Here is a 56,665-nt window from a genome sequence, read left to right as displayed (position 1 = left end):
CAACTCGTCGGCGATCTCGGTCGGCGTACGGCCCTGCGCCAGCTTGCAGAACACCTGGAATTCGCGCTCCGAAAGCTGCTCGTGCATGGGCTCGTCGACCGGCTTGTCGAGCTTCTGCGCCAGCAGGTCCGCCGTCACTTCGCTGACGTAGCGATGACCGCGTGCCACCGTGCGGATCGCCCGAATGATTTCTTCGGGCGCCGCATCCTTCATCAGATATCCGTCGGCGCCGGCGCGCAGCAGATTGACCGCGTATTGCGCTTCCGGATACGTGGACAGGAACAGCACACCCTGCTCGGGTCGCAATTGCTTGATCACGCGCAGGGTGTCGATGCCGTTCTTGTCAGGCATGGCGATATCCAACAGCACGACATCGAATTCGGTTTCGCGCACGGCACGAATCACCTCGTCCCCGCTCGCGGCTTCGCCCAGCACCTCCATGTCCGACTCGTCGGCAATGAATTGCTTGAAGCCGGTACGCACGATGGCGTGGTCGTCGGCAATGAGGATTTTTATTGTGAGTGACATCTAAGCTCCAGAGACTGTCCCCGTCGGCCTCCTGGCCGCACTTGAGTGAATTCGGTGCGCGCGCCATGGCCATCACTCCCGGTCGAGTAGATCCCGCATATCGTCGGCATGCTCTTCCTCGACGGCGAGGATTTCTTCGAGCAAGCGACGGGTTGTGGTATCCCGGTCGCCCAAATAATGAATCATCTCGCGGTAACTCTCAATCGCAATACGCTCGGCGACGAGGTTTTCGCGAATCATGTCGCGCAGGGTCTTACATGTGACGTACTCGGCATGGCTGCGCGAGGAAAGGCTGTCGGGCGAGAAATCCGGCTCGCCGCCCAGTTGCACGATACGCGCCGCGATGCGATCCGCGTGATCCTGCTCCTGCGTGGCGTGCTCGGCGAATTCGGCGGCCACCGGCTCGGAGTGAATCCCCGTGGCCATGAAATGATGGCGTTTGTAGCGCAACACGCAGACCAGTTCCGTGGCGAGCGCATCGTTGAGCATGTGCACGACCGCGTCGCGATCGGCCCGATAGTCCTCCGTGACGGCACCTTCGTCGAGGTGCTCACGGGCACGCTCGCGCAAGGCGCGAACGTCGATTTCGAAATCCTCTCCCGCGTGCTGGCTATGACCATTACCGGTCATCGCGTGCTTGGCCTGCTTGGCGTGCTGTTTAGCGTGCTTGGCGGTATGCATCTGCGAATCCTCCTGTAGCGGTTTGGCGAGTATGCCGGGGTTGGGTGGACGACATTGCGTCATCGCCAGATATGGCGAAGGGCGGCTCAGGCCGCCCTGCGTTCCCTGACGGTATCTATCGTCGGACCACCCCGAAGAGCAGCGTGACCAGGAAGATCACCAGGAAGATGAAGAACAGAATCTTCGCGATTTCAGCCGCACCCGCGGCGATTCCCGTGAAACCGAAAACCGCGGCGATCAACGCGATCACGAAGAAAACAACGGCATAGTGAAGCATCGCAACCTCCTTGAATGTCGATGGCCCGCGCGGCACATGTGGCACGCGCAGCGCGAACCGCTTGCCGCGCACCACATGGCGATGCTGCGGCGCAAAACTCGACCGCGCCGCAGCGCGCTTCTAGTCGACGATTTTCTTGGCGACGGTCAGGCCAAGCAGCAAGAAAACCACGAACAGCACCAGGAACAGTACGAACAGAATCTTCGCAATCCCGGCGGCACCGGCGGCGATCCCGGTAAAGCCCAACAGGCCTGCCACGATCGATACCAGCGCGAACAACAAAGCCCACTTCAGCATGGCGTTCTCCTTGGTTTCATATGTCGTTTCCCGGAGACTTTCTGGCTCCCTGCGGCGGGTGCACTGCCGTATCAGGCGGCACACCCACCCGAGGGCGCTGAATGAATAGTAGAAAAACGCCGCTCGCGGGACTGCCCGCGCGGCGCTGGTTTTTGCGTAGGAATTTGCTGACAATTGGGCGGATGGTGCGATTTTCGCCGTATGATCGAAGCACTCCCCGCTATCAACGGTCATCCAAACCCCGCCCAATGCCCCGATTTACGTCCTGGTTGCGTCGCCGAAGCTGGATCATCGCCATGATCGCTGCGATCGTCATCACGGTCGGCAGTCTGATCGGTCTGGAGTCGGCACACCGTCGTCTCGCATCCACCTACGAAGCGGCGCTGCAAAACATGACCGCCGCCAATGAGCTTAACGAGATCATTGCGCGGACCTCGACGGTGGTTGCAAGCCAGCGCGGCTATTTGCTCACGAACAATCCGGTCTATCTGGATCCGTATCTGTCGGCCGTGCGACGCATCCGCGATCTCTCCGCACTCATCATCCAGCATTACAAGGATGTGAACGACGATCAGGCCACGCGTGAATTCGCCCGTGTCATGACGATGTTCTCCCAGCGCATTACGGCGATGGACACCGCACGATCCGCCGTGACGCAAGGCGAGATGACGCTGGAGGAAGCCTTATCACCGGCCAATCTCGGCATCGGGACGATGGAACCGGTGCAGACCGGCATTACCGATCTCTATAACCGGGAACTGGCCCGCGCCCGCACCGCGCAGGACGACGGCCGCTTCGATCAGGCGATCTCGGCGGTCAGCGCCGGCGCACTGTCGGTGCTGACGATTCTGCTCTTCGTGCTGTTGTTCCGCTCGCTCGGCAAGCAGATGCGTCAGGAACAACTCGCCCGCGACCAGTTGCATGAGCAGCAGGCACACCTCGACAGGCTCGTGCGTGAGCGCACCGAACAACTCGACGAACTGGCCACCCACTTGCAGAACGTGAGCGAAGACGAGAAGACACGGCTGTCGCGCGAATTGCACGACGAACTCGGCGCGATTCTCACGGCGTGCAAGATGGATGTCACGTGGGCGCACCACAAGCTACGCAACGTCGAGCCGGTGATTTCCGAGAAACTCGCGCGCGCGCAACGCAATCTCGACTCCGGTATTCAGACCAAGCGCCGCATCATCGAGAACCTGCGGCCGACCGTGCTGATCAACTTCGGCCTCGTCACCGCGCTGCGCTCGCTCGCGGAAGAAACCGCCGATCAGCAACACTGGCAACTCGATCTCGATTTGCCTGAGGAAGACTTCGCGTTGCCCGAGTCGACCGCCATCGTGCTGTTCCGCGTGGCGCAGGAAGCGCTGACGAACGCGGGCAAGTACGCGCGTGCCACCACCGTGCGCGTCGCCCTCGCTTGCGACGACCAGCGCGTGCGCCTCGAAGTGATCGATAACGGCATCGGCCTCACGCAAGATCAGTTCAACAAGCCCAAAACGCACGGCCTTTTCGGCATGCGTCAGCGTGTATCGGCCAAGGGCGGACGCATCGACATTCACTCGCTGCCGCAGCGTCTGGGCACTGAGATTCAGGTGGTACTCCCCTTGTGCAATCCGGCCGATGCGATGGATATCGCGACCGAAGTCACCGAGAGCACCGTCTCGGCACAATCGGGCGAGGCATCGTCCGACAGCCCCAACGCGTCCGGCAAGACGGACGCCTCGCAGCCGCCCCGCCCGCCGGTCGGAATGCACTGACAGCGCAACCCGACTCCGCCTACACCGCGTTGCCCCCGCGGCTGACAGCACGATCACTTCGCACTCCCTACCATGGAATCACCTGCCGACGCCTTGAGGGGCGCGGATTGTGGTTTCCGGGCGTGCGCCGCACCGTGCGCGCCAAGTCTCGGAATCGCGGACTCCCCGCAGAAGCACCCGAACTAACCCAACACTGAGGAGTTGTTTATGAACTCGGATCTGATCAAGGGCAAGTGGAACCAGCTCAAGGGCGAAGCGAAGAAGAAGTGGGCCGACCTGACGGACGACGATCTGCTGAAGATCGAAGGCAATCGCGACAAGTTCGTCGGTGTGATCCAGGAGCGCTACGGCAAGGCCAAGGCCGATGCCGAGAAGGAAGTCGACACCTGGAATAACCAGCACAAGCTCTGGTAAGCCAGCGTCATTCGCGTGAGCCATGCCCGCCGGGAGGCGGGTGTGGCCCTTCCCCCGCTCGCGCGTCCTATGCGCTTCGGACGACATCATCTCTCCAAGGAGAAATCAAAATGAAACGATTGATCGCCATCGCACTGCTTTCGGGCTTCGCACTGGGCCTGGCCGGTTGCAACACCATCCACGGCGCGGGCAAGGACGTTGAAAAGGGCGGCGAAGCCATTCAGGGCGCGGCCGACCGCAACAAGTAACGCGGCATCGACCGCATCGACCGGTGTGTGACGACACCGGCGCGCAGCACCCGACAGCATCGACATCCCCCCGATACGCGACGCACGGCGCATGATGCATTCCCCATGCCGTCCGGGCGTCGCCCCATGCTCGCCCAATCCCCAGCCTAGGAGGACTCCAAGATGTCACATCGAATCGCTATGAACGTCCTGACCTGCGCCTGCATCGCGGCGGCAGGCATGCTCGGCGCCACGACGGCCAGCGCGGCCGATGCCGCGGCCAAGGACCGTTACGAAGCTGCCCAAAAGTCGGCCGAAGCGGACTACAAGGCTGCCTCCGCGCGTTGCGAGGACATGAAGGACAACGCCAAGAAGATTTGCGTGGAAGACGCGAAGGGCAAGGAGAAGATCGCCAAGGCTAACGCCGAAGGCGATTACAAGCAGACGCCGAAGGCCCGCTACGACGCGGCCATCGCCAAGGCCGACGCCGATTACAGCGTTGCCAAGCTGCGTTGCGACGACAAGAAGGGCAACGAGAAGGACGTTTGCGTGAAGGATGCCGACGCCGCCAAGACCAAGGCCTATGGCGACGCCAAGGTCATGCGTACGAGTCGCGAATCGTCCAAGGACACCATGGCGGCACGTCAGGATGCCAACGCCGACGCCAACAAGGCCGAGTACAAGGCGGCAATGGAGCGTTGCGACAGCCTGGCGGGCAATAGCAAGGACAGCTGTGTGGCCGACGCCAAGTCGCGCTATCACCAATAAGCTGCCGTGAGCACCGGCACTTACCGATTAGAACGACAGCAGGTTTAGCAGGGAGGAGGAGGCGTCTCGGTCCGTCACCACGGGTGAGCACCGGACGTCGGCACCGGGCGAGTGTTGCGCAAGCGGCATTCGCCCGGTGTTTTTGCGCCACAGGCCGCGCGCGCCATGTAAATGAATGTAACAAGTGTCGCGCGCCACGCGCGGCAGGCCACCCTCCGCCGCAGGGGGCGATGTCAACCGAAACGAGCGCAAAGCGTTGATTCTGAATAGAATAGAGGCCTGATTTTCACGTTTGGCGGCCGCTTTTCTACGCCCGAACGTTCCCCACACCGGATGGCTTCGCATACTTTGCAACAATTGCGTTGCGCCCCCGTTTCGGAACTTCAGTAAAGTAAAGCCAAGGAATCTGACGAACCACGGTGCCGGCGGGCACCAGGCGCGTCGAACGGCATGGTGCCGTTCGGGTGCCGTCATCAGTACGCTGCCAAGTCCGCAGGAGAAATGTCATGAAAACCAAGTTTGCCGCCTTTGCCATCGCCGGGGTCGCGCTCGCCGCGGGTGCGATCGGGACGGCGCAGGCACACGTTTCGGTCGGTATCGGTATTGGCGTACCGCTGATCGCACCGGCCCCGGTTTATGCGCCGGCACCGGTCTACGTTGCGCCGCCTCCGCCGGTCTACGTTGCACCTCCGCCCGTCTATGTCGCCCCGGCCCCGGTCTACTATGGCCCGCCGCCGGCGTACTACGGTCGTCCGTACGGTTACGGCGGCTACGGTCGTGGTTACTGGCGTCATGGCCGCTGGTACGGCTATTGATCGACGGCCGCCCCGATCGGTCGCTGAAACAAAACGCGCCGCCGACTGCGAGGTCGGCGGCGCGTTTTGTTTATGACAGCGGAAAGTCTTCGGCGACGCTCAGCGCGCCACCCGGTACGCGATGCGAAAGCCGCCCCAGTGACGCCCGTTCACATAGATCGGCGCGGACGCATCCTTCATCACCACGAACTCCCCGCCCCCCATATCGCGGCGATACGTTTGCAGCAGCAGCGGCTTGGTGTTGCGTCCGGCCGCCGCCCCCGTGCGGTCGTTGAACAGACGCCGATTGCGACAGTGCGCGGCGTTCCACACGGGATCGTTCGTCGGCGCTTGTGAGAACTTGCGGTTGTGCGTCGGCAGATAACCGTTTTCGTCGACCGCCGCACAGAACGTGATGCGCTCGTTCATGCCGAGCAACGGTTCCTGAATCGCAGGCAGCGTCTCATCGGTGAAGCGCGTGAAACGCGCCATCAGCTGCTGCGGGTTCGAGCCCGGAATCGGTTCGTAGCGACGGTCGAACAATTCCTGCTCGCTGATCTTGCCCTTCGCGAGCGCCGCCTCGAAGCTCTCCCCGACCTGCTTGGCCGCACGACGCACCGCCCGAATGAAGGGCGTGTCTTCCGTCTCGACATCCGCTTCCGCAATCAACCCGATCAGATGCTCCGACACCGACAGCAGTCCGTTGATGCGCTCGCGCGCACTCTCGACGTGATCGGCGGAATGCGTCACGCCGTCGGCCATTTCGTCGACGTGAGCGGCCAGCGTGTTGCATTCGTTTTCGATGGCTTCGCTGGCCTGTGCGATCTGTCCGGCCTGACGGTCGAACGTATCGAGCGCAGTGCCCGCCGTCTCGATCACGCTCGCGATGGCACGGGTGCCTTCACGGGCGTCGTTAGCGCGTGCGACGTTAGCGTTGCTCTCCCGCATGAGACGCTCGGTGCGCTCGCTGAGCGCCGCCAGCGTGTGTTCGATCTGCTGCGTGGCTTCCGCCGTCTTGCTCGCGAGCAGTTTGACCTCGGTCGCCACGACCGCGAAGCTGCGCCCCGCCGCGCCGGCCCGTGCGGCTTCGATGGCCGCATTCAGAGCGAGCAGATTGGTCTGGCGCGCGATGACAGAGATGCCTTCGGCGACCTTGCCGACGTGATCGAGCGCTTCGCGCAAGCCGGAGATTTCGTCCGCCATCCCGGAAACGCCTTCGACAAGGCCATGAATCGACGCGAGCGACGCATCGGCCGTGCTGCGCGATGCCGAGATTTCCGCACTGGCGCGATCGGCCACGTCACGGGCCTCGCGCGCAGCCCCGGCAATACGCTGATTCCCTTCGCTGGTATCGGTCGCGGCGCGGCGAAGCTCCTGAAACACTTCAGCCTGACGCTTGATGCGAACGGCGATTTCGTCGACGTTGCCCGCGATATCGCACAACTCCACACCGAGGGTGCCGGCATTGTCCGCCACCTCGTTCATGATGTTGACGGTCTGCCCCGCTCCCCTTGAGCGTGTGAATAGCCCCATCGTCAGTCTCCTCGCATCTCTGATCTGCTTGTTATGACGAGGGCGAGACGGTCGCCGGAACTGCGAAAAACGTAAAACGCCGGATCGACGTCTGCGCCACACGTATGGGTATCTTTTTTTACCCGGTGTCGAAAAGTATAACGGGAGAAAAAACGGTGGACTTGAGGGTTTCTTCGCGTGATTCGTCCCCGTTTTCTCTATTTTTCGACGTTTGTATGGGCACCCTCTCACGCAGGGCTTACGCGGGACTTACTGCCTGACGCTAAGCCAGCTTCAAGCCGCTCTCAAGGCACCCGCCAACGCATCGGCCAGCGCTACGACCAGCCCGCCCGCGTCGCGGCGGCGCAGCAACGCGACTTCGCTGTCGGCATTCGCGTCGTCGAGCGCAACCCGGCGCACGTCCGGCCCGGCGAGCGCCGCCAGGCTCTGCGGCACAATCGCCACGCCAAAGCCTGCGGCGACCAGATTGACGAGGGTCGCCTTGCGCGACGTGGCCGCCGCCGCCGTCGGAAAGAAGCCGTGTTGCTGACACAGTTGCGCGACCCGGTAGCTCAGCCCACCGCGCTCTCGATGCGGCAGCGACACGAACGGCTCGCCCGCCAGCGCCGCCACGCTCACTGACGCCACGTCTGCCAGTGCATGATCGCTGGCCACCAGCAGAAGCAAGCGCTCGCGGGCAATCGTCTCGCAAACGAGCGACGGCGCAGGGCGCAGCACGGGCAATCGCACCAACCCCAGATCGATGCGCCCGGCTTCGACTTCGTCCTGTTGTTGTTCGGAAGACAGTGTCGAGACGTCGACGCTCACGCCGGGGTTCGCCCGAAGGTGCGCGCGCAGCGCCACCGGTAGCCCCCCGGCAAACGGCACCGAACTGGAATGCGCGAGCCGCACGGTGCCTTGCTCGCCGCGCGCCACACTGCGGGTGAGTGCGACGGAGCCTTCGAGTTCGGTCAGCACGCGTCGCGCTTCGGTGACGAACGTCCGTCCGGCGGGCGTGAGCGTCACGCCTTTCGACGAGCGTTCGAGCAACACCGCCTGCAACTCCTTTTCAAGCTCGGAGATCTGGCGGCTCAACGCCGACTGCGCCACGAACAGGCGCTCGGCCGCCGCGCTGAACCCGCCCGCGTCGACCACTTCCAGGAAATAACGCAACTGCCGCAGCGACACCATGACTATGCCGTTTCGAGATCGAACATCGCCACATTCTATATTGGCGCGACGCCCACACACGGCCCTATGCTGACGGAAAACCCGCGTGCTCTCAGGCCCCTGCGCCAGCGCGCTCCGCATCGAATTTGCATCGCATCCCGACGCCGCCACCATGCTCGCCACGCTAGCCAACTCACCACTCGACTCACTTGACTCGTTCGGCTCACTCACTGCGGCCCTTCCGACACCTGGCCACTGGCTGCTGATGAGCGCAGCGCTCGTCGTCGCCTATGTGATTTTCGGCGTCGCGGGCTTCGGCACGGCGCTCGTCGCCAGTCCTATCCTGGCTTACGCGATGCCTGTCGCTCAGATCGTGCCGATGCTCGCACTGCTCGACTTCAGCGCGGCGTCAGGCAACGTTCTGCGCAATGCCCGCGCCGCCGATATGAGTGAGTTGCGACGTCTGCTGCCCGCGATCGTGATCGGCAGCCTCGCAGGCGGCGCGCTGCTATTGCGGCTGCAACCGGAACTGCTGCTCAGGGCGCTCGCGTGGTTCGTCTGCGCTTATGCGGTGTTTTCGCTGATCGGGCCGCGTGCGAAATCGCGTCTGTCGCAGGCATGGGCGATTCCGTTCGGCGCGGTGGGTGGGATGTTCGGGGCGATGTTCGGCAGCGGGGGCTTCGTCTTCGCCATCTATCTGACGAGTCGCCTGGAGCGCGTGGAGGCAATGCGGGTAACGCAGGCGACACTCATCGGCTTCAGCACACTCTCGCGCGCCGTACTGTTCCTGCTGGCGGGCGTCTACGCCAACGTGTCGATGCTGGTGACGGCCGTCTCGCTTGTCCCCGCCATGGTCGTCGGCATGTGGCTCGGCAAACACATCACGCTGCGGCTCTCGCGCCAGCAGTTCGTGCGCGCGGTGAATCTCGTGGTGCTAGCCGCAGGCATCGCATTGCTGATACGCAGCCGGTAAACATCGCGCCAACAAGCGGGTATGTGGCTATGCGGGTATGCTGACGGCCATTCTTACGCGGCGGTCCGCTCATGTCCCTCCCTGCCCTGCTGGTCTTTGGCGAAGCCCTCACGGACCTGATCCGTCAACCGGAGAGCGACGGCCGCCAATGGGTGAGTCGTGCGGGCGGCGCCTGCTGGAACGTCGCCCGCGTGACGGCCGCCATGGGCGTGGCGACGGGCTACGGCGGTGCCATCAGCACACACGCCCCGTTCGGCACCGAACTGCTCGCACTCTCGCGCGAAGCCGGGCTGGACGAGCGCTACTGGCAAGCCGTGGATGCGCCACCGCTCGTCGCCGTCGTCCACCGACACGATCCCCCCGCGTATTTCTTTCTCGGCGACGGCGCAGCCGATCTGGCATTCGACCCGGCGGCCTTGCCCGTCGGCTGGCAGGACGCCGCGCGCGTTGCGCATTTCGGCTGCATCAGTCTTGTTCGGGAGCCGCTGGCGAGCACGCTGCTCACCATCGCGCAGACGTTGCACGACGCCGGCGTCGCGATCAGCTTCGATCCGAACCTGCGCAATCTGATGGGACCGGCGTACTTCGCCACGTTCAGTCGCATGGCGAGGCGCTCAACGTGGATCAAGCTCTCGGTGGAAGATTTGCGCGGCCTCTACCCGACGCATACCGACGACGACGCCCTCGCCGACGTCCGCCGCCTCGCCCCGCAAGCGCAAATTCTGTTGACGGACGGTGAGCGCGGCATGCGCTTGCTGCTGCCGGACGGTAGTGCCATCGTTCAACCGGCGTTCGACGTCGAAGTGGCCGACACCGTTGGCGCAGGCGATGCAGCTATCGGCGGCTGGCTGGCGAGCCTGTCCCGGACGCCTGACGCGCCGCTCGCCGTCCATTTGCGCCGCGCTGCGGCCGCCGCTGCGCTGGCCTGTACCCGCACCGGCGCTCACGCGCCCGGCTGGGATGACGTTGAAGCACTAGCCCGGATCTGACCACCGGCTCGATTCGGACCCACGCATCAAGTCAATCATCCGAATACTGGCTATGATGAGAGTCAATCATCACCCTAGCCGATACATTCGACACTATGACGCCCGACCAATTGCTGACCTTCGCGACGGTGGCCGAACTGGGCAACATCAGCCATGCGGCGCAGGCGTTGCACCTGTCGCAGCCTGCCGTTTCCGGGCAATTGCGGCTGTTGCAGGAGTCGTTCGGCGAGCCGCTGTACCGGCGCGACGGACGCGGTATCCGCCTGACCGCCGTGGGCGAGCAGGTGGCTGTCTACGCGAACAAGCTGCGTCAGGACTACCGGCAGGCGATGGCGCTGCGCGACAGCTTGCGAGGTCTGGAGACGGGCGCGCTGCGCATTGGCGCGAGTACGACACCGGCGAGCTACCTGTTGCCATACGTCATCGCGGAATTCCATCAGCGCTACCCGGCGGTGGCGCTGCATATCGTCGACGGCAACACCAGTGAGATCGTAGCGCAGCTCGACCGGCTCGACGTCGCCTTTATCGAGGGTGCGGTGCCGCCGGGGTTGTCGCCGGAGATTGCGGTGCGGCCGTGGCGCGACGACGAGATCGTGGCGATTGCGCGCGCCGACCACCCGCTCGCACAGCACCCGGCAGGCGCGTCGTTGCAGAGCATCGCCGGCTATCCGCTGATCATGCGCGAACCCGGCTCGGGTGTGCGCGCGCTGGTGGCGCGTGCCTTCTCGGTATCGGGGCTGGAGCCGCGCGTGGCGCTCGAACTCGCGGGGGTGGAAAGTATCAAGGAAGCCGTGCGTGCGGGCATGGGGGTGGGCTTTGTGTCGGCCATGTCGATGCGTCACGAAGACGCTGCGCTTGCGACGGTGCGCATCGATCCGCCGCATGGCCTCAAGCGTCTGCTGACCGCCCTCGTGCCGCATGCGGACGCGTTATCGCGTCCCACCGAGCGCTTTCTCGCCCAGTGTTTTGCAGGGGACGCCACCGATCCGGCCCCGATGCGGTGACACGTGACAACGACCCCATCGTACGCAGCACGGCACTCGTCGCATCGCGAAGAACCGGATCGGCGCGTCAGGCCGATCTCCTAAGGCCCTATTTAAAATCCCACGCCATTTGCTCGGCGACCGACGTCGCTTCCGAAGACCGCACGCAAACATCCAGATAATCGGTCACGGCGGGCGGCGGGGGCGTCCCCTCGCCGAGCAGACGACGGTTGTCGAACACGTAGTCCAGCGCTGCGAACGCGCCATAGCGGCGCAACGCCTTCGCCATCAGGCGACTATTGCCGTGTCCCAACTGACGCGCCAGCGCAGGTGTCAGTCGGTCGATCTCCGCTTCGCCGATGTGACGGAAGCGCTCGCCAAGGGGTGCCACACCACGCGCTCTGGCCAGCGCCGCCTCGATCTCGCGAATCGTGCGCGCGCTGCCCTCGCCCGCCGACACGTGATACAGGTCGTGACGCAGTCGGGGCAGAAAAGCGAGATCGATCAGGGCATCCGCGCAGTAATCGACCGGCACAACGTCGAGACGGTCGTCGAGCCCACACGTGAACGCGCCCAGCAACTGCACCATCCGGAACATCCAGAAGATGCTGCCCGACGGCTCGCACCCGAGGCGCGTATGCCCCACCACGATGGACGGTCGCGCGATCACCAACGGCAGGCCCGGCCACTCGCTGCGCAAACGCCGTTCGGCCTCCGCCTTCGACGCCGTATAGGCCACCACCTGATGATCGGCAAGCGCCAGCTCGTGCGATTCCCTCACCACACCGGACAAGGCATCGCCACACGCCATTGCGGTGCCGACGTGCACAAACCGCTCCAGCACCGGCGACGCCGCAACCGCGCGTGCCAGTGCCAACGTCCCGGTCACGTTGACGGTATCGAGTTGCGGATGCGCCGAGAAGCTCGCAATCGCCCCGGCGTGAATCACGTGGGTGACGCTGCGCATGCGCGGGTCGTCGTCGAACGTCACCGGTTGCGCCAGATCGCCGCAAACGATGTTCGCTTCGGTGAGTGTCAACCGATGCACGGGTGCCACGCGAAAACGGTCCATTGCGGCGCGCACACGGGCAAGACCGTCGCTGCTGGTACGCGCGCGCACGAGCAGCAATAGCGACGGACCGAAGCCGTCCTTCAGAAGTTGGGCGACGACTGCGCCGCCCACAAAACCGGTACTGCCGGTGACGAGAATTCGCATGGCGATGGCCTCACAGAACGATATGCGTCGCAGATCGCCCGATCAGAACGTGATCAGAACGTGTAATCGAGCGTTGCGGCGGCCTGATAGTTGGTCTTGTTGAAGACGATGGGGCTCTTGGCCGCGTTGCCGGTGTAGCGCATCACGCCACCCGCGACCGTCGTGCTCCAGTGCTTGGTAAATTTGTGCGTCCAGTTCGCCGTCAGGCTCACGCCGTAGAGGCCGCCGCCGGGGGCGTACTGACCGAAGCCCGAGTTAAGACTCTGGTTGGCTGTCACACCAAAATAGGTTTGCGCGTACTTGCCGCTGGCGAAGTGCGCGGTCGCGCCAATGCCGACGGAATCCGCCGCCGACTTGTAGAGCACGCTATCGACCGCGAAGCGATAGATGTTGCCGCGGTCGCGGTTGGTCAGCGGAATGTCGGTCGCGACACTCACGACGGCCAGATCGCCGATCGCGTAGCCGGCTTGCAGCGTGGTGAAAACCGACCCCTTGATGTTGCCCATGCCACGCAGCTTCTTCGAGCCGGAGTCGAGCCCTTTGGGGTCGTCCTTACGACCACCGTCATACGACAGTGAGGCAGACACAAAGAAGCCTGCCGGCAGCGACAGGCGATAACCGATGCCGCTCAGGCCAATGAACACGCCAATGGGCGTTTGCAGCGCGAGGTTCAGTGCGGGCGTCGCACGGTACTCGTCGCTGCCCATGTAGCGCGGCGAGACACCGACGCCGCCGCCGAGGGTGAACTCGTAGCCGCTTTCCGCTGCGTTCGTGGGCAAACTCGGGTCCGGCTGGATGCCGCTGTATCGCGCCGGTTCGACAGCGAACGTGGGCGAGGCGACGCCCGCGAAAAGCACGCCCGCTGCCCCGGCCACCGCAAGGTGGTGCAAATGGCGATTGCCGCGATGGCTTCGATGGGCGCGAAGGCGACGGAGGGGGCTGGCGAGACGGCTTTTCATGGCACTCCTACAAAATTCGATGAGTTTCGGTGGTGAGGAAATCCGGTCTTGGGTAAGACCTGGCATTGCGACCTGCGGATGGATCGCGAGTTGAACGCATGGTAGGCAAGAAGCCTTCGCGTGGCTGTTATCCGATTTAGGAGAGTTGTGAACAAATGTTTTCAATTGTTCGCAGGTTTGAAACGCCCGCCTGGCGGGCTTGCGGGGCAGTAAAATGCGCCTCACGGGAGTGCTGCCGGACATCTGGCGATTAACGCCGGACGTGGAAAACCGGGCGGCACAGAAAAATTGACAGGAATAACGACCATGTATCGAGTCTTGCTGGTCGAAGACGATGCACGCCTTGCCGCACTCGTTACCGAATATCTGCACGCTTACCGCTTCGAAGTGATGGTCGTGGGCGACGGCTCGCGCGCGCTGGAGCGGTTTCGCGCGTTTTCGCCGGACATCGTGATCCTCGATCTGATGCTGCCGGGGATGGACGGCATGGAGATCTGCCGCCAGTTACGCGCCGTGAGCGCCACGCCGATTCTGATTCTCACCGCGCGCGAAGATACCTACGATCAGGTAGCGGGGCTGGAAGTCGGGGCGGACGACTATGTCGTCAAGCCGGTCGAGCCGCGTTTGCTGCTGGCGCGACTTCGGGCGCTGTTGCGGCGTGTGGTGCCGAGCACCGAGCTTGAACTCGAGAGCGACGATGGGCTCGCATTCGGCCAGTTGCGGATCGTGCCGCGCGATCGCATGGTGTTCTGGCGCGGCGCATCGGTCGAGCTGAAGTCCAACGAGTTCAGCCTGCTCCTGATATTGGCGCGAGGTGCCGGGCGAGTCGTCACGCGCGACGAGATTCTTCAGCAGTTGCGCGGCATCGAATTCGACGGCATCGATCGCACGGTGGATGTCGGCATCTACCGGTTGCGCAAACGCTTTGAAGATACGGACGGTGAACCGCAGCGCATCAAAACCGTTTGGGGCCGGGGCTATCTGTTCAGCCCCTCGGCCTGGGAAAGTTGAAGGGAAATAAAGGGAGAGTTAGGGCATGTTTCGCGTCCTATTGAAGCTGTACGCGCTGGTGGGCATTTCTATCGTTGCTTCGATTCTGATCATCACCTACACGTTCGGCCATCTGTTTCTGGACACCATGAACAGCTCCGCGCAAAAGCAACTGGGCGGTTATGCGTGGCTGATCAACGAAAAACTCGGTGATATCCCGGAATCCGAGTGGCCGCAGTTCGTCAGCGAATTTGCCGCGAAAACGCAGGACACCCTGACGCTCCAACCGCTCAAGGACTTCCCGGTAGAACGCGAGTACCTTCGCCACGATCTCGAGGCGGGGCTGCCGATCGTGAACGGCACCGACGGCGAGCACTACGCCATGCGCCTGCGCAATTCGCAATGGGTTCTGACGTCGGAAAGCGGTACCGATCTGAGCATGAAACAGATCAATTACCTTGCCTATGCAGTGGTGGCCATCCTCATGCTGATCTCCGTGTTGACCTGGGTGCGTTGGTACTGGACCGATCTGAAATCGCTCAACCGTGCCGCGATTCGCTTCGGCGAAGGCGATTTCAGCTCACGTGCCAAGGTGTCGCGCTTTTCGAACCTCACCGCGCTGGTGCGCGTGTTCAACACCATGGCCGACCGTATCGAGCGGTCCATCAAAGCGCAGAAGGACATGATCAATGCCGTGTCGCACGAATTGCGCACGCCGATTGCACGGCTGGATTTCGGGCTGGAGATCTTGCAGCAACGGCGTCAGGAACCGGACGCCGACGACCGGATCAACGCGCTCAAGGGCGACATACGCGAGCTGGATGAACTGGTAACGGAGTTGCTTTCGCTCGCGCGACTCGACCAGATCACTGCACCACCGATGCGTCAGACGGTGTCGTTACGCCTGATGTTCGACAGCCTGGCAGCGAATTGCACGGAGGTGCTGGCGACGCGCTCGATTGCGCTGGACATCGCGGCCGAGCCGGGCGCGGATCGTGTGGAAGTAGAACCGAAGCTGATGGCGCGGGCAGTACAGAACCTGCTCAACAATGCGATGCGGCATACGTCACGACGCATCGTCTGCGGCGCACGGGCGTGCGAGAACGGCGAGGTGATGATTTACGTGGACGACGACGGCGAGGGTGTCCCGGCAGCAGAGCGCGCGCGCATCTTCGAGCCGTTCCATCGACTGGACAGCAGCCGCAACCGCGCGACGGGTGGCTTCGGCCTGGGTTTGGCCATCGTGCGTCGCATCGCCCTGCTCCACGGTGGCCGCGTGCGCGTCGATACCTCACCACTCGGCGGCGCACGCTTCACAATCACGTTGCCGGCACCACCCGCCTGAAAGCTCACGACCTTCGTATCACCTGCGTTGTTTATTTGCAGAAATTGCTCTAAACGTTTGAGTTTTTGCAAATAAATAACGCGATTCCCACTTCCCCTCTGTCCGCCCCTCCCCATCCTGCTTCGTTGAGCATCTAGCAAGCCTCCCTCTTTCGGACAGCGACACATTGTCATGTTCGCGACATGTTGGCCGCTTACATTGGCGGCTCAATTTAATCCCAAAGAGGACCTTGAAATGAAACCCAACCTCCGCATCGCGGCGGCAGGGTGCTGCCTGGCGTTCGCCAGCAGCCTGCCCATGCCCGCTCTGGCCCAGTCAAACGTTCAGCTTTACGGCTTGATCGACTCGGGCGTCGAATTCCTCACCAACGCCGATAAGAACACCGCCGGTAGCGCCGTGAACCTCACGCGTGTCACCTCGGGCAACCTCGCCGGTTCGCGCTGGGGCCTGAAGGGCACCGAAGACCTCGGCGGCGGCAACAAGGCGTTGTTCCTGCTCGAAAACGGCTTCAACCTCGGTAACGGTCAATCGCTTCAGGGCGGCCGCGAGTTCGGCCGTCTGGCCTACGTCGGCCTGTCGAACAAGTCGTTCGGCACCGTCACGATCGGCCGCCAGGGCGGTGTGTTCCTCGACTGGGTGAGCAAGTTCAACCCGCTCAACAACGCCGTGTACGCCATCAAGATGCAAGATACGGCGTTCTCCGACCGTCTCGACAACAGCCTTCGCTACAGCGCCAAGCTCGGCGACTTCGAAGCGATGGTCCAGTACTCGAAGGGCTACGACGACGTGAGCTTCGGCGCAGCCAGCACCACGCCGGGCGACAACCGTCGCGCACAAGTCGTCGACGCCGGCGTGCGCTACGCCAACGGCCCGCTCTCGTTCGTCATCGCTTACGACCAGAAGAACGGCGGCTCGACCCTGCCCAACGCCGCCATGACGTCGAAGGTCGGCGGCTATGAAGGCAACATGGACCGCCGTATCGCTGCGGCCGTGCAGTACTCGCTGCAAAGCGTCGATCTGTACGTCGGCTACCGTTACCTGAACGCCAAGGCCATCCACCTCTCGGCCCTGAACAAGAGCCCGGTGGAGGCGTCGAGCTACTACTGGATCGGCTCCACGTGGCACGCCACGCCGGCACTCGACCTGTCGGCCACGGCCATGTATCAGGACTTCTACGGCACGAACCGCGACCCGCTGTCGTTCCAGGTCAGCGCCGACTACAGCTTCTCGAAGCGTACGGACGTCTACGTCAACATGGGCTACGTCGTGAACCGCAACGGCTCCGATCTCGGTCTGAACGGTTTCGGCACCAACGTCATCGCCGGCAAGAACCAGTTCGGTACGATGGCCGGTATCAAGCACGCGTTCTGATGACGAGCGACGCTCTGCTGCCGCCGCAAGGCGGCATACCGAGCCGGCCGCAGGGCCTGTGCGTGTCGCTGCGCGCGCTGCACCAGACTTTCGGTGCGGCGCGCGTGCTCGACGGCATCGACATCGATGTCCCGGCCGGCACCACGACCGCTTTGCTCGGCCCGTCCGGATGCGGCAAGAGCACACTGCTCAAACTGCTCGCCGGCCTGCTCGCCCCCACGGGGGGCGAAATCCGTTTCGACGACACCGTTGTCGCCAGCGCCAGCGTTTGCCACGCCCCCGAGCTGCGCTCGCTCGGCATGGTCTTTCAGGACTATGCCCTGTGGCCGCATATGAGCGTGGCCGCCAATGTGGCATTCCCGCTGGAAATGCGCGGTGTGAAACGCGCCGAGCGTGCCGAGCGCGTCGAAGAAGCGCTCACGCTCGTCGGCCTCGCCGGTCTGGGTGCCCGCCGTCCGCAGGCACTTTCCGGCGGCCAGCAGCAGCGCGTTGCGCTCGCGCGCGCCATTGTCTCGGCCCCGCGTCTGCTCCTGTTCGACGAACCGCTCTCCAACCTCGACCGCGATCTGCGCACGCGTTTGTGCGCCGATATCGGCGCGCTGCTCTCGCGCCTTGGCACCACTGCCGTGTATGTCACCCATGACCGCGAAGAAGCCGAGGCGCTGGCCGACCAGATCGTGATCCTCGCCCAAGGGCGCGTTGACAAACGTATTACGAGGTAGCCCATAATGCTCCACCGCAAAATTATCGCGACACTCACCATGGCCTTTGCTGCAAGCGTTGGCGTTCAACACGCGCACGCGCTGACCGTCTATACCGCCGGCCCCGGCAACCTCAGCAAGAAGCTCGCTGCAGGTTTCGAGAAGAAGACCGGTATCAAAGTCGATGTATTTCAAGCCACGACCGGCAAGGTGATGGCACGCATCGAAGCCGAACAGGCCAACCCGCGTGCCGACGTGCTCATCTCGGCCTCGTGGGACACCGCGCAGGATCTCGAAAAGCGCGGCTGGCTCGCCCCGTTCCAGAGCGCCAACGCCTCGCGCGTGCCGGCCCCGTTCAAGACGACGCACTACGTCGCGCAAGGGCTCTCCGCGCTCGGCATCGTCTGGAACGCCAAGTCGGGCACGCCGGAACCGCATGACTGGCGCGATCTGACCAAGCCCGCCTACCGCAATCTCGTGACGATGCCGGACCCGGCCCTCTCGGGTGCGTCTGCCGACCTGCTGCTGGGTCTGCAAGCGCGTCTGGGCGGCGAAGCGTGGAAGCTCTTCGACGACCTGAAGCAAAACGGCATGGTCGTGTCCGGTCCGAACGCGCAGGCGCTCAACCCGGTGCTGCAAGGCGCGAAGGCCGCCGTGTTCGGCGCGGTCGACTATGTCGCCTATGCCGCCGCCGCACAGGGCGAAGCCGTGAAGGTGATCTTCCCGACGAGCGGTACGGTCATCGCACCGCGTCCGATGATGATTCTGAACACGTCGAAGCAGCAGAACGAAGCGCGTCAGTTCATCGATTACGTGCTCTCGGAAGAAGGCCAGCAGATGGTGGCCGAAGCGTGGCTGATTCCGGCCCGCGAAGACATCGCCATCAAGCGCGCGTCGTTCAAGGATCTGCGTCTGCTGCCGCAAGGCGACGCGCAATCGTCGAGCGCCTCGCGTGCCGACGTCCTGGCACGTTTCACCAAACTCAACGGCCAGCACTAACGGTGAAATCGCTCCGACTACTGCCGACGACGACCGTTGCAGCGCTCGCCGTCGTGGTGGCGTTGCCAGTCGCGTTCGTTCTGCTACAGGCTGTCTTTCCGCATCTCGCGCAGGGATCGTTCGCTGATCCCTTCTCCGCTGTCTGGCCGACGCTGTCGCATGACAGCACTCTGCCGCTCGTCACCAATACGCTGAGACTCGGCGTGTCGGTGGCGCTCGGCACGGCGCTGATCGGTGGCGCGCTCGGTGCTGTGCGCGGCCTGTTTCACGTACCGGGCGCGCGGCTCTGGGATCTGTGCTTTCTCCTGCCGTTTCTCGTGCCGCCGTATCTCGCGGCACTCGGCTGGATGCTGTTGCTGCAAACGGGCGGCTACGCCCAGCAGCTCACCGGCATGGACGCCGGACAGTTCCTGTTCTCGCTGCCGGGCCTCGTCTTCGTGATGACGCTCAACATCTTTCCCGTTGTCTACTTTGCGGTGTCGCGCGCGCTCGCGACTACCGGCTCGCGACTGGCAGACGTTGCTCGCGTGCACGGTGCTTCCGCGTGGCGTGCATTTGCGCGGGTGACGCTACCGCTCGCACTGCCGGCGTTCGCGGCCAGCCTGTTGCTCGCGTTCACGATGGCTATCGAAGAGTTCGGCGCACCCGCGGCGCTCGGCGCGCGCGCCGGATTCTCGGTGCTCGTCACGTCCATCGAGGGCCGCTTCGCCGACTGGCCGATCGACCTGCCGGGCGCGTCGATTCTGTCGGTCGTGCTGGCGGTCCTCGCGCTCTTCGCCTTCGTGTTGCAACACCGGCTCGCGGCGGGCAAGGACTTCGAGACGCAGACGGGCAAGCCCATCGCATCGCCCCCGCGCGAGCTGGGACGCTGGAAAGGTCTCGCGCTCTTCGGTTTCGCCTTCGTGGCGCTGCTAGCCACCGTGGCACCGCTGTTCTCGATTCTTGCCACAGCGTTCTCGGGCACGCTCTCGGGCGGCCTGTCGGTCGCGAACCTGACGACGGCGCATTTCGCGGCGTTGCTCGGTCAGGGTGCGGAGGGGCTTGAGGCGTTGGCGACGAGTCTGTCGCTGGCGCTGGGCACGTCGCTCGTCACGGGCGTGCTGGGCTTCCTGTGCGCGTGGTGTGTCGTGAAATCGACGATGCGAGGCCGCGTGCTGATCGACGGCCTCTCGCTGCTGCCGCATGCGTTGCCGGGCATCGTTGTCGGCGTGGGCCTGATCCTCGCTTGGAACCTGCCGTTCTGGCCCGTCACGCCGTACAACACATGGGGCATTCTGCTGCTGTCTTACAGCTGCCTGCTGCTGCCGTATCCGGTGCGCTACACGAGCGCTGCGTTGCGGCAGACGGCGGCGTCGCTCGAAGCCGCTGCGCGCGTGCACGGAGCGCCGGCGCGTGTCGCGTTGCGACGCATCACGCTCCCGCTGGTGATGCCCGCGCTCGGCGCGTCGCTGATGATCGTCTTCGCGATTGCATCGCGCGAACTCGTGACTTCGCTGCTGCTCGCCCCGAGCGGCGTACAGACGGTCTCGATCTTCGTGTGGCGTCAGTTCGAGCAAGGCTCCATCGGTCAGGGCATGGCGATGGGCGTCGTCTCGATGACCGTGAGCGGCACGTTGCTCATGCTGGCGTCGCGCCTCGGGAACAAGCGCGAGCGCGCCGCCTGATCCAAACGCTGTCATGACGAAGGGGCGCGCTGCCGGTCACCGGTCAGTGCGCCCCTTTTTCATTTCACGCGGGACAGCGTGTCATCGACGCCAGCGCAGCGGCCGACGCAGCGGGTGTCGTTGCGGCCCCGTCGCCATCCACACCGGTCCCGCGCCGACCATGGCCGAAGGGGCTCCGGACATCGCAGCCGCCTCATCCGCTTCGTCCTTGTCGACGGTCTTGCTCGTGTCGATGAACAGTGCAGCGATCACGCCCGTGCCGAGCAGCACCGCCGAGATGGCGAACGGCACGTTGTAGCTGCCGCTCGTCTCGATCAGATAGCCGAACGCCACAGGCGAGATCATGCCCGCAAGACCGAAACCGGTGTTCATCATGCCGCCCGCCGTGCCTGCATACTTGCCCGCGATATCGAGCGGCAAGGTCCACAGCACCGGGTTCGTGATTTCGAGGAAGAAGAACGACGCCGAGAGCAGGAACACCGCCACCATCGGGTCGGACACCATCGTCATCGGCAACAGGAACGCCAGCGATCCGCCCATGCCGACGACCAGCACCGACACGCGGGCGAAACGCAGCCGTCCCGTCGCCTTGTAGAGCTTGTCGGACACCACACCGCCCAACGTGTCCCCGACCACCCCGGCGAGCAACGGCAACGCCGTGAACAAGGCCAATTGCTTGAGATCGAAGCCCTGCGACTCGCGCAGATATGACGGCATCCACGTCAGATAAACCCACAGCAGCCAGCCGTAGCAGAAGTCGACGAACGTCACGAGCCACATGCGTCGAATGAGCTTGCGCCACGGCGTCGATGCCCGCTTGGCGCGCTCGCAATCCCCCGGCCGGTAGCCGATTTCGGCGGCCTCCTCCGGCGTGACGCGACGATGCTGCTCGGGCGTGTTGGTGAACACCTTCATGTAGAGCGCGGTCCAGATCAGGCTCACCACACCCAGCACGATGAACGCCTCCCGCCAGCCGAACGCCACCACAATGGCAAGCACGACCGGTGGCGTGATCGCCCCACCCAGACGCGCGAAGCTATGCGTAATGCCCTGTGCAAAGCCGCGCTCGCCGACCGGCATCCAGTAGGTGAAGGCGCGCGTTGCCGTCGGGAACGCACCGCCCTCGCCGATGCCCAGCAGGAAGCGCAACGCGACGAGCGCCGCAATGCTACCCGCGAAGCCGGTAGCCAGCGTCGCAACGCCCCAGATGAGCGATAGCACCGTCAGTACGAGCTTGGGTCCGTACCGGTCCGCCAGCCATCCGCCGAAGATCTGCATCGCGGCGTACGGATAGGCGAAGGCGGAAAACACAAGTCCCAGTTGCACCGTCGTCAGCCCCATCTCCTGTCGGATGAAGGGGCCGGCGACGGCAATGTTGACGCGATCGATGTACGAGATGAAATACATCAGGCACATGACCGCAAGAATGATGTGGCGCGTTTTCACGCGACCGGTACGCTTGTCCATGTTGTCTCCTATGTATTTACGTCGCACACGTCGTGCGCGTGCGATCGTGTCCTGCACCCGGGGAGCGATGGCCCCCGTGGGCCGTTACGGTTGCAGCAGTTTGAGTCGTTGCACCTTGCCCGACGGGCCACGCGGCAACTCGGTCACGAAGCGGAACTCCTTCGGGGTCTTGTAGCGACCAAGCGTTTGCAGACAGTGTTCTCGTAGTGCCTGTACGTCGACCGTCGCGCGCTGAGCATCGCCACACTCGCCACCGGTACGCAGTACGACGAACGCGACGATTTCCTGTCCGTATGCCGGGTCGGGCACGCCGACAGCGGCCGCCTCCAGCACATCGGGATGCCGCAGCAACGCCTCGTCGATCTCGCGCGGCGCGATGTTCTCGCCGCCTTTGATGATCAGTTCCTTGGCGCGTCCGGTGATGTAGAAGTACCCGTCGCTGTCGCGATGACCGAGATCGCCGGTGCGCAGCCAGCCATCGGCGGTGAAAGCGTCGGCGGTCTCGTCCGGTCGCTTGTAGTAGCCGCGCATGATCTGCGCGCCCCGCAACACCAGTTCGCCGGTCTCGCCTGCATCGGCTTGCGAGCCGTCGCGGCGTATGACGCGCGCCTCGCCGCCCGAAGGCAGCCCGACGCTGCCGATGCGGCGCATGTGCGCATCGAACGGATTGCTGAAGACGGGCGCGGCGGTCTCCGTCATCCCCATCGTCTCGATGATGCCGATGCCGAAACGCGCTTCGAACGCCCGATGATGGTCGGCCGGCAACGCTGCCGACGCGCTGCGGCAAAAGCGCAGCCGGGCAAGCGCAGCGCGTTCCGGGGCTTCGCCTTCGAGCAGATACGCGACGATGGTCGGCACAACGTTGATCCACGAACACCGCGTGGCAGTCACGTCGCGCCAGAAGGTACTCGCGGAGAAGCGCGGGGCCATCACGACCGAGCCGCCGTGAAACAGCGGGGCCAGCAACGTCACGACCAGACCGTTGATGTGATAAAGCGGCAGCGAGGCCAGCACACGATCATCATGCGTAAGCCGATGCTCGGCGCTGATGAACGCAGCGTTCGCGAGCAGGCTCCCGTGCGTGAGCAGCACGCCCTTGGGCACCCCGGTCGTTCCGGACGTGTACATGAGCAGCGCCACGTCGGCAATATTCGACGGTGCCGACGACGCGAGTGATGACACGGCTGTCACCGAAGGGATCTCAGGCAGTGCGGTGGCTTCGGGCGACGTGCACACCAGCGCCACTGCTCGCGTCATCCCTTGTTCACGTGCGGCATCCACCGCCTGCGTCACCGCTGGCAGCATCGACTCGGAGACGAAAATCAGCCGCGTATCCGAGTGCTCGACGATGTATTGCAGCTGCACCGGCTGACAAAGCAGATTGATGGGATTGACGATCAGGCCGCTGTACATCGCGGCGAGGATCACACGGGCCGACTGCGGACCGTTACCCATGCACACGGACACGATGTCGCCCGTGCGCAGGCCAGCCGCTGCGAATCGCCGCGACAATTCCCGGCAATCGTCACGCAACGCCCGGAAGGTCAGCGGGAGGGTGTCGCCCTCGCCGCTTTCATTTCCTTCAGTCATCGCGAACAAGTACGGACGGTCGCCGAGCTTGTCCGCCTGCATCTCGATCAGTTCACGCAACGTTCGGGCATTCGTCACGAGCGATTCGTGCGCTGCGGCAAGGGCAGCAGAGAAGGGATTCATGGGCGCGTTCATCGTCCGAATCTCCCGAAATAGTCGGCGAGCAGATCGTCGGCCTCAGGCACGTCGGCGGCGATGGGATAAGCCACGCGCGTGACGTTGAGGTACTGACGGAAGCCGAGGTTGTCGGTGAAGTTGTTTCTGCCCCACGTGCCGCAGCCCATCGACAGGGAGAACGGCAGGCCGTTGTCGAAATTCCCGCCGGTCGCGAAGCAGTGCGCCTGGTTCACGATCACGCGCGCGACCGGCAACGTTTCGCCCAATTGCACGGCTTGCGCCTTGTCAGCACCATGCAGCCCGACCGAGTGGCCCGCGCCCATGTAGCGGTAGATGTTCGAGACGAGCGAGATGGCGTCGTCGAAGTCGCGGGCGCGATAGACCGTCAGCACGGGCGAGAGCTTTTCGCCTGAGAACGGGTAATCCGATCCAGTGCCCGACTCCTCGACCATCAGGAATTTGGGGTGCCGTTCCGCGACATCGTCGAGACCGGCCAGACGTGCAATCCGTTCCGCCGACTTGGCCGTGCACGCACCGGAGAGCTTGCCGTCCACCCACATGACCTGCGCGAGCGCCTGTTTCTGGTCCTCACTCAGCAAGACGCCACCGGCCGCGTGCAACGCATCGATCATTGCGTCGCAGATCTGGCTTTCGATCACGACGCTGTTCTCCGACGAACAGCTTGTCGCGTTGTCGAACGTCTTCGAACGGGCGATCTTGACGGCGGCATCCGGCAGATCGGCGCTCTGCGTGACGATCGATGCGACGTTGCCCGCGCCGACACCGAACGCCGGCGTGCCGCTCGTGTAGGCCATGCGCACGTTCGCCTGCGAGCCGGTTGCCACGATCAGATCGGCCTGACGCATGAGCGCCGCGGTTGCCGCCTTGCTGATCGGCGCCGGCAACATCTGTACGAGATCCGGTGAGAGGCCCGCCTTGACGAGCTCTGCGTGCACGAAGCGCAACAGCAACGCGCACGCGCTGTAGCCCTTGGGCGACGGCGCGACGATCACTGCATTGCCACACTTGAGCGCGTTGACGATCTTGTTCGCCGGTGTCGCTGCCGGATTGGTCGACGGTGTGATCGCAGCCACCACGCCCACGGGACGCGCGATCTCGACAATGCCCTTGATTGCATCCTCCGAAATTACGCCATGCGTCTTGCGGCCGTGCAGGTCACGCAGCAGGCCGAGCGTCTTGCGGAAGTTCTTCTGAATCTTGTCGTCGACGTTGCCCAGCCCGGTGTCGTGCACCGCCAGTTCGGCGAGCTGACGGTTACGCGCCGGTTCCATGATCGCCCACGCCGCCGCGCTCGCTGCCGTGTCCAGCGCCTGCTGTCCGGCAGCAGCGAAGCCGCGTTGCGCCGCCCGTGCGCGCGCGATCAGCTGTGCGACCTGCGCCTCGACGTCGGCATCGTTTTTCGCCTGCGGCGCTAACGTGCGGGAGTCCGACTGCGGAACGACAGCTCCGAGAGCCCGTGAATTCATGAGACGCCTCCTGATGGTTTTCGAGTGGGTTCGCGTAACCAATCTAGCCAACACACGACGCGTCGCCGGTCTCAAATTCCCGGTCAAGCCGGACACCTTCGGAGGGTGTAAAGGGTGGGTCGAAATTCGGGACCGCTAAAGTCCGCAAAATTAATCAAACCGATGCAGAATTGCGGTAACGGGCGAAAAAACGAAAGAACAACGACAAGACTTCGCCACAGGCAACATCAGATTGCCGAGGGGGGACATAGCAACACTCAGGAGACGACATGGCAGCATCGAATCAATCGAACGCCGCCGCAGTGCGTGCGTTTCGCGTGCTCGAAACCCTCGCCGACGCCGGTGGTCCGCTATCGATGATGGATCTCGTGAACGCGCTCGGACTGCCCAAGCAAACGGTGCATCGCATCCTCACGCAGTTGAAGGATGCCTGGCTGATCACCCGCAGCGACGACGACCGGCGCTACGAATGCTCGCCACGCGTGCGTGCGCTGGCCATCAATGTGTTGATGCAGACGGGCCCTGCTGCAGCGCGTCATGGTTTGCTGGAGCAACTCGTCGCGAGCATCGGCGAGACGTGCAACCTGACAATGCTCTCGGGCAACGATGTGATCTATGTGGACCGCGTGGAGACGGAGTGGCCGCTGCGCATGCATTTGCAGCCCGGCTCGCACGTCCCGCTGCACTGTTCGGCCAGCGGCAAGCTGCTGCTGAGTTTCCTGCCGAAGGAGCGTCGCGAACATCTGATCGACACACTGCCGCTGCGCCGCTTTTCCGATCAGACGTTTACCGACCGCAGCGCGTTGCGCGCCGAACTGCAACAGACACGTCGTCGCAAGATGGGCATCAACAATCAGGAGCATTTGCAGGGGCTGATCGCGATTGCCGTGCCTGTCATGCTCAATCGCAACCGCGCGTGCGCCGCAATCGCCGTGCAAGCCCCCATCGGGCGGCTGACGCTCGACGACCTGCTGGCGTTCGAGCCTGAACTGCGCGTCGCCGCCGAAGAGACGGCTCGCACCTTCAAGCACTGAGCCGCCCCTCGCTCGCCGTATTGCCCCGCCCCGCCCTGCGCGGGGCGTGTTTCACCTTCCCACTTGGCGACACCCGCGCGCACACCTGTCCATTATCTGTACAGGTGTCATGCCTGCGGACGCCCGTTCGCCCCCTCCAAAATCCCCTCAATCGTCCAGATTCTTGCGTTTCGAGACGCTGGCATCGAACTTGCTGATCCCTGTGGGCGACGACTTGAAAGTCGCGCCGCATTCCCCCTCGCACAGGTTGATTTCAACATCGTTATCACAAGGATGCCTATCGTGGACAAGATCGAACATCTCGAACGTCAGATCAAGGAACATCACGCGACGCTTGCACATCACCCGGTGTTCCACTCCATCGAATCGATGCAAGGTTTGCAGACATTCATGGAGTGGCACGTGTTTGCCGTCTGGGACTTCATGTCGCTGGTCAAGCGCCTGCAGGCCGACCTCACGACAATCACGCTGCCGTGGATCGCACCGCGCAATATTCATGCCGCCCGTCTGATCAACGAGATCGTGCTCGGCGAGGAATGCGACGAGACGCCGCAAGGCCCGATGAGCCACTTCGATCTGTACCTCGCCGCCATGCGCGACGTCGGCGCGGATACGCGCCAGATCGAGAAGCTGATCGACTTGCTGGTGAAGGGCCATAGCGTGAGCGCCGCACTCGCCGCTGTCGACGCCCCCGCGCCGGTGCTGCGCTTCGTCAACTCGACGTTTGCGACCTGCTACGAAGGCAAGACGCACCAGGTGCTCGGCAACTTCTTCTACGGCCGCGAAAACGTGATTCCCGACATGTTCCGCACGCTGCTCGACGGCTGGCAGATCGATCCGAAGAGCGTGCCGTTGCTCACCTTCTATCTGGAGCGCCACATCGAAGTGGACTCCGGCGAACACGGCCCCGCCGCGCGCGCCATGATCGTCGAGGCCGCCAACAACGACGAGCGTCTGATGGTCGAAGCGCTGGAAGCGGGCCTGCGTGCCATCGACGAGCGCCTGCGTCTTTGGGACGGCCTGCACGAGCACATCGTGGCGTCGCAGAAGGAAGCCGTCGCTGCATAAATCGTTTGTGCGATTCGTTTGCGAGCGCCGCGCATCTTTCCGCGCTTTTTCATGAGGCAGGACGGTCGGGGGACCGGAGGGGCGCGGCCGGCAGCACACGCTGTCGGCCGCACACGCCCCGCTGCATACCTCGCCGTGCGCCGCATGCGCTCCCATCCGAATCCAGAACCGCAGGTCCTCTGCCGTCCCCCATATTCCGAGGCAACGCCATGTCATTGCAGAGTTACGTCAGCCACGCTGACCAATGGGAACAACGCGCCACGATCCGTTCCCGTCCGCGCCGCATCGTCGAAGACGACGACCTGAGCTACTACCCCGTCGAGCGTCAGCCGCTGTACGCGCACCCCGCCGTGATCGACGCCGGCCGCGAGGTGCAGGACTACATCCTGCTGCAAAGCTTCTACAAGTACATCAACGACGTCATCATCTTCGAGACGGAAATCGTGAACCGCACCGCGCTGGCCATCGCCAAGTCGCGCTTTCCGTTCGAGTTTCCGTTCGCGTGCCGCAGCGACGCCATGTCCGTCGTGATCGACGAGAACTACCACGCCTACGTGGCGATGGACTACCTCGATCAGGTCGAGCGCAGCACGGGCATCGGACCGATCGAGCAAAACCGCGAGATCGAACTCTCGCGCGCCATTCCCCGCGCCATGGAATATGTGCCGCCGCAATACGCCGCCGGGATGGAACTGCTGGGTGTCGCAATCTCGGAGAACACCGTGACAGCCGAGGTTGCGGCCTTCTCGCGCGACACAACGCTCAAGCGCTCGGTCAAGGGCGTCATGGCCGACCATCTGGCCGACGAGGGCCGTCACTCGGTCTTCTGGATCAATCTGGTCAAGCTGTACTGGTCGGAGATCGACGAGACGGCGCGTATCGAACTCGGGCGAGGCCTGCCGTTCTTCCTGCGCGAGTACCTCACGAACGAGCTGCAACTCGAATTCGACCGGCGTCTCATCGGCACGCTCGATCTGCCCGCCGCCACACGCGAACAGATCGCGAACGACATGGTCGGCGCGTACCCGATCACCAACCAGCACCCGATGATCGTCAACATCCGAAAGTTCTTGAAGATGGCGGGGCTGCTCGAACACGAACCCACTCGCGCGGCCATCGCGCAATACCTGTGAGGAACGAGTCATGAGAGCGATTTCCTTCGCCATCGCGGGCAACAACCGCCTCGGCGCACGTCTGTTCGCAGCACTTCACGACATGGGGCACGAGGTGGTGCCGCTGTCGTACAGCAGCGGCCCGCTCACGGAGATGGCGGCGCAACTGGGCGCGAGCGTGCCTACGCCGGACAGTGGACCGCAGCGCGTCGAATGGCGTATCGACTGCGGCGACGCCGCACCGGAAACCGCCTGTGCCGCCACGCACATCATGACGTTTCGCGCCAGCGCTCCGACACTTCCGCCGGTCACGTCCACGCTGGCCTGGCAGTGGCACGGACCGCGTGGCGACGTCGACGTCGCCACCACGGCCTGCGCGTTCGACAGCCAGCGCTGCGGTGCCGACATGGTCGCGCAGATCGATGCCGAAGCCGAAGCCATGCTCGTCGACATCGTCAGCCAGCTCGGTCGCGACGTCCTTACCACCGATGCGTTGGCGTCGCGCCCAGTGGCCGAAGCCGCGCCGGGGAGCGTGGTGCTCGACCTGCATCGTCTGTCCGGTTGGCATGCGACTAACGAGACGGGCCGCGAGATCGTGCTGGAGCCGTCGCTGCCCGAGATGATCTCGCGTCGCGCGCTCGAGACCCCGTCGGCCATCGCGCTGCGCGACGCCAACGGCGACGTCAACTACCGCACCTTTGTGGCGGCCTCGATGAAGCTCGCGCTGGACATCGCCGCGATGCTGCCCGTGCAATCGCCCGACGACCGCACGCCGCAGGTCGTCGCGGTGCGGTTGCCCAAGTCGCGACTGCTGTACGCCGCGATTCTCGGGGCCATCGGCGCGGGCGCCGCCTACGCGCCGCTCGACCCGTCGTTTCCTGCCGAACGCGTGCGCCAGATCGTCGAACAGAGCCGCGCGACGTGCCTGATCACGGACGACGACTTCGACGCGAGCGCGCTCGACGGACTGAACATCAGAATCATTCGTCTGCGCTCACTCAATGTCGCGGACGTGAACATCGGCGTGACGGCGTGGCCCGTCTCGCGCCTGCCCGACCGTGCGAGCCGTTGCGCGATCACGATCTTCACCTCGGGTTCGACGGGCGTGCCCAAGGGCGTGATGCTCACGCACCGCAACATCGTGCACTTCTGCCACTCGTATCGCGACTACATCGGGCTGGACGCCAGTTCGCGCGCCTTGCAATTCTGCACGGTGGCGTTCGACGTCTCGCTGCTCGACATCTTCCCGACGTTCCTCGCCGGTGCCATGCTGGTGATCCCGACCGAAGCCCAGCGACACGCGCTCGACGACCTGAGCGCGCTCATCGAGCGCGAAGCCGTCACGCACGCCTTCCTGCCGCCCGCGCTGCTCGGTGTGATGCCGGACGCACAATGGCCTGCGCTGCGCCATCTGCTCACCGGCGGTGACGTTTGCTTCCCCGAGACGATTGCCCGCTGGAGCCAGGGCCGCGAGTTCCACAACATCTTCGGGCCGGCGGAATGCACGGTCTTCGTCACCGTCGCGCGACTGAAGGCGGGCGACAGCAACCGCATGATCGGACGGCCGCTCGCGAACGTGCGCTGCTATGTCCTCACGGAGACCGGCGAACCGGCGCTGACGGGTGAAGCGGGCGAACTGTGCGTCGCCGGTGCCGGTGTGGCGGATGGCTATCTGCATCGTCCCGACCTGACCGAGCGCAGCTTCGTGCCCAACCCGTTCGCCGATCCGGACGGCCAGTGGCCGTCGGCCCACGACGAACTGCTGTATCGCACGGGTGACATCGTGCAATGGGATGAGCACGGCGCACTGCACTTCGTCGGACGCCGCGACGCCCAGGTCAAGATTCGTGGCTTCCGCGTAGAACTGGGCGAGATCGAATCGGCCGCCCTCGCCACCGGCCAGTTCGGTCAGTGTGCGTGCGTGGTCGACGACCGCAAGCGCATCCGCGGCTTCGTTGCTCGCCCGCTGGCGGCATCCGTGACCGGCGATACGCTGCGCGACCTGCTCGTTGCGCGTCTGCCGGACTACATGGTGCCTTACGAGATCGTCGTGCTCGACGCCCTGCCGGCCACCAACAACGGCAAGATCGACCGCAACGCGCTGGGCCGCATTCCGGCGCAGCGCGCGCGCACAGAAGATGACACCGAGCAGGCACCGCTCACCGAGACGGAAACGAATCTGCGCGCGCTGTGGGCACGGCTGCTCGATCTGGAACCCTTCGAGATCGGCCGCGACGATTCGTTCTTCAACCTCGGTGGCCACTCGCTGCTGGTCTCGCGGCTCATGCTCGCGGTCAAGAAGGAGTTCGGCGGCAACGCACCGCTCGCCCGCTTCATGGAACGTCCGACCATCGGTGCGCTGGCCTCGTTGCTCTCCAACGACGACGTCAACAAGGGCGAACGCATTCCGCAGCGTGTCTTCGACGATATGGTGCTGCCCGACGACATTCGTCCGGTCGACGGTCTGCGTCCCATTGCGGACGGTGCGCGCGCGATTCTGCTTACCGGCGCGAATGGCTTCCTCGGCACGTTTATCGCAGCGGAGCTGATCGCACAGACGTCCGCCACGATTCATTGCATGGTGCGCGCAGCGAGTCAGAAGGAAGGCGAGGCACGTCTTGCACAGGCATTGCAGGCCAACGGGCTGGGTACGCTCGCGGGACATCCGCGTCTGAAAGTCGTGCTCGGCGATCTGGCCAAACCGCGACTCGGCGTGTCACCCGACACGTGGCGAACGCTCGCGCACGACATCGACGCGATCTATCACAACGGCGCGCACGTCAATCACGTCTACGACTATCCGTATCTGTACGACGCGAACGTCGGCGCGACGCTCGAACTGTTGCGCCTCGCCTGCGAGTTCCGCAACAAGTCGATGCACTTCGTCTCGACGTTGTCTGCCGCGAGCGCGGTGAACGCCGACGGTCACGTGCTCGAGGAAGGCCCCGCCCGCAACGCGCCCGCCTTCGTGAACAACGGCTACAACGTGACGAAGTGGGTCGCCGAGCATCTGGTGTGGGAGGCTGCCGAGCGCGGTGTCGACGCGACGATTCTGCGTCCGGGCAACATCACCGGGGTGTCAAGCACGGGGCTGTGCCAGCCGACGCGCAACCGGATCCTGCTGCTCGTCAAAGGCTCGCTGCAACTGGGTGCGGCTCCTGCCGGAGATACGGACTTCGACTTCACGCCGGTCGACTTCCTGGCCCGCGCCATGGTCCGCTGCACGACCGACCCGCAGCGCGAATTGCGCGTCTTCCATCTCCAGAACCCACAACCGCTCACGTGGGAAGACTATCTCGGCGCACTCGCCCGATGCGGCTATTCGCTCGCGCTCGAAGAGCCGGCGGACTGGCGCAATCGCCTGACGTCCATCGACGAGACCAACGCGTTGTTCGATGTGGTCGCGTTCTATCTCGACGACAGTCAGGAAGACATCGGCGACATGGCGCGCATTGCGCACCGGCAGTCGGCGCAAGCGCTTGCACGTCTGGGGCTGGCCTATCCGCGCAAGGACGACGCCTTGCTCATGCATCACTTCGGCTATCTGATCGAAAGCGGTTTCCTGCCCGAGCCTGGCGGCGGCAGTACCCGGCGCACCGAACCTAAAGTGGGTAAGTCCGCTAAGTCCGATAGGGCCGGTAAGTCCGACGAGAAGGAGACGGCTTCCGTCGCCTGATCCGCGCGTGTTGTCTCTCAGTCCCTTGTTGCACCTTTTTTCGCGCAGTCCATTTTCTTCATCGAGGAGTTCATCATGCTGCAAAAAGTCCGCACCGAACTGCAACCCGACACGCTGATCCACAACCTCACGACGACTGTGCACGCCGGGGTGGCCGACCTGAATGCGTCCGCACGCGATGTATGGAACATCGTCGGCCGCTTCGACGGCTACAACCGCTTCGTGACCGGTCTCGAATACATCCAGATGACCGGCACCGCGACTGGCCCGCGCTCGCTGCGTCACAAGCACTTCACGGGGGGCGACCTCGTCGTCGAACAACTCAACACGCGCGACGACGACGCCATGACCATGAGCTGGACGCTGATCTACACGACGTTCGACATCGGCAACATGTGGGCGTCGATGGAAGTCGTGCCGCGTGGCGACAAGGCATGTACGGCGACGTATCGCATCGTCGGCGAAGCGCGCTCGGGCAATCCGAAGGATCAGCCGGCGTTCGACGCTTTCGCCGTCGCTTTCCTGAAGATGGCGATGGACAACCTGCGCAAGATGTTCAACGAGTAAAGCGCGGAGTGCCCGACATCGATGTCATCGACGTCATCGATGGAATTGCGCCCTCACGGCTCGTGTCGTGAGGGCGTCCCACTTCTTCGTTGCGGACCGCACAATGGACAGACATCTCCCGCCCGCCGGTCGCTGGCAACTCGCGGCGCGCGCGCAACGCATGCAGCCGTCGGCGCTGCGTGAACTGCTCAAGGTCGCCGAGCGGCCAGACATCATCTCGTTCGCGGGCGGCCTGCCCTCGCCCTACGCGTTGCCGGTCGAAAGGCTTCAGGCGTCGGTCGACCGGATCTTGCGGCGCGACGCCATCGGGGCGCTGCAATACGGACCGTCCGAGGGCTATCTGCCGCTACGCGAGGCCATTGCCGCGCGGCTGACCCGGCAGGGCGCGGCGGTCAGTCCGTCTGAAGTACTCATCACGACCGGTTCGCAGCAGGCGCTCGATCTCGTCGCACGCGTGCTCGTCGATCCCGGCTCGCGCGTGCTGATCGAGACGCCAACGTATCTCGGCGCAGTGCAGGCGCTCGCGCAATACGAGCCCGTGTTCGAAGAGGTGGCGACGGACGCGGCGGGCCTGTTGCCCGAACGGCTGAACGACACATCGATGCGCAATGCCCGTCTGCTCTACACGCAACCGAACTTCCAGAACCCCACGGGACGCACGCTCCCCCTCGACCGGCGCATGGCGCTGGCGTCGCAGGCCATCCGTCACGGCTTGCCGATCGTGGAGGACGATCCTTACGGTGAACTCGTCTACACCGGCGTGACCCTGCCGTCGCTCCTGTCGATGGCACCCGGCAATGTCGTGCATCTCGGCTCGTTCTCGAAAGTCATTGCACCTGGGCTACGCGTGGGATACGTCGTCGCACCGGAAGCACTCATGATCAAGCTGTTGCAGGCGAAGCAGGCAAGCGACCTGCACACGACCGGCATCACGCAGCGGCTCGCGCACGCCCTGCTCACCGACGGCGAATACGACACCCACCTCGAAGCCATTCGTCTGCGGTATCGGGCGCAATGTGCACTTATGCTCAAGTGCCTCTCCGAGCATATGCCGGAGGGCGTGAGCTGGACGCGCCCCGCAGGCGGCATGTTTCTGTGGGTGACGCTGCCGCCCGGCATCGACAGCGCGAGTCTGTTCGACGACGCGTTGGCGCGTGGCGTGGCGTTCGTTCCAGGCGCATCGTTCCATGCCGTCTCACCGAAGGCGAACACGATGCGGCTGACGTTTACCACGGCCACGCCATCGCAAATCGAAACCGGGATTGCGCGACTGGCTCAGGCCATCGAGGCACGGCTTCGCAAGTCCGAAACCTGCCTCACGGTCTCCTAGGTTCCGCTACAACGCAACCCGCACCGGCACTTCAGGCACAGGCCTGAAGTGCCGCATCCGATGGCTCGAACAGTCCGATGTTCTGCGCCGTCTGTACAAAACGCTGTACGCACGGATTGCTGCTGGTCGCGCTCCATACCAATGCCACGTCGATATGCGGCGCGTGCAGCAGCGGCACGAACTGCACGTTCTCGGCGCGCGTGCTGCGCATCGAGCTGTGCACCAGCGCGACCCCGAGGCGCTGCCCGACCAGATTGACGATCGTCTGCTGGAAATTCGTCTCCAGTCGAACACGCGGTGAAAAGCCCGCTTGACGACAGTGGTCCGTGATGGTGTTGTGGATGAACGGCGACGCTTCACGCGGCGAGATGATGAAGGCGTCGTCGCGCAGTTCGGCCACCGAAATGGCGGAGCGCGCCGCGAGTCGATGACTGGCGGGAAGCGCCGCCACCAGCGGTTCGCGGAAGATGGTCTCCGTGCATAGCTCGTCGGATGCATCGGAGGTATACATGATGCCCACGTCCACTTTGCCGCAGCGAAGTTCAGCGGCAAGGTCGGTCGGGATCGACTCTTTGAGCTTGACCTCGATACGCGGAAATGCCGCAGCAAATGCCCGCGTCAGTACGGGAAGTACGCTGCATGCCACGGCGAACATGAAGCCCGCACACAGCATGCCCGAGTCGCCGACTTCGGCTGCGCGTGCGTGAGAGCGCGCCTGATCGAGCGTGGCGAGCACGGAACGTGCATCGCGATAGAAACGCTGTCCTGCCGCAGTGAGCGCCACGCTGCGCTGTGTGCGTTGAAACAACACGACCCCCAACTCCTCTTCGAGCATCGCGATCTGGCGCGACAACGGTGGTTGCGAGATGTGCAGCAGATTCGCTGCACGCCCGAAGTGGAGTGTTTCAGCCAGTACTACGAAATAGCGAAGTTGCCTCAGTTCCATGGAGCCTTCCCCCCTTAAAAGAACATCGGTTTCTATTCATAGCGAACCGGTATCAGTCATCACATCATATGGTATTGGAGACCGCTCGCGAATCGAACTATGCTTGGTCTTGCTTTATGGAGCACCCCCCACGGCATTCGCCATGATGCGATACCGCGCCGCCAAACGCAGCGCCCGCCAATTCCAATAAAGTCAATGAGAGACGCTATGTACGCCCACGATCCGCTGGACCGTTCAAACGCAAACTTTCAGTACGCCTCCCGGCCAACGCTTGACCGGCTCTGCGGCAGCGATCCCTCCATGCTGGCCACCCTCGCGCGCGCCAGACTGCTCATCGATCGCCAGCTTCCCATTCTGATTCTCGGAGAAACCGGTACCGGCAAGGAGTACCTCTCACGCGCCCTGCATGACTACAGCGCTCGCCGTCAGGCGAGCATGGTGTCGGTCAACTGCGGCTCGATTCCGGAAAACCTTATCGAAAGCGAATTGTTCGGATACCAACGCGGCGCTTTCTCCGGTGCCCTCAACACCGGCATGAAGGGCAAGGTCGTGCAGGCCGACGGCGGCACGTTGTTCCTCGACGAAATCGGCGATATGCCTTTCGCGCAGCAGACACGTTTGCTGCGCGTACTCTCCGAGCGGGAAGTCACGCCCATCGGCGCCTCTGCGCCGGTTCCCGTCGATCTGCAACTCATTTGTGCGACGCACCAGAATCTCGAAGCGCGTGTGCAGACCGGTGCGTTTCGCGAAGACCTCTATTACCGTGTGGCCGTCGGCATCGTGCATCTGCCGCCGCTACGCCTGCGTCAGGACCGCAGTTGGCTGCTCGACGCGATGATCGTCGCCGAGTCTCACGGCAAAGCCAGTTTCGAATCGCTCGATCGCGAGACGCGCGAGCTTCTGCTGTCCTACGCCTGGCCGGGCAATCTTCGGCAAATGCGTGCGGCCGTTCAGTACGCTTGTGCAGTCAGGAGCGGCGACACGATCCGTGTGTCCGACCTGCCTGCAAATCTGCTGCAAAGTGCGATGTCTCCTGCGATTGCGCCGGCGATGGCACCGGCAACCGCCTCGCCGGGCGCATGCGTGGCATCCGGGTCCGCAGGCAACATCCAGATCGCACCGCTCGCGTCGCTGTCGGCCATCGCCAACGGGGAGCGCGAAATCATTATTCGAGTGCTGTCGTCGCGACGCTGGAATATCTCCGCCGCCTCACGCGAACTCGGCATCTGCCGCACGTCGCTCTATCGCAAGCTTCGTGAACTGCATATTCCTCACGTGCGCGATATGGGCAGCGACGTGCTGCTCGGACCGGACCGCTGATATCGAGGCCAGAAACGAACGGTCGGACGACGGGGCTTCACGCACTTGGCCCCCTCGTCTCCTTCTTCCGTTCTCCGCCGTTCGCTTCGGTCCTCTTCAAATCCCCTTTAACCGCTACGCCGGATCCGCCAGCAACGCCATCATGGCCGTCGGCTTGTAGCGGTTCCCGGAGGTTGCGTTCGCGCCGAAATGCGCTTCGAGCACGCGCACCATGCCCGGCTCGAGATGCACACTCGCCGCCGCAAGGTTCTCTTCAAGACGGTTGATACGGCGCGTGCCCGGAATCGGCACGATGTCGTCACTGCGCGAGAGCAGCCACGCCAGCGCCAGTTGCGCGGGCGTCACGCCGATTTGTGCCGCATAGCCCGCGAGCGTCTGCGCCAGCTTTACGTTGGCGTCGAAATTCTCGCCTTGCAGACGCGGGTCCGACGTGCGGCGCGAGTCGCCTTCCGGAAAATCTTCGGCGCGTCTGGCCGTGCCCGTCAGAAAGCCACGCCCGAGCGGTCCGAACGGCACGAGTCCGATGCCCAGCTCGCGCAGACACGGCAGAATCGACGCTTCGATATCGCGATGCCAGAGCGAGTATTCGCTTTGCAATGCACTGACCGGATGCACGGCATGCGCGCGACGGATCGTGCGTTCGCTGGCTTCCGAAAGCCCGAAGTAACGCACCTTGCCCGACTTGACGAGTTCGCCGACAGCACCGGCCACGTCTTCGATCGGCACATTGGGATCGACGCGGTGCTGATAGAGCAGATCGATGTAGTCCGTGCCGAGTCGCGACAGACTGGCGTCGACCACTTCCCGGATATGCTCGGGTCGGCTGTCGGCCCCCGTGACCGCGCCGTTTTCGAAGCGAAATCCGAACTTCGTCGCAATGATCGCCTTGTCTCGGCGGCCCTTGAGCACGCGACCGAGAAGACGCTCGTTCTCGAACGGACCATACACTTCCGCCGTATCGAAGAAGTTGCAGCCGAGCGCTATCGCCCGTTCCAGCACGCGAACCGATTCAGCCTCGTCGGAAGGCCCATAGGCGTAGTGCATGCCCATGCAACCCAGCCCAATGGCGGGGACTTCCAGCCCCTGTTTCCCCAACCGGCGTGTTGGCAGCATTGTCGAACTCCTGTGAAGTGGTCGTAGGTCCGGCGTCTGTCATTCGACACCGGCGCGTCGTCTTCACCATGCAAGTTTCGATCCATTGTTTCGTCTGCGGCGTCGGCATTTCATTCGAATCGCCGTGTTGAACGACAGCCCCCTCGCGCAACCCGCATGTCTGCTCGGAACACAACCGACGATCATGCCTATAGCGACGAGCGCTATGGTGGTTGGAACGCGTGTTCGGCATCGATTACCCGCGCAAACATCTGTCTGACGCTGCGACACCTGTCGCAGCCTGCTACAGGTGTCCGCGCACATGATGCAACGCCGCAAGCGCCCGTCCATGGGTGAAACGCATTTCGGTCGATATGGCATCCAAATTGCTTGGAGTCCGTCATTTGTCTTCGCCGCTCACAGGCGCACGACACACGATGAACAACGACAAGAACGCCGTGCAAGCCGGCACGGGGCTGGCGCTTTACGGGGCATCAGGGGATGTATTGGCGCGCTTCAGGGGATGGGCGGCGCATCTGAGTCCGGACGAGCGCAGGCGCGCCGATGCGTTTTCCCGACCGGCCGATCGGGAGGATTATGTGGCGGCGCACATTCTGGCGCGGGTCGCGGCGGCGCGCATCACTGGAAGTCCGGACACGCCCGGCCCTGCTGCGCGCACGTATGTGCTCGTGCAGCGCTGCGAGCAATGTGGCGGCGCGCATGGCCGTCCGCGTCTGCCCGCACACCCGGGCTTGCATGTGAGTCTGAGCCACACCCGGGGCGCGGTCGCTGCGGCATGCGCCATCTCGCCTGTCGGCATCGACGTCGAACACTGGGACGAAGCGCTCGCCCCGGACGCCGAACTGCCCGGCCTGAACGAGCGCGAGCGCAGGCGGCTCGGCGCGTTTGCCAGCGTCGCCTGCACGCATCATGCGCCGTCGCCGCGTGCGCTGGCGTGGTTGCGCCTCTGGACGCGCAAGGAGAGTCTGATCAAAGTCGGGGGCACGACGCTCGACGAGATGAGCGGCATCGATTTGTCGAGCCTGCCGATGAGCGAAGCACCGCTGCGTGCCTGGCAACGTCGCGTAGCGCACGGCGTGTGGGCGATGACCGACTGGCTGGACCCGGCGCTGCGCGTGACGGGCACCGTCTCCAGCGCGGGAGGTGTGAGCGTCGAGCGTATCGACGCGGAACGTTGATGACGTCGATGTCGTCAATACCCCGGTATTCGGCTGTTGCGCGGATACATCGCAGCCCCAACGTTTAACACCTTACAAATTCTTGCGAGCGCGTTTTCGCAGAGGCATAATCCATTCGACAAAAGGCACTCGCGCCGAAAAATGCCGGTTATCAGGCATCGGCGTCGCCTTGAAAGAATCCGCGCAGATCAGAGGCAACAACACGCATTGCCGCGCGAATACAAAACATAAGAAGAACCCGGGGTTTGTCATGCTGCATTCACTCGAAGTGCCATTCGTGCCGCAAACGCATCGCGTTTGCCACGCTCACCACCGTCCTGGCTCCGACATCTCTCGTCACCCGCCGCCTCGCCCAATCGCGCACTAACGATTAGCCAACGCGTTTGCTGCGCGCTGTCTGTGCGCCCGCCGCGCCTATAGCGCAAAGCGTATCCCGATTTTCTTGTCGCACGATGCCACCCCATACGGGTCGGCATTGTTCACGCGCGCGCGATATCGCGAGCGCGTGCCTTACTTTCCATCGAGGAGGTTGTCTTGGCATTTCCGCGCATCTTTACGCAAACCGCATTGATCGGTCTGGTCCTGACGATGACGGGCTGCGCGTCGTTCCGTAATACCGATCCGTACCCGAAGACGCAGGCATCGGCCAGTGTCGTCGTCGATCACGAAACCACGCCCGGCATGAGCGAACTGCCGACCGGAACGTATAGCGTGCCGAAGACACGTCTGGTCGTCTCCGGCCACCAGGCTGGCACGACGGCCTCGATGGCATTCGGCCTTGTCGGCGTGCTCGTCGGTCACGTGATCAATAGTGAACGCGGCAAGAGCGCCGTGGGCGATGCCAGCGCACTCGAATCCTACGATCTCGCCTCGGAAACCGAGCGCCTGCTTCGCGAGGGGATGACGAACGGCGGTTCGCTGAAGATGGCCAAGGCGGACGATACGGTCAACAGCGGTGCACGCATGACCGTTGTGCCTTACGGTGTGTTGAGCTTCATCGACGACACGCGGGTGCGTCCGTACATCGTGCTGCGCACGACCCTTCGCGACGATGCGGGCAAGGAAGTCTGGAGCACGCGCTATGTCGCGGCGGCAGCCGACGTCCATCCGCTCGCAGGCGAAGACGGATGGCTACGCGACGGCGCAGCGCCGCTTAAACAAGCTATTGGCGCGACCCTCAAGCGCGGCGTCGACGTGATGCTGCTCGACGTCGCAGGTCGCAATCAGCGTGAGACCAAACGTCAGATCTATGTCGGTGGCAACTATGCGTTCCTTAAGCAACCGATCAAACTGCGCGGCACCGTCGTGGAAGACGAACCCGAGTACATCGCCTTCGCACCGAAGATCGGCGACGTGATGACCTTCTCCGGCGTCAACATCTTCGAGCGCAACAGCGTCGAAATCTCGGCCGCGACGGAGCAGGACCCGAACTTCCAGGTCTTTGAGCCGAAGAAAACGGAAACCGCTTCGGTTGCGGCACCGGCAGCGCCCACGGCCGCCGTGGCACCTGCTACACAGGAGGTTGCCGCAGCGCCCGTAGTGACCAACGCCGCAACGCCTGCAGTCACCAAGTAACTCACGAAGCAACACGCGTCCGACACATAAAAATAAGCCACCCGAGGGTGGCTTATTTCATAACAACGGCAATGACGTGATGGATGTTCAGGCCACGGCGGCTTCGTTCTGCTCGGCGTCGATTTCATCTTCGACCGAACTGAGCATCAGGTGTTCGAACGCCCCGAGCGAGGCCTTCGCCCCTTCGCCGACAGCGATCACGATCTGCTTGAACGGCACGGTCGTCACGTCGCCTGCGGCGAACACGCCTGGCACCGAGGTCGCGCCCTTGGCATCGACTTCGATCTCGCCATGACGCGAGAGCGCCACCGTGCCCTTGAGCCATTCGGTGTTCGGCACCAGACCGATCTGGACGAACACACCTTCGAGCGCAATCGTCGAACGCTCACCCGTGGCACGGTCGAGGTACGTCAGGCCGTTCACCTTCTGACCGTCGCCGACGATCTCGGTCGTTTGCGCATTCATCAGCACGCGCACGTTCGGCAGGCTGCGCAGCTTGCGCTGGAGCACCTCATCGGCGCGCAGTTGGGTGCCGTATTCGATCAGCGTGACTTCCTTGACGATGCCCGCCAGATCAATGGCTGCTTCTACGCCCGAGTTGCCGCCGCCCACGACCGCAACGCGCTTGCCCTTGAAGAGCGGGCCGTCGCAGTGCGGGCAGTAGGCCACGCCGCGATTGCGATACTCGCGCTCGCCCGGCGCGCCGATTTCGCGCCAGCGTGCACCGGTGGCCAGCACCACGGCACGGGCCTTGAGCACTGCCCCGCTGGCCAGATGCACTTCGTGAATCTTGCCCGGAATCAGCGCTTCGGCACGTTGCGTGTCGATCACGTCGACGTCGTACGTCTTCACGTGCTGTTCGAGCGCCGTCGCAAACTTCGGCCCTTCGGTGTGCGTGACGGAGACGAAGTTCTCGATGGCCATCGTGTCGAGCACCTGGCCGCCGAAACGCTCGGCGACGACGCCCGTCGCAATCCCCTTGCGAGCGGCGTAAATCGCGGCCGCCGCGCCTGCCGGACCACCGCCCACGATCAGCATGTCGTAGACCGGCTTGTTCTCCAGCGCCTTCGCTGCACGCGCCGTGGCCCCCGTGTCGAGCTTCGCCAGCAGTTCCTTCACGCTGGTGCGGCCTTGCGTGAACGATTCGCCGTTGAGGAACACCGTCGGCACCGCCATCACCTGACGCGCTTCGACTTCGTTCTGGAACAGTGCGCCGTCAATGGTGACTTGCTGGATGCGCGGGTTGATCAGCGCCATTACGTTCAGCGCCTGCACGACTTCCGGGCAGTTCTGGCACGACAGCGAAATGTACGTCTCGAAGCGGAAGTCGCCGTCGAGTGCGCGCACCTGCTCGATGGTGTCGTCGTCGAGCTTGAGCGGGTGACCGCCGACTTGCAGCAGTGCCAGCACCAGCGACGTGAACTCGTGGCCCATCGGCAACCCGGCAAAGCGAATACGCGGTGCCTCACCCGGCGTGCCGATCGCGAACGACGGACGACGCTCGTCGGCATCGGTGCGTGCCACGACCGCGATCTTGTCCGACAGCGGGGCGATCTCTTCGACCAGCGCCTTCATTTCTGCGGACTTGGGGCTATCGTCGAGCCACACGGCGATTTCGATGGGGCGCGTGACTTTCTGGAGATACGTTTGCAACTGGGCTTTGAGGTTCGCGTCCAACATGGCTGTTTTTCCGTCTCGATAGGGTGAGCGAGGTCCACCGCGTCGGCCGGGGGCTGGCGCAGGTAAGCGTCGGGAATTCGGGGTTGGGTGCCGGCGCAGCGGGCTTTAGGGGGGACCCGCGCGCCGGCAGGAGACGCCGCTGCGTGACACGAGCGGCGCTTGCTGCGGTACTACCGGTAAAGCTCTGGGTGGTGCTTAGATCTTGCCGATCAGGTCGAGCGACGGGCTCAGCGTTTCAGCGCCCGGCGTCCACTTGGCGGGGCAGACTTCGCCCGGATGTGCGGCGATGTACTGAGCGGCCTGCACCTTGCGCAGCAGTTCCTTGGCGTCGCGGCCAATGCCGTTGTCGTGGATTTCGCACAGCTTGATCTCGCCTTCCGGGTTGATCACGAACGTGCCACGCAGCGCCAGACCTTCTTCTTCGATCAGCACGTCGAAGTTGCGCGAGATCGCCAGCGTCGGGTCGGCGACCATCGGGTACTGGATCTTCTGGATCGTGTCCGACGTGTCGTGCCAGGCCTTGTGCGTGAAGTGGGTGTCGGTCGACACGCTGTAGATCTCAACGCCCAGCTTCTTGAATTCTTCGTAATGGTCGGCCAGATCGCCAAGCTCGGTCGGGCACACGAAGGTGAAGTCGGCCGGGTAGAACACCACCACCGACCACTTGCCCTTCAGGGTTTCGTCGGTCACGGTGATGAAGTCGCCATTTTGGTAGGCGTTGGCTTTGAACGGCTTGATCTGGGTGTTGATGATCGGCATGTCGTAGTCTCTTGGACGGGGTGGAAAGTGTTGCCAGTATGCCGAACGCTATCGATTAATAGAAATTGATTATTGAAATCTATGTGATTAAGCCAGGCTATCGAGACCGATAGCCTGGCTGCTATGACGACCGTCTCCGTCCGGACGGCCAGTGGATTCGGGCCCGATCAGCGGTTCGAGCCCTTCGGGTAGCGCACGGCACGTACCTTGCCGCTGGCAGCGCCGCCGCAGTAGAACGTGCCGCGACCGTCGTACTCCAGTCCGCTCACGACCAGACCGTCGGGCATCTGCACACGCGTCAAGACTTCACCGCTGACGGGATCGATCTGGCGCAGTTCGCTCTCGTCGTTCTCCCACGTGCCGTGCCATAGTTCGTCGTTCGCCCAGGTCACGCCGGTCACGAAGCGGTCGGACTCGATGGTGCGCAGCACGCGGCCATCGGTCGGGTCGACTTGCAGAATGCGACGGTCGCGATACTGCCCGACCCACAGGCTGCCTTCGGCCCACGTCAAACCGGAGTTGCTACCGCGATCTGCCGGTGCGGGAATCGAATGCACCACGCGCCCGGTCGACGGCTCGATCTTGTCGATGCGCGACTCAGCGATCTGGTACAGATGCTTGCCGTCGAAAGCGGTGCCGGCATCGCTCGGTGCATCGACGGTACGACGGACCTCGCCGTTCGCAGGATCGAAGGCGACGAGCGTCTCGCCTGTCGCCGCCCATACCTGCTGTCCGTCAAAGGTCACGCCGTGGATGCGTTCGATGCCCGGGAAGGGACCGTATTCGCTAATGATGTCGGCTGCGCTCACGGCGGCCGTGCGGAAGTTTCGTTGCGGTGTGCTCGTCATGTCAGGCTCCGGTTGTTACGCCGCGTTCGGCGTGCAAGTCCACTCTAGCCAAACGACCATCCAGCAGGGAGTAACAAAACTGTCGTGAATTCGGTGAGCGGCGGGGCCATCCAGCGCCGAGCCCGCGCGAGACCTACGGCTCGCACGCGCCCTTGCGCTTCGAGTTCGCCGAGTGCGCGCTGGACAGAGCGCTGGCTCGCGCTCAATGCGAGGGCGAGCGCCGACGTCGACCACGCTGCACCGTCTGCCAGCAAGGCGACGAGCGAGGCGCGCTCACCGTCGATGGGCGGCAGCAGGACGGTGACCGAAGGTGTCGCGACGGCAGGGTCGGCGGCTGTCGTGGTTCGCTCGTTCGTCTGAGTGCGCGGGCCAACGTGGAAGGGGGCGAAGGGATCAAGGGGGCGTAGGGCAAAGCCGCGTGGCGTCGCATCGATCTCGGCGATGCCTTTGAGCACAGTGCGCAAGCGGCCTATTTCGACGCGAAGCCGTGCACGATGCGTCTCGTCGGGACGACGCAGCCGAAACGCTTCGGCAATCAGCGTCTGCCTGTCGATGTCCTCGGGCCACGCGCGCGCCAGATGCAGCACTAGCGTGAACAACACCGGTCGTCTAGCCAGCGGACGCCACACGTTCCCTCTGCCGATGCCGCGACGACAAGCATCGACCACCAGGGTGTCCGAGTGCAGAAGGGCTGCGGCCTCCGCCAGCGACAACATCTGCTCACCATCGCGATGCCATCGTCTCGCCGCCGGACGCTCCATCGTCTGCCGAAGACTCACGACTTCGGCGCTGAGCGCCGGGACGTCTGCCGCAGCTGCGGCGGTCTGCGCGCAGTCGAGTGCGGCTTGAGCATCGGCAACGCGTAGGGTACGTAAGGCAAGTTCCGCGGTCGTCAGCGCATGGACCGCCGTCAATCGCGCGGGGACCTGAGGCAACGGCGCGTCTTGCAGGGCAAGTGCTGCCGCATCGAGTTTGCCCAGCAGCAACAGACGCCGCGCGACGATCAGCCGCGCAAGCATGGCGTTGGGGAAATCGGCGCGCTCGGCAAGCAGCGACGCGGCGGCGTGTAGCGCCCGGTGAGTGCCGCCGAGGTCCCGCATGGCGAGCGCAACTTCGGCATCCGCGACGACACACCGTGCGCGTGCGACTGCCTCATGCGTGCCGAAACCGCGCGCGGCACGCTTGAGCAGATCCCGGGCGCGAGCGAAATCCCCAAGCTGCGCCATCGCGATGCCGCGCAGCGCAAGCGCCGGTGGATCATCGCGAAGCGCCACGCGACGCAGTGCGCCGAGCGGATCGCCCGACGCCAGCGCGCGGGCCGAAGCGGCAATAAGGGAGTCCATCGCGGGATATTACCGCGCGCGACCGTGAGGCCCAGGGTCGAACCCCGTCGAACGTCATGACGAAGAATACGAAGTCGACGGCGCGGTAACCGTTAAAATTGGGGTTTTCGTCCGGAACACGTCCATGTCTTTTGACTCGCTGGGTCTGATCGATCCGTTGCTGCGGAATCTGCAGGATCTCAACTACCAGACACCGACACCGGTGCAAGCGAAGGCGATTCCGGTTGTCCTTGCGGGCAAGGACGTCATGGCGGCCGCGCAGACCGGCACGGGCAAGACGGCAGGCTTCGCGCTGCCGCTGTTGCAGCGACTCGTGCAACTCGGACCGCAAGTGTCCAGCAACCGGGCACGCGTGCTGGTGCTGGTGCCGACGCGCGAACTGGCGGAACAAGTGCTGCAAAGCTTCGTCGAGTACGGTAAGGGGCTTGGCTTGCGATTTCTCGCGGCTTACGGCGGCGTGAGTATCAATCCGCAAATGATGAAGTTGCGCAAGGGCGTGGATGTGCTCGTGGCGACCCCGGGCCGTCTGCTGGACCTGAATCGCCAGAACGCCGTGCAGTTCGATCAGGTGCAGACACTGGTGCTCGACGAAGCCGACCGCATGCTGGATCTCGGCTTCGCACGCGAACTCAACGCGGTATTCGCGGCTCTGCCCGCCCAGCGTCAGACGCTACTGTTCTCCGCGACATTCACCGACGACATTCGCGCGATGGCCGCGACCATTCTGCGCGAGCCGGTCGATATCAGCGTGAGCCCGCGCAATGCCACGGCCAGCAAGATCAAGCAATGGGTGATCCCGGTGGACAAGCGCAACAAGCCGGATCTCTTCATGCATCTTGTCGCCCAAAACGACTGGAAGCATGCGCTGGTGTTCGTCAAAACACGCAACGGCGTGGACTATCTGGCGGGCGTTCTGGACGAAGCAGGCTATGCGGTCGACACCATCCACGGCGATAAGCCGCAGCCCGCGCGATTGCGTGCGCTGGAGCGCTTCAAGTCGGGAGAGGTGCAGATGCTGGTGGCCACCGACGTCGCCGCGCGCGGACTGGACATCGACGACCTGCCGCTCGTGATCAACGTCGACTTACCGATCGTGGCGCAAGACTATGTGCACCGCATCGGCCGCACCGGCCGCGCTGGGGCGAGCGGTGTAGCCGTATCGCTCGTGTGTGCCGATGAAGCACCGCAGTTGGCCGCTATCGAAGCGCTAATCCAGCAAACCCTGCGCCGTGAAGAAGAACCCGGATTCGAGGCAGAACATCGTGTGCCCGAGACCAGCGCGACGGGGCAGGTCATCAAGAAGCCGAAAAAACCGAAGAAACCGAAGGTGCTGCAGACCGGCGTGGGCGCACAGCCCGCATCCGGCAAGAAGCCGAACCCACAACACGGCGAGAAGCCACGCAAACCTGGGACACCGCGCCCGACGTCGACGGGCAACACCCCGAAGCCCGCAAGCGGCAACCCATTCAGCGGACAAAAGGCGCGCAGCAAGCCTGCGAAAGACTCCGTCGCGAATTTGCTTAAGCCCGCCGGTAAACCGGCAAATGGTCGCGGCAAACGTTGATAACACTCCGCTGGTCTGTCGGTGCCTCCACGTCAGCCGTGTTTGACGTAACGTGCGCGTGATCGATCTGACGGATGACTTTGGTTAACACTTCAAATGCCGCGTCCGGGGCCGCTTGCGAAGGTACTGTCTTATCGGTGTTCCGGTGCGCGATCCAGTCGCGATACCTTTTGATCTGCTTCACGCGCCCGACGAGATCCACATCCAAATCTGGTTTAAATAGGTCCAGAATCTCGTCGAATCGCCAGTACTCGACCGCTGACTTGAACTTCGCGGCGAGGTTGCGGGAATATCCCAGGGGATGCCCCGAAGCCAGCCGCTCATTGGCCATTTGCAACCGCTCGATGACGTATCGCTCAAACGTAGCGAAAAGAGCGAAAACTGCGAGGTCATCTGCCTGTTGTGTTGCGACCTCCAAGGCTGTCCCCACGTCCTCACGCGCGGCACTCAACAGCCCTGTCCATGGCCTGAGTGCATCACTATTTTCACCAGCGATGCGCTCTACAGCAAAAAGACCTTCACGCGACAGCAGATATGCTTTGTAGACAGCTTCCAATGGGTTATTGAAGGTCATAGCCGGAAACGTCTGCAAGCAAATCAATGAACAGTGCTTCATCGACGAGCACCGCACGACGCACTCTCGACTCGATCCAATACCATCCTTCCTCTTCTACTCTTCGTGTGACCCGCGCTCTGAGCGCACGTCCATGTTGGTCAGTCACGATCGTCGCCGACTTGAAACCCGGGTCGTACTCGCCATAGAACACAAGATGATGGAAATTGACCGCTCCAATTAGGGTCACGAGTCCGTCGCCTGCGATGACGTCCGACGCCTTCGGAATGAGTTTTCCCAGCAGAGTGCCGTCTCTTGAGATGCGCAAGGAGGGGACTTCATACTCTCCTTCTCGTTCCTCGTTCAGCGAATGCGGTCGGACTTCAACCTCAAGCCAACGGCGTTGGCACCACTGAGTCGCATCGCGAAACAAGGCGTCGACGCGCTCGAGATATTGTTTAAGGAGAGGGGATTGTGTGGGTTGAAGTTCGCTCATCTCATGACTCATTGAACTCGGCAAGGATCGCGAGGCGTAGTCCGCGTGCTACGCCATCACCGAGCGGTTGAAGAAGTCATGAGCCTACGTGACGCACTAACGTGTGCGACGCAGGCATTTGCTCTGGGAAATTTGAACTGAAGCGTCTCCGCCCTGAAACTACGGCGTGCGGCACGCACCGGATGCTTCCTACGGTCCCGTGCCTTCGATGCGAAAATCAGAAATTGCTGGGCTTTTCACAAAGCCCTACGCAATTCACTCAATACCCCGTCATCACCGCGAACGCGAGCGCGCCACCCGAGAGCACCAGAAGCACGAGGAACAGCGGCAGGATGAACTTGATCCACTGACCGAACCCCACGCGCGCCGTGGCGAGATACGCGAGCAGCATGCCCGACGTCGGCGTGATCATGTTCGTCAGTCCGCCGCCGAGCAGGAACGCCAGCACCGACGTCTGCGGGCTGACGCCCGAGAGTTGCGCAATCGGTCCGATGATCGGCATGCTCACTGCGGCTTTTCCCGAGACCGAGGGAATGAAGACGTCCAGCGCCATCTGCACGCCCATCAGTCCGTTCGCCACGGCCACCGCCGACTGTCCACGCACGGTGCGCGTGAAGTCGTTGATCAGCGTATCGAGCACATAGCTGCCATGCAAAATGATCTCGACGGATGCCGCCAGACCGATCAGCAATCCGGCGAGCATCATGCCCTTGAGACCCTCGACGAACGCATCCGCTGCGGTACGCGAATCGAGCCGCCCGACGACAGCCGTCACGAGACTCGTCAGCACGTAGAAGGCCGACAACTCCAGATTGCCCCACTTCAATTCGCGCGTGCCGTAGACAAGCATCGCGGCCGCCACAGCAAGAACAAGCAACGTCGCCTTATGACGCCCCGACAACCGCGCGTGCAAATGCGCCACCGTCGCCATCTGCGCGCGCGCCTCGCTTAACCGGTACTCGCTGCGATACACGTGCCACAGGAAATACGCGATGCCCAGCGCCAGAAACACCACAAACACCGCAATACGCAGACCGATCCCGGAGAACAACGGCAAGCCGACGAGCGGCTGCGCTACAGCGAGCGCCAGCGGGTTCGTCACTGACGCGATGTAACCGATCTTCGCGGCAATCGCCACCAGCGCGACAGCAAACAGATTCGACAATCCAAGACGGCGCGTGAGCACCATCACCATCGGAATGACAACGAGATATTCGGAGATGAAGCCGAGCAACGTGCTGCCCAGCGCGATCAGCACCATCAGCAACGGTGCGAGCACATACATGTTGCCGGACGTGAGTTGCAGCAGCCGGTCGATCCCTGCATCGATGGCCCCCGTCTTGCGCATGACGCCGAACATGCCACCGACGAACATCACCATGAAGATGAGCGGCGCGTTTTTCACTAGCCCTTGCGGCACCGAAAGAAACGCGGAGACGACGTTCGCCGGTTGCGCCTGCTCAGGCGTGCTGTGCGTCGCCTTCGGTGCGACAAGCATGCCGAGGTCGTGTGTCTTCGGCACCACTTCATACGTGCCCGGCACCACGAGCTTGCCGTCGCGTTCGAAGCGTCCGGCATCGACCCACCACGTCATCGCCACGGCCATCACGAGCACCCACAACATCATGACGACGGGGTGCAACATCTTGCCGTGCGGCTTCTCGGTGTGTCCCGCCGGCGGGTCCGGCAATTCGGAGTGCGGGGATGCGGAATGCCCGTCGACGGGTGTCGGCGCGAGTGCTGTCATATCTGTCCTGCCTGTTGTCTCTTGTTGTATTCGCGAAATGACGTCGCACCGCGCCTGAGGCAGTCGGCTACGCCACCTTGTTGACTTGCGCCTCGAACGAGGCGGGTGCGGCAGCGCCGCCCGTGTAACCCAGCTCAGCGGAAATCTGACGGCTGCACGCTTGCAGACGCTCCAGATAATCCGGAATCTCGATACGGCTAATGCGCGCTTCCGGCCCCGAAATCGAGAGGGCCGCAACGACCTCGCCGGACACATCGCGCACCGGCACCGCAATGGCGACGGCACCACTCGTGACTTCGCCCGCGCTCATCGCATAGCCTTTGCGAGTGACGGCGGCGAGTTCGTCCGCAAACGCCATGGCGTCGGCCGCGACCGGCACGTGCTTCATCCGCGCAAAAAACTCGTTGCGGATAGCGTCCTGCGAAAACGCGAGCAATAACTTGCCCGACGCCCCCGAACTGAGCGGACGACGATTGCCGACCGAGCCGACCGAGCGCACCTGATGCGTGGTCTCGCAACGTGCGACGCACACCGTTTCCAGCCCCTCGGGCACCCGCAGCACAACGGTCTCGTTGATCGCCTGATTGAGCGTCAGCATGTGCTTCTGCGCGGCTCGCACGAGAATGTTCTGCTGCGAGGCCGCTACCCCGATCACAAACGCCTGCGGACCGAGCGCATAGGTCGTCGTGCGCTCATCCTGCAATACGAAGCGGTTGTGCTCCAGCGTGCACAACATGCGATAGGTACGTGACTTGTTGATGCCCAGACGGTTGGACAACTCGGTCACGCCCAGCCCCGGGTGCTCCGCGACGAGCGAGAGCAGTTTCAGGGCGCTGTCGACGGAATCGACGATGTAGTTCATGGGATTTCCTTCGGGCTTGACTGCGAGCGGACCCACTGGGCGAGCGCAGCCGTGAACGTTTCCAGATTGCGCCCGAGCGTATCAAATCCTGCGTGCTTCACAAAGCGCGCCTCATCCATGTACAACGCGCGGTTGATTTCGATTTGCAGGCTCGAACGGCGACGGGCCGGATCGCTCACCGCTGTCAGCAGATCGCCGCCCTGATACGGCGTATTGACCTGCACCCGATAGCCCAGTTCGCGCAACTGGTCCGCGACCCACTGCGTGAACACCGGGTCGGACGTCGTGCCCAGCCGGTCGCTCACCACCATGTCGGGGCGCGCCGCCCCCTCGTCCACATTCATGGCGTTGCCGCGCGACTTCATCGAATGACAGTCGACGTGCCACAACGCGCCGTGACTTTCGTAAGCGTCCTGCGCCGCATCGATCAGTGCCTGACGGTACGGCAGGTAATAGGTATCGATGCGATGACGCACCTCCGCGACCGTCAGCTTCCGGTCGTACATGGGCACGCCCGGCAGCGCGTAGCGACGCAGCAGCCCCATGCCGCGCGCCGAGTACTTCTCCGGCGCAATCGGACCGGGCCAGGGCGCGTCGAGCATGTCGGCGTCGATGTCGGTGACGGCACGATTCGCGTCGATATACATGCGGGGGAAGTTCGCGGCGATGAGCGTGCCGCCGTGGCGCGGCACACATGCCCAAAGCTCATCGACGAAGGCGTCCCAGCCGGTGAGCAACGCTTCACGTGGCACCTGCGTGTGGAAGTCGTCCGGCATGCCGACGCCGCTATGCGGCGAGTCGAACACGATCGGTAATGTCACATCGGTCACATCGGACACATCGATCACGCCGGACGCGCCAGCGGCCGGACGCGTGACCACGCACGCTTCGCTGCGCGACGCGCAAATGTCTGCCGACGAAACCGTGTTGAGGTTCGCGACTTCGGCCTTGTTGTTTTCTTGCGTCACCATCAAAAATTTTTTCCGCGTTCCCACGACCGCTGACCGGTCGAAATCGCTGCCATCGAAACTCACGAATCCTTGTTGTTTTATTTATTAAAACAACGTATTGAAAATTAAACATCAAAAATTCGAGCCGGTCAATTGAGGAATCTGTCATCGACGCAGGAGATGACAAATACCTCATCGCCTATCACAGCGCAAGCCAATGCTATCAAGCATGTTTTAGTGATTGAAATACAAAAATCGGCAATCCCCTCTCCTCCCATCGGTCCGATTTTTTTCTCGGCGGTTGACGTGTTCAAAGCATCGACTCGATAATTTTCAAAACATTGTTTTAATTATTAAAACATTTGTAACAAACCGAATTTCACACAAACACCCGGAGGGGGGATATGAAGCACAAGACCTGGCCAATCGCTCGCGTGGCCGCCATGGGGATGGGATTGGCACTGACGGGGCTCAGCACGTCGGCGCTCGCGCAATCCAACGTCACGCTTTACGGCCTGATCGACAGCGGAATGACCTACGTCAGCAAAGTCGCAGGACCGACGGGGACTGCCACGGGTAGCCGATTCAGCGTGGACAGCGGTGATCTCCAGCAATCGCGCTGGGGCATGAAGGGGACGGAGGATCTCGGCGGCGGCCTGAAGGCGCTGTTCATTCTCGAAGGCGGCTTCTCGGTGGCGAACGGCACGTCCGGTCAGGGCAATCTGCCGCTCGGACGCACGTCCGTCGTGGGCCTGTCCAGTCCGTACGGTACGGTGCAGATCGGACGACGCAAGGACTACATCGACGAGATCGCCACCTGGTATTCGAGCGTCTACAACTTCGGCGTCTTCATCAACGGCGTTCACGACAACAACCTCGACCGCGTGGGCGGCAATCGCGCCAACAACTCGATCCGTTACGACACGCCGGACTTCCGCGGGCTGACCGCCAACGTGACGTACGGCTTCGGAGGCACTGCCGGTTCGATGGCCACGGGCCAATCGCTGGGCTTCGGCGCGAACTACAAGTACGGGGGTTTCGGTGTGGGCTTCGGCTACTGGCAGTCGCGTCTGGGCACGGGCACGGCAAGCACCAACACGTCGAGCGACGTCGGCGCCTCATCCGGTGCAGGCTGCGATCCGGCCTACGGCAATGCGGGTGCCGTGTGTATCCGCACGTGGATGGTCGGCACGAGCTACAAGTGGGATAAGGCACGCGTCTACGCGTCGTGGTCACGCACGCTGCAACCGCTGGCACGCTTCGGCGGCACTGCTGCCCCGCTCGCCACGACGTTCACCAGCGCGGCAAGCAGTGGCGCATTCGCGGCCGCCGGGTCGAACAACAACGCGACGAATGTCTTCGACGTGGGTGTGAACTACTGGGTACTGCCGAATCTGGAGCTGATCGGCGCAGTGCTGCACTCGCGCTATTCGTTCGTCGGCGCACCGGCGACGGGTCGCCTGCTGCAGTTCAACGTTGGTCTGGACTACTTCCTGTCCAAACGCACCGACATCTACACGTACTTCGCCAACCTGCGCGCAACCGACATGTACAACCCGGGCATCACCGGCGGCGCACCGGGACGCGACGCGACCCAAAACGCCATGACGATCGGCATGCGTCATACGTTCTGAGGCAGCATGAACTGAAGTAGGAAAGCGAAGGAAAACCGCCCCCTGCAACGGGGTGCGGCCGAGCTTTACCGGACATCAACGGGGAGGCGACTCCCCGTCGTCCCGGCAATCGCTCCCGGAACAGCGTGACGGCGCACCGCGCGCGTGCGCGGCATGTCCAGACGACGTGCCCTGACGTCCGAAGCCAATCTGCTGAAAAACACCGCCGCCGATCTCGAATCCGGTGGCGTAGTGATAAGCGGCAACGGTCGAACCGAGTGCCACCGACAGCAACAACAACGTACCCGTACGCCAGCGGCGTCGGACCGTGGAAGCCATGTCTCCTCCCTGTCAGAGGTCGGCCCGCTCGGAAGACGTCTGTCGCCGGTTCCCGGTGAACAGCACTCCGGCACTGCTACGTCTTGGCGGGGATCGAGTTTCCAGTCACTACTGAGTCTCGTTTTTTCGCGATTCTGCACGTGTCAGCCGTGAATTGTCACCCCGGCTATCCCTAAGACCGAGTATATATATCGTGATGTGATATATTTTTTGGTTTTCGGACACATCCCATTTCCCTGACGGCCGACTTATGACTGCATCGACTCCGCCGAACGCACCGATCACAAGCGACGCGCTGACCAAGAGCGATTTCGAAGCGCTCTCCGAGTTTCGTTATCGCCTGCGCCGCTTCCTCAATTTCAGCGAGACGGCGGCACGCGAAGGGGGCATCACGCCCCAGCAGTACCTGTTGTTGCTGCACGTCAAAGGTATCCCGGGACGCGAGTGGGCGTCTATCAGTGAATTGGCGGAGCGCCTGCAAGCGGTGCACCACAGCGTGGTGGCCCTCGTAGCCCGATGTGAAAAGGCCGGGCTCGTGACCCGCCGCCAGAACGAGAGCGACCGGCGCGTGGTCGAGGTGCATCTCTCGCCGACCGGTGAAGCCTGCCTCGCGAATCTGGCCGCGCAGCACCGCAACGAATTGAGCACGTTTGCGGACATCTTCCACATTCGTGGCGTTCATTTGTAATTCCCAGGACTGTCATGGCATCCGCTTCACAACCTACGACTCAACCGGCTTCTCTGCCTGCTTCTGCGCAGGCGTCGAACGCCCATCACTCACCGCTCGCGCCCATGGCCTTGCCGGAACACGCCCGCGACTTCGCGCGCGCGCCGGGACTGCCGCGCCTCATCGCACTGGCCGCCGTGATCGGTTTTTGCGGCGTGCCCGCCGCTTGGTTGCTGCTGAACCTGATTCAGGGCTTCACTAACCTCTTCTTCTATCAGACGCTCTCGTTCGCTCCGCACTCGCCCGCCGGTAACACGCTTGGCGCCGTGGTCATCGTGCTGCCAGTCATCGGCGGCCTGATCGTCGGTGCAATGGCGCGCTTCGGCAGCGACAAGATTCGTGGTCACGGTATTCCGGAAGCCATCGAAGCGATTCTCTTCGGCAAGAGCAAGATGTCGCCGCGCGTAGCCGTACTCAAACCGCTGTCGTCCGGCATCGTGATCGGCAGCGGCGGACCGTTCGGCGCGGAAGGTCCGATCATCATGACGGGCGGGGCCATCGGCTCGCTCATCGCGCAGTACTTTCACCTGAGCGCCGCCGAACGCAAGACGCTGCTCGTGGCCGGTGCCACGGCGGGCATGACGGCCGTGTTCGGCACGCCGGTCGCCGCCGTGCTGCTGGCTGTCGAACTGTTGCTGTTCGAATGGCGCCCGCGCAGTCTGCTGCCGGTGATCGTGGCGTGCGCCGTCGCCGGTTTCGCGCGTCCGTTGCTGCTCGAAGCCGGGCCGCTCTTCCCCATGACGACGCCCGCCGTCTCTCCGATTGCACTGGTCTCGTGCGTGATCGCGGGTGTGTGCGCCGGGTTGCTTTCAGCGGGGATGTCACGCGCCTTGTACGCCATCGAAGACGCGTTCCACAAGCTGCCGGTGCACTGGATGTGGTGGCCTGCCATCGGCGGCCTCGCCGTAGGCGTCGGCGGCTATCTCGAACCGCGCGCATTGGGCGTGGGCTATGACGTGATCGCCGACCTGCTCGCCGGTCACTTCACGCTGCATGCGGCCGCGGCGCTGCTGCTCGTCAAAGCGCTGATCTGGGCGATTGCGCTCGGCTCGTGCACCTCCGGCGGCGTGCTCGCCCCGCTGCTCATGATCGGTGCCGGCCTGGGGACTTTGCTCGCGCCGATTCTGCCCGGCGGCGACATCACGCTGTGGGCGCTCGTGTGTATGGCCGCCACGCTCGCGGGCGTGCTCGGTGCGCCGCTCACGGCCATCGTCTTCGCACTGGGCCTCACGCACGACGTCAACGCGCTGCTGCCGTTGTTGTTGACCTGTGGCGTGTCGTATGGCGTAACGATCTGGATCATGCCCCGCTCGATCATGACGGAGAAGATTGCGCGGCGTGGGCGTCACATCCACCGCGAATACGGCGTCGATCCACTGGAGCGTCTGCACGTCGGCGAGTTGATGACACGCGAGCCGGAAGCCCTTGTCGCCGATATGACCATCGACGAAGCCGCACAACGGGCGTTCGGGGCAACGCAACGTCACCGCGCCTATCCGGTGATCGATGCGTCGCGCGCCGTACTCGGCATGGTCGACCGTCAGGCGCTTACGCGGGCACAGGAACAAGGTCTGCAAACGCTGGGCCAGCTGTACGGCGTGAATCCACCGCTTGTCGCCTTGCCGTCGGAGACCGGACGCATCGTGTCCGCCCGCTTCGCCGCGCACCATCTGGAGCGTCTGCCGGTGGTGAGCGACGCCACCTCGCGCAAGCTCGTCGGCATCATCAGCCGTAGCGACCTCGTCAAACCGGCTGAACACTGGCGCTCGGAAGAGGAAGTGCGCGAGCGCATGCTGCACCTCGGGCGCAAACGTCGCTGAGCATTATCGCTCGCATACGTGAAATACCGGGCGCGCGTCGACACCATTGACGCGCGCCCGGCCGTTGATCCACCATCGGGGCCTCCTCCCACCGAATGCGCACCGGCGCGTGCGCCTCTGCCCGATGGCGACGTCCCGATCCTCCAAAGCTTCGTCCTCCGCAACAACGCCGTCCAAAGCTCCCGACACGCGCATTCGCATCGGCGTCGGCGGCTGGAACTTCGCGCCGTGGCAAGGCACGTTCTATCCCGAGAAGTGGCCCAAGCGTCGTGAGCTCGAATACGCAAGCCGTCACCTCACGTCCATCGAAATCAACAGTACGTTTTACGGCTCGCAAAAGCCCGCGACATTCCGCAGCTGGTTCGACGAAACGCCGGACGATTTCGTGTTCTCGGTCAAGGCGTCGCGCTACGCGACGCACCGGCGCGTGCTGGGGGAGGCAGGTGAATCCGTGGCGCGTTTCTTCGATAGCGGCGTGTTGGAACTCGGCAAGAAGCTCGGCCCGGTGAACTGGCAATTTGCGCCGACGAAACAGTTCGACGCCGAAGACTTCGAGCATTTTCTGAACTTGCTGCCGACGTCCGCGAACGGGCACACGATTCGCCACGCTCTGGAAGTCCGTCACGAGTCCTTTGCCGTACCTGAGTTCGTCGCGCTTGCGCGCAAGTACAAGATGGCCATCGTGCTCGCCGGTGATGCCAAATTCCCGTGCATCGCCGACGTCAGCGCGCCCTTCGTCTACGCACGCCTCATGGGCACCGAGGAACGCTACAAACTCGGCTACGCGCCTAAAGCCATGACGCAGTGGCTCGACCGTGCGACCACGTTCGCGAACGGCGGCGTTCCCGACGATCTCGACACCGTGGCCAAAGCCCCACCGAAGGCCAAGCATCGCGACGTCTTTCTCTATGTCATCAGCGGCTTCAAGGAACGCAACCCGGCCGCTGCGATGGCGATGATCGAGGCACTCGCCAAGCGCAAATAAAAACGCGGCGCACGAGGCGCCGCGTCGGTACAGCCTACAGCCACTACGGTCAATCGATTAGCCGCGTACGCTTTCCATGTCAGTGCATCGCGGCCGAGTTGCGGGCCTCGCTGGCGCTCTGTGCCGGGCGGTTGCCGCTCGAACGCTCCCATGCGTTCTTGGCGAGCAGCGCGACCGTCGC

52 protein-coding genes (2 of these 52 only partly in view) are annotated in these 56,665 nt (G+C 63.4%); 28 read left to right on the top strand and 24 right to left on the bottom strand.

The features are described from left to right. The 4 genes from PAQ31011_RS20745 to PAQ31011_RS20730 all read right to left on the bottom strand — a co-directional run. On the bottom strand, positions 1-528 hold the 5' portion of the coding sequence (locus tag PAQ31011_RS20745) for a response regulator (RefSeq protein ID WP_039400349.1). Its footprint begins 114 nt before the window's first position; only the first 528 of its 642 coding nucleotides appear in the window; it begins with the start codon at positions 526-528; its stop codon lies off the left edge, out of view. Between the two features lie 72 nt (positions 529-600). Then, positions 601-1,158 (bottom strand): ferritin-like domain-containing protein, encoded by a 558-nt coding sequence (locus tag PAQ31011_RS20740; RefSeq protein WP_150577733.1) that lies wholly within the window; start codon positions 1,156-1,158, stop codon positions 601-603. Between the two features lie 166 nt (positions 1,159-1,324). Then, positions 1,325-1,486, bottom strand: a complete 162-nt coding sequence (locus PAQ31011_RS20735; protein WP_039374862.1) for a DUF1328 domain-containing protein — start codon at positions 1,484-1,486, stop codon at positions 1,325-1,327. 120 nt (positions 1,487-1,606) lie between these two features. Beyond that, entirely contained in the window at positions 1,607-1,783 is a 177-nt protein-coding gene (locus PAQ31011_RS20730) for a DUF1328 family protein (protein ID WP_150577609.1), read from the bottom strand. Positions 1,784-2,079: 296 nt separating this feature from the next. On the opposite strand from PAQ31011_RS20730, the gene PAQ31011_RS20725 reads away from it, so the two are divergent. From PAQ31011_RS20725 to PAQ31011_RS20705, 5 genes are all read left to right on the top strand, one after another. Next, entirely contained in the window at positions 2,080-3,543 is a 1,464-nt protein-coding gene (locus PAQ31011_RS20725) for a sensor histidine kinase (RefSeq protein WP_174990218.1), read from the top strand. A 207-nt stretch (positions 3,544-3,750) separates the two neighbouring features. After that, positions 3,751-3,957: a CsbD family protein gene (locus PAQ31011_RS20720; RefSeq protein WP_150577607.1), complete on the top strand. Its 207-nt coding sequence runs from the start codon at positions 3,751-3,753 to the stop codon at positions 3,955-3,957. A gap of 110 nt (positions 3,958-4,067) precedes the next feature. Beyond that, positions 4,068-4,205 (top strand): entericidin A/B family lipoprotein, encoded by a 138-nt coding sequence (locus PAQ31011_RS20715; protein ID WP_039374867.1) that lies wholly within the window; start codon positions 4,068-4,070, stop codon positions 4,203-4,205. A gap of 180 nt (positions 4,206-4,385) precedes the next feature. Continuing rightward, entirely contained in the window at positions 4,386-4,952 is a 567-nt protein-coding gene (locus PAQ31011_RS20710) for a hypothetical protein (RefSeq protein ID WP_246179705.1), read from the top strand. Between the two features lie 506 nt (positions 4,953-5,458). Continuing rightward, positions 5,459-5,767, top strand: a complete 309-nt coding sequence (locus PAQ31011_RS20705) for a hypothetical protein (protein WP_150577605.1) — start codon at positions 5,459-5,461, stop codon at positions 5,765-5,767. A gap of 99 nt (positions 5,768-5,866) precedes the next feature. Here the strand turns inward: PAQ31011_RS20705 and PAQ31011_RS20700 are convergent, their stop codons facing one another. Together PAQ31011_RS20700 and PAQ31011_RS20695 are read right to left on the bottom strand one after the other, a co-directional pair. Next, positions 5,867-7,279 carry a methyl-accepting chemotaxis protein gene (locus PAQ31011_RS20700; RefSeq protein WP_150577604.1) on the bottom strand — a complete coding sequence of 471 codons (1,413 nt, stop codon included), beginning with the start codon at positions 7,277-7,279 and terminating at the stop codon, positions 5,867-5,869. Between the two features lie 273 nt (positions 7,280-7,552). Then, the gene (locus PAQ31011_RS20695; RefSeq protein ID WP_150577603.1) at positions 7,553-8,449 is read right to left on the bottom strand and encodes a LysR substrate-binding domain-containing protein; all 897 of its coding nucleotides are present in this window, start codon (positions 8,447-8,449) and stop codon (positions 7,553-7,555) included. 85 nt (positions 8,450-8,534) lie between these two features. Between PAQ31011_RS20695 and PAQ31011_RS20690 the strand changes: the two genes are divergently transcribed. The 3 genes from PAQ31011_RS20690 (at position 8,535) to PAQ31011_RS20680 (ending at position 11,394) form a co-directional block, all read left to right on the top strand. Beyond that, the gene (locus PAQ31011_RS20690) at positions 8,535-9,401 is read left to right on the top strand and encodes a sulfite exporter TauE/SafE family protein (RefSeq protein ID WP_246179704.1); all 867 of its coding nucleotides are present in this window, start codon (positions 8,535-8,537) and stop codon (positions 9,399-9,401) included. Between the two features lie 71 nt (positions 9,402-9,472). Then, the gene (locus tag PAQ31011_RS20685) at positions 9,473-10,390 is read left to right on the top strand and encodes a carbohydrate kinase family protein (protein ID WP_150577602.1); all 918 of its coding nucleotides are present in this window, start codon (positions 9,473-9,475) and stop codon (positions 10,388-10,390) included. A gap of 95 nt (positions 10,391-10,485) precedes the next feature. After that, positions 10,486-11,394, top strand: coding sequence for a LysR family transcriptional regulator (locus tag PAQ31011_RS20680; protein ID WP_150577601.1), 909 nt, complete (start codon positions 10,486-10,488; stop codon positions 11,392-11,394). Positions 11,395-11,482: 88 nt separating this feature from the next. Here the strand turns inward: PAQ31011_RS20680 and PAQ31011_RS20675 are convergent, their stop codons facing one another. Further along, complete coding sequence (locus tag PAQ31011_RS20675) at positions 11,483-12,589, bottom strand: SDR family oxidoreductase (protein ID WP_150577600.1); 1,107 nt, start codon at positions 12,587-12,589, stop codon at positions 11,483-11,485. A 53-nt stretch (positions 12,590-12,642) separates the two neighbouring features. Further along, positions 12,643-13,548 carry a MipA/OmpV family protein gene (locus PAQ31011_RS20670; RefSeq protein WP_174990217.1) on the bottom strand — a complete coding sequence of 302 codons (906 nt, stop codon included), beginning with the start codon at positions 13,546-13,548 and terminating at the stop codon, positions 12,643-12,645. 288 nt (positions 13,549-13,836) lie between these two features. Between PAQ31011_RS20670 and PAQ31011_RS20665 the strand changes: the two genes are divergently transcribed. The 6 genes from PAQ31011_RS20665 (at position 13,837) to PAQ31011_RS20640 (ending at position 20,618) form a co-directional block, all read left to right on the top strand. Next, the gene (locus PAQ31011_RS20665) at positions 13,837-14,559 is read left to right on the top strand and encodes a response regulator (RefSeq protein ID WP_425495125.1); all 723 of its coding nucleotides are present in this window, start codon (positions 13,837-13,839) and stop codon (positions 14,557-14,559) included. A 25-nt stretch (positions 14,560-14,584) separates the two neighbouring features. Continuing rightward, a complete protein-coding gene (locus PAQ31011_RS20660; protein ID WP_150577597.1) occupies positions 14,585-15,883 on the top strand; it encodes an ATP-binding protein in 1,299 nt (432 codons plus the stop codon). A gap of 234 nt (positions 15,884-16,117) precedes the next feature. Continuing rightward, complete coding sequence (locus PAQ31011_RS20655) at positions 16,118-17,254, top strand: porin (protein WP_150577596.1); 1,137 nt, start codon at positions 16,118-16,120, stop codon at positions 17,252-17,254. Continuing rightward, positions 17,254-17,976, top strand: coding sequence for an ABC transporter ATP-binding protein (locus PAQ31011_RS20650; protein WP_150577595.1), 723 nt, complete (start codon positions 17,254-17,256; stop codon positions 17,974-17,976). The genes PAQ31011_RS20655 and PAQ31011_RS20650 overlap by 1 nt, the downstream gene beginning before the upstream one ends. A 39-nt stretch (positions 17,977-18,015) precedes the next feature. Then, entirely contained in the window at positions 18,016-18,954 is a 939-nt protein-coding gene (locus tag PAQ31011_RS20645; RefSeq protein ID WP_246179703.1) for an ABC transporter substrate-binding protein, read from the top strand. A 2-nt stretch (positions 18,955-18,956) separates the two neighbouring features. Then, positions 18,957-20,618: an ABC transporter permease gene (locus PAQ31011_RS20640; RefSeq protein WP_150577593.1), complete on the top strand. Its 1,662-nt coding sequence runs from the start codon at positions 18,957-18,959 to the stop codon at positions 20,616-20,618. An 81-nt stretch (positions 20,619-20,699) separates the two neighbouring features. Here PAQ31011_RS20640 and PAQ31011_RS20635 read toward each other — a convergent pair whose 3' ends face one another. The 3 genes from PAQ31011_RS20635 to sauS form a co-directional block, all read right to left on the bottom strand. Further along, positions 20,700-22,085: an MFS transporter gene (locus PAQ31011_RS20635; RefSeq protein WP_150577592.1), complete on the bottom strand. Its 1,386-nt coding sequence runs from the start codon at positions 22,083-22,085 to the stop codon at positions 20,700-20,702. Positions 22,086-22,169: 84 nt separating this feature from the next. Further along, positions 22,170-23,798, bottom strand: coding sequence for an AMP-binding protein (locus tag PAQ31011_RS20630; RefSeq protein ID WP_246179701.1), 1,629 nt, complete (start codon positions 23,796-23,798; stop codon positions 22,170-22,172). Positions 23,799-23,806: 8 nt separating this feature from the next. Beyond that, on the bottom strand, positions 23,807-25,279 hold the full coding sequence (gene sauS / locus PAQ31011_RS20625; protein WP_150577590.1) for an acylating sulfoacetaldehyde dehydrogenase: 1,473 nt from the start codon (positions 25,277-25,279) through the stop codon (positions 23,807-23,809). Positions 25,280-25,548: 269 nt separating this feature from the next. Here sauS and PAQ31011_RS20620 point away from each other — a divergent pair, with 269 nt between their 5' ends. The 6 genes from PAQ31011_RS20620 (at position 25,549) to PAQ31011_RS20595 (ending at position 34,066) form a co-directional block, all read left to right on the top strand. Next, positions 25,549-26,313 (top strand): IclR family transcriptional regulator, encoded by a 765-nt coding sequence (locus PAQ31011_RS20620; RefSeq protein ID WP_150577589.1) that lies wholly within the window; start codon positions 25,549-25,551, stop codon positions 26,311-26,313. Positions 26,314-26,595: 282 nt separating this feature from the next. Then, complete coding sequence (locus PAQ31011_RS20615; protein WP_039403981.1) at positions 26,596-27,381, top strand: DUF3050 domain-containing protein; 786 nt, start codon at positions 26,596-26,598, stop codon at positions 27,379-27,381. Between the two features lie 209 nt (positions 27,382-27,590). Continuing rightward, positions 27,591-28,514 carry a diiron oxygenase gene (locus PAQ31011_RS20610; protein ID WP_039400399.1) on the top strand — a complete coding sequence of 308 codons (924 nt, stop codon included), beginning with the start codon at positions 27,591-27,593 and terminating at the stop codon, positions 28,512-28,514. Positions 28,515-28,524: 10 nt separating this feature from the next. Next, complete coding sequence (locus PAQ31011_RS20605; RefSeq protein ID WP_150577588.1) at positions 28,525-32,169, top strand: amino acid adenylation domain-containing protein; 3,645 nt, start codon at positions 28,525-28,527, stop codon at positions 32,167-32,169. A 75-nt stretch (positions 32,170-32,244) separates the two neighbouring features. After that, positions 32,245-32,736 carry an SRPBCC family protein gene (locus tag PAQ31011_RS20600; RefSeq protein ID WP_150577587.1) on the top strand — a complete coding sequence of 164 codons (492 nt, stop codon included), beginning with the start codon at positions 32,245-32,247 and terminating at the stop codon, positions 32,734-32,736. Between the two features lie 103 nt (positions 32,737-32,839). Beyond that, positions 32,840-34,066 carry an aminotransferase-like domain-containing protein gene (locus tag PAQ31011_RS20595; RefSeq protein WP_150577586.1) on the top strand — a complete coding sequence of 409 codons (1,227 nt, stop codon included), beginning with the start codon at positions 32,840-32,842 and terminating at the stop codon, positions 34,064-34,066. A gap of 31 nt (positions 34,067-34,097) precedes the next feature. On the opposite strand, the gene PAQ31011_RS20590 is transcribed toward PAQ31011_RS20595, so the two are convergent. Continuing rightward, positions 34,098-35,012 carry a LysR family transcriptional regulator gene (locus PAQ31011_RS20590; RefSeq protein WP_150577585.1) on the bottom strand — a complete coding sequence of 305 codons (915 nt, stop codon included), beginning with the start codon at positions 35,010-35,012 and terminating at the stop codon, positions 34,098-34,100. Positions 35,013-35,312: 300 nt separating this feature from the next. Between PAQ31011_RS20590 and PAQ31011_RS20585 the strand changes: the two genes are divergently transcribed. Continuing rightward, on the top strand, positions 35,313-36,332 hold the full coding sequence (locus PAQ31011_RS20585) for a sigma-54-dependent Fis family transcriptional regulator (protein ID WP_246179700.1): 1,020 nt from the start codon (positions 35,313-35,315) through the stop codon (positions 36,330-36,332). A gap of 114 nt (positions 36,333-36,446) precedes the next feature. Here PAQ31011_RS20585 and PAQ31011_RS20580 read toward each other — a convergent pair whose 3' ends face one another. Beyond that, positions 36,447-37,445: an aldo/keto reductase gene (locus tag PAQ31011_RS20580; RefSeq protein ID WP_150577583.1), complete on the bottom strand. Its 999-nt coding sequence runs from the start codon at positions 37,443-37,445 to the stop codon at positions 36,447-36,449. Positions 37,446-37,861: 416 nt separating this feature from the next. Here PAQ31011_RS20580 and PAQ31011_RS20575 point away from each other — a divergent pair, with 416 nt between their 5' ends. Both PAQ31011_RS20575 and PAQ31011_RS20570 read left to right on the top strand, forming a co-directional pair. Further along, the gene (locus tag PAQ31011_RS20575) at positions 37,862-38,623 is read left to right on the top strand and encodes a 4'-phosphopantetheinyl transferase family protein (protein ID WP_174990216.1); all 762 of its coding nucleotides are present in this window, start codon (positions 37,862-37,864) and stop codon (positions 38,621-38,623) included. A 534-nt stretch (positions 38,624-39,157) separates the two neighbouring features. Continuing rightward, positions 39,158-40,198 carry a hypothetical protein gene (locus PAQ31011_RS20570; protein ID WP_150577581.1) on the top strand — a complete coding sequence of 347 codons (1,041 nt, stop codon included), beginning with the start codon at positions 39,158-39,160 and terminating at the stop codon, positions 40,196-40,198. 87 nt (positions 40,199-40,285) lie between these two features. Here PAQ31011_RS20570 and ahpF read toward each other — a convergent pair whose 3' ends face one another. From ahpF to PAQ31011_RS20550, 4 genes are all read right to left on the bottom strand, one after another. After that, complete coding sequence (gene ahpF, locus PAQ31011_RS20565) at positions 40,286-41,878, bottom strand: alkyl hydroperoxide reductase subunit F (protein WP_150577580.1); 1,593 nt, start codon at positions 41,876-41,878, stop codon at positions 40,286-40,288. A gap of 195 nt (positions 41,879-42,073) precedes the next feature. Continuing rightward, a complete protein-coding gene (ahpC, locus tag PAQ31011_RS20560) occupies positions 42,074-42,637 on the bottom strand; it encodes an alkyl hydroperoxide reductase subunit C (protein WP_039372199.1) in 564 nt (187 codons plus the stop codon). A gap of 167 nt (positions 42,638-42,804) precedes the next feature. Then, positions 42,805-43,485: a Vgb family protein gene (locus tag PAQ31011_RS20555; RefSeq protein WP_150577579.1), complete on the bottom strand. Its 681-nt coding sequence runs from the start codon at positions 43,483-43,485 to the stop codon at positions 42,805-42,807. Between the two features lie 44 nt (positions 43,486-43,529). Then, entirely contained in the window at positions 43,530-44,828 is a 1,299-nt protein-coding gene (locus PAQ31011_RS20550; protein WP_150577578.1) for a helix-turn-helix domain-containing protein, read from the bottom strand. Between the two features lie 124 nt (positions 44,829-44,952). Between PAQ31011_RS20550 and PAQ31011_RS20545 the strand changes: the two genes are divergently transcribed. After that, positions 44,953-46,392, top strand: a complete 1,440-nt coding sequence (locus PAQ31011_RS20545) for a DEAD/DEAH box helicase (protein ID WP_150577577.1) — start codon at positions 44,953-44,955, stop codon at positions 46,390-46,392. On the opposite strand, the gene PAQ31011_RS20540 is transcribed toward PAQ31011_RS20545, so the two are convergent. From PAQ31011_RS20540 to PAQ31011_RS20520, 5 genes are all read right to left on the bottom strand, one after another. Beyond that, the gene (locus PAQ31011_RS20540) at positions 46,349-46,966 is read right to left on the bottom strand and encodes a hypothetical protein (protein WP_150577576.1); all 618 of its coding nucleotides are present in this window, start codon (positions 46,964-46,966) and stop codon (positions 46,349-46,351) included. The two genes, PAQ31011_RS20545 and PAQ31011_RS20540, sit on opposite strands and share 44 nt — an antisense overlap. Then, a complete protein-coding gene (locus PAQ31011_RS20535; protein WP_150577575.1) occupies positions 46,953-47,441 on the bottom strand; it encodes a hypothetical protein in 489 nt (162 codons plus the stop codon). Before PAQ31011_RS20535 ends, PAQ31011_RS20540 begins: the two co-directional genes overlap by 14 nt. 259 nt (positions 47,442-47,700) lie before the next feature. Beyond that, entirely contained in the window at positions 47,701-49,188 is a 1,488-nt protein-coding gene (locus PAQ31011_RS20530) for a YfcC family protein (RefSeq protein ID WP_150577574.1), read from the bottom strand. Between the two features lie 67 nt (positions 49,189-49,255). Continuing rightward, positions 49,256-50,050: an IclR family transcriptional regulator gene (locus PAQ31011_RS20525; RefSeq protein WP_150577573.1), complete on the bottom strand. Its 795-nt coding sequence runs from the start codon at positions 50,048-50,050 to the stop codon at positions 49,256-49,258. Continuing rightward, positions 50,047-51,021, bottom strand: coding sequence for an N-formylglutamate amidohydrolase (locus tag PAQ31011_RS20520; RefSeq protein ID WP_150577572.1), 975 nt, complete (start codon positions 51,019-51,021; stop codon positions 50,047-50,049). Before PAQ31011_RS20520 ends, PAQ31011_RS20525 begins: the two co-directional genes overlap by 4 nt. 383 nt (positions 51,022-51,404) lie before the next feature. Here PAQ31011_RS20520 and PAQ31011_RS20515 point away from each other — a divergent pair, with 383 nt between their 5' ends. Continuing rightward, positions 51,405-52,634, top strand: a complete 1,230-nt coding sequence (locus tag PAQ31011_RS20515) for a porin (RefSeq protein ID WP_150577571.1) — start codon at positions 51,405-51,407, stop codon at positions 52,632-52,634. 75 nt (positions 52,635-52,709) lie between these two features. On the opposite strand, the gene PAQ31011_RS20510 is transcribed toward PAQ31011_RS20515, so the two are convergent. Continuing rightward, positions 52,710-52,952, bottom strand: a complete 243-nt coding sequence (locus PAQ31011_RS20510) for a hypothetical protein (RefSeq protein ID WP_039400430.1) — start codon at positions 52,950-52,952, stop codon at positions 52,710-52,712. 250 nt (positions 52,953-53,202) lie between these two features. Between PAQ31011_RS20510 and PAQ31011_RS20505 the strand changes: the two genes are divergently transcribed. The 3 genes from PAQ31011_RS20505 (at position 53,203) to PAQ31011_RS20495 (ending at position 56,484) form a co-directional block, all read left to right on the top strand. Further along, positions 53,203-53,640, top strand: coding sequence for a MarR family winged helix-turn-helix transcriptional regulator (locus tag PAQ31011_RS20505; protein ID WP_150577570.1), 438 nt, complete (start codon positions 53,203-53,205; stop codon positions 53,638-53,640). A 104-nt stretch (positions 53,641-53,744) separates the two neighbouring features. Then, complete coding sequence (locus PAQ31011_RS20500) at positions 53,745-55,499, top strand: chloride channel protein (protein ID WP_150577731.1); 1,755 nt, start codon at positions 53,745-53,747, stop codon at positions 55,497-55,499. Between the two features lie 124 nt (positions 55,500-55,623). Further along, positions 55,624-56,484, top strand: coding sequence for a DUF72 domain-containing protein (locus tag PAQ31011_RS20495; RefSeq protein WP_150577569.1), 861 nt, complete (start codon positions 55,624-55,626; stop codon positions 56,482-56,484). 79 nt (positions 56,485-56,563) lie between these two features. Here the strand turns inward: PAQ31011_RS20495 and PAQ31011_RS20490 are convergent, their stop codons facing one another. Then, on the bottom strand, positions 56,564-56,665 hold the 3' portion of the coding sequence (locus PAQ31011_RS20490; protein ID WP_150577568.1) for an MFS transporter. 1,278 nt of this gene lie beyond the right edge of the window; only the last 102 of its 1,380 coding nucleotides appear in the window; the start codon falls outside the window, past its right edge; it ends in the stop codon at positions 56,564-56,566.

Source organism: Pandoraea aquatica (assembly GCF_902459565.1).
GTDB lineage: Bacteria > Pseudomonadota > Gammaproteobacteria > Burkholderiales > Burkholderiaceae > Pandoraea > Pandoraea aquatica.
Note: the sequence above shows the minus strand (reverse complement) of the source record. Positions and strands in the feature narration are given on the sequence as shown.

What these genes read in the sequence shown, in the direction of transcription:
- PAQ31011_RS20695 (WP_150577603.1), bottom strand. Translation starts at nt 8,449, where the DNA reads ATGGTGTCGCTGCGGCAGTTGCGTTATTTCCTGGAAGTGGTCGACGCG.
- PAQ31011_RS20685 (WP_150577602.1), top strand. Translation starts at nt 9,473, where the DNA reads ATGTCCCTCCCTGCCCTGCTGGTCTTTGGCGAAGCCCTCACGGACCTG.
- PAQ31011_RS20540 (WP_150577576.1), bottom strand. Translation starts at nt 46,966, where the DNA reads ATGACCTTCAATAACCCATTGGAAGCTGTCTACAAAGCATATCTGCTG.
- PAQ31011_RS20655 (WP_150577596.1), top strand. Translation starts at nt 16,118, where the DNA reads ATGAAACCCAACCTCCGCATCGCGGCGGCAGGGTGCTGCCTGGCGTTC.
- ahpF (WP_150577580.1), bottom strand. Translation starts at nt 41,878, where the DNA reads ATGTTGGACGCGAACCTCAAAGCCCAGTTGCAAACGTATCTCCAGAAA.
- PAQ31011_RS20720 (WP_150577607.1), top strand. Translation starts at nt 3,751, where the DNA reads ATGAACTCGGATCTGATCAAGGGCAAGTGGAACCAGCTCAAGGGCGAA.
- PAQ31011_RS20545 (WP_150577577.1), top strand. Translation starts at nt 44,953, where the DNA reads ATGTCTTTTGACTCGCTGGGTCTGATCGATCCGTTGCTGCGGAATCTG.
- PAQ31011_RS20700 (WP_150577604.1), bottom strand. Translation starts at nt 7,279, where the DNA reads ATGGGGCTATTCACACGCTCAAGGGGAGCGGGGCAGACCGTCAACATC.
- PAQ31011_RS20730 (WP_150577609.1), bottom strand. Translation starts at nt 1,783, where the DNA reads ATGCTGAAGTGGGCTTTGTTGTTCGCGCTGGTATCGATCGTGGCAGGC.
- PAQ31011_RS20500 (WP_150577731.1), top strand. Translation starts at nt 53,745, where the DNA reads ATGGCCTTGCCGGAACACGCCCGCGACTTCGCGCGCGCGCCGGGACTG.
- PAQ31011_RS20670 (WP_174990217.1), bottom strand. Translation starts at nt 13,548, where the DNA reads ATGAAAAGCCGTCTCGCCAGCCCCCTCCGTCGCCTTCGCGCCCATCGA.
- PAQ31011_RS20595 (WP_150577586.1), top strand. Translation starts at nt 32,840, where the DNA reads ATGGACAGACATCTCCCGCCCGCCGGTCGCTGGCAACTCGCGGCGCGC.
- PAQ31011_RS20680 (WP_150577601.1), top strand. Translation starts at nt 10,486, where the DNA reads ATGACGCCCGACCAATTGCTGACCTTCGCGACGGTGGCCGAACTGGGC.
- PAQ31011_RS20520 (WP_150577572.1), bottom strand. Translation starts at nt 51,021, where the DNA reads ATGGTGACGCAAGAAAACAACAAGGCCGAAGTCGCGAACCTCAACACG.
- PAQ31011_RS20555 (WP_150577579.1), bottom strand. Translation starts at nt 43,485, where the DNA reads ATGACGAGCACACCGCAACGAAACTTCCGCACGGCCGCCGTGAGCGCA.
- PAQ31011_RS20585 (WP_246179700.1), top strand. Translation starts at nt 35,313, where the DNA reads ATGCTGGCCACCCTCGCGCGCGCCAGACTGCTCATCGATCGCCAGCTT.
- ahpC (WP_039372199.1), bottom strand. Translation starts at nt 42,637, where the DNA reads ATGCCGATCATCAACACCCAGATCAAGCCGTTCAAAGCCAACGCCTAC.
- PAQ31011_RS20590 (WP_150577585.1), bottom strand. Translation starts at nt 35,012, where the DNA reads ATGGAACTGAGGCAACTTCGCTATTTCGTAGTACTGGCTGAAACACTC.
- PAQ31011_RS20740 (WP_150577733.1), bottom strand. Translation starts at nt 1,158, where the DNA reads ATGACCGGTAATGGTCATAGCCAGCACGCGGGAGAGGATTTCGAAATC.
- PAQ31011_RS20645 (WP_246179703.1), top strand. Translation starts at nt 18,016, where the DNA reads ATGGCCTTTGCTGCAAGCGTTGGCGTTCAACACGCGCACGCGCTGACC.
- PAQ31011_RS20650 (WP_150577595.1), top strand. Translation starts at nt 17,254, where the DNA reads ATGACGAGCGACGCTCTGCTGCCGCCGCAAGGCGGCATACCGAGCCGG.
- PAQ31011_RS20630 (WP_246179701.1), bottom strand. Translation starts at nt 23,798, where the DNA reads ATGAATCCCTTCTCTGCTGCCCTTGCCGCAGCGCACGAATCGCTCGTG.
- PAQ31011_RS20550 (WP_150577578.1), bottom strand. Translation starts at nt 44,828, where the DNA reads ATGGACTCCCTTATTGCCGCTTCGGCCCGCGCGCTGGCGTCGGGCGAT.
- PAQ31011_RS20515 (WP_150577571.1), top strand. Translation starts at nt 51,405, where the DNA reads ATGAAGCACAAGACCTGGCCAATCGCTCGCGTGGCCGCCATGGGGATG.
- PAQ31011_RS20510 (WP_039400430.1), bottom strand. Translation starts at nt 52,952, where the DNA reads ATGGCTTCCACGGTCCGACGCCGCTGGCGTACGGGTACGTTGTTGTTG.
- PAQ31011_RS20710 (WP_246179705.1), top strand. Translation starts at nt 4,386, where the DNA reads ATGAACGTCCTGACCTGCGCCTGCATCGCGGCGGCAGGCATGCTCGGC.
- PAQ31011_RS20535 (WP_150577575.1), bottom strand. Translation starts at nt 47,441, where the DNA reads ATGAGCGAACTTCAACCCACACAATCCCCTCTCCTTAAACAATATCTC.
- PAQ31011_RS20530 (WP_150577574.1), bottom strand. Translation starts at nt 49,188, where the DNA reads ATGACAGCACTCGCGCCGACACCCGTCGACGGGCATTCCGCATCCCCG.
- PAQ31011_RS20605 (WP_150577588.1), top strand. Translation starts at nt 28,525, where the DNA reads ATGAGAGCGATTTCCTTCGCCATCGCGGGCAACAACCGCCTCGGCGCA.
- PAQ31011_RS20505 (WP_150577570.1), top strand. Translation starts at nt 53,203, where the DNA reads ATGACTGCATCGACTCCGCCGAACGCACCGATCACAAGCGACGCGCTG.
- PAQ31011_RS20705 (WP_150577605.1), top strand. Translation starts at nt 5,459, where the DNA reads ATGAAAACCAAGTTTGCCGCCTTTGCCATCGCCGGGGTCGCGCTCGCC.
- PAQ31011_RS20660 (WP_150577597.1), top strand. Translation starts at nt 14,585, where the DNA reads ATGTTTCGCGTCCTATTGAAGCTGTACGCGCTGGTGGGCATTTCTATC.
- PAQ31011_RS20495 (WP_150577569.1), top strand. Translation starts at nt 55,624, where the DNA reads ATGGCGACGTCCCGATCCTCCAAAGCTTCGTCCTCCGCAACAACGCCG.
- PAQ31011_RS20610 (WP_039400399.1), top strand. Translation starts at nt 27,591, where the DNA reads ATGTCATTGCAGAGTTACGTCAGCCACGCTGACCAATGGGAACAACGC.
- PAQ31011_RS20600 (WP_150577587.1), top strand. Translation starts at nt 32,245, where the DNA reads ATGCTGCAAAAAGTCCGCACCGAACTGCAACCCGACACGCTGATCCAC.
- PAQ31011_RS20580 (WP_150577583.1), bottom strand. Translation starts at nt 37,445, where the DNA reads ATGCTGCCAACACGCCGGTTGGGGAAACAGGGGCTGGAAGTCCCCGCC.
- PAQ31011_RS20675 (WP_150577600.1), bottom strand. Translation starts at nt 12,589, where the DNA reads ATGCGAATTCTCGTCACCGGCAGTACCGGTTTTGTGGGCGGCGCAGTC.
- PAQ31011_RS20735 (WP_039374862.1), bottom strand. Translation starts at nt 1,486, where the DNA reads ATGCTTCACTATGCCGTTGTTTTCTTCGTGATCGCGTTGATCGCCGCG.
- PAQ31011_RS20715 (WP_039374867.1), top strand. Translation starts at nt 4,068, where the DNA reads ATGAAACGATTGATCGCCATCGCACTGCTTTCGGGCTTCGCACTGGGC.
- PAQ31011_RS20620 (WP_150577589.1), top strand. Translation starts at nt 25,549, where the DNA reads ATGGCAGCATCGAATCAATCGAACGCCGCCGCAGTGCGTGCGTTTCGC.
- PAQ31011_RS20575 (WP_174990216.1), top strand. Translation starts at nt 37,862, where the DNA reads ATGAACAACGACAAGAACGCCGTGCAAGCCGGCACGGGGCTGGCGCTT.
- sauS (WP_150577590.1), bottom strand. Translation starts at nt 25,279, where the DNA reads ATGAATTCACGGGCTCTCGGAGCTGTCGTTCCGCAGTCGGACTCCCGC.
- PAQ31011_RS20725 (WP_174990218.1), top strand. Translation starts at nt 2,080, where the DNA reads ATGATCGCTGCGATCGTCATCACGGTCGGCAGTCTGATCGGTCTGGAG.
- PAQ31011_RS20525 (WP_150577573.1), bottom strand. Translation starts at nt 50,050, where the DNA reads ATGAACTACATCGTCGATTCCGTCGACAGCGCCCTGAAACTGCTCTCG.
- PAQ31011_RS20635 (WP_150577592.1), bottom strand. Translation starts at nt 22,085, where the DNA reads ATGGACAAGCGTACCGGTCGCGTGAAAACGCGCCACATCATTCTTGCG.